At 50.6% G+C, this 51,085-nt stretch carries 37 protein-coding genes and 2 pseudogenes (1 of these 39 running past the window's edge); 9 read left to right on the top strand and 30 right to left on the bottom strand.

Going from position 1 to position 51,085, the window contains the following annotated elements; all coding sequences use genetic code 11:
- The 13 genes and pseudogenes from RZ35_RS17175 to RZ35_RS17170 form a co-directional block, all read right to left on the bottom strand.
- A partial coding sequence (locus RZ35_RS17175) for a PAAR domain-containing protein (RefSeq protein ID WP_071999758.1) occupies positions 1-245 on the bottom strand: 245 nt, incomplete at its 3' end.
- A gap of 46 nt (positions 246-291) precedes the next feature.
- Positions 292-2,304, bottom strand: a complete 2,013-nt coding sequence (locus tag RZ35_RS04800) for a T6SS effector phospholipase Tle3 domain-containing protein (RefSeq protein ID WP_026742275.1) — start codon at positions 2,302-2,304, stop codon at positions 292-294.
- Positions 2,297-3,091, bottom strand: a complete 795-nt coding sequence (locus RZ35_RS04795) for a T6SS immunity protein Tli3 family protein (RefSeq protein ID WP_051625474.1) — start codon at positions 3,089-3,091, stop codon at positions 2,297-2,299. The genes RZ35_RS04800 and RZ35_RS04795 overlap by 8 nt, the downstream gene beginning before the upstream one ends.
- A gap of 16 nt (positions 3,092-3,107) precedes the next feature.
- Positions 3,108-5,597: a type VI secretion system Vgr family protein gene (locus tag RZ35_RS04790; protein ID WP_026742274.1), complete on the bottom strand. Its 2,490-nt coding sequence runs from the start codon at positions 5,595-5,597 to the stop codon at positions 3,108-3,110.
- A complete protein-coding gene (gene tssH / locus RZ35_RS04785; protein ID WP_026742273.1) occupies positions 5,594-8,260 on the bottom strand; it encodes a type VI secretion system ATPase TssH in 2,667 nt (888 codons plus the stop codon). Before tssH ends, RZ35_RS04790 begins: the two co-directional genes overlap by 4 nt.
- A 161-nt stretch (positions 8,261-8,421) precedes the next feature.
- On the bottom strand, positions 8,422-8,730 hold the full coding sequence (locus RZ35_RS04780; RefSeq protein WP_026742272.1) for a hypothetical protein: 309 nt from the start codon (positions 8,728-8,730) through the stop codon (positions 8,422-8,424).
- 62 nt (positions 8,731-8,792) lie between these two features.
- Positions 8,793-9,284 (bottom strand): type VI secretion system effector Hcp, encoded by a 492-nt coding sequence (hcp, locus tag RZ35_RS04775; RefSeq protein WP_026742271.1) that lies wholly within the window; start codon positions 9,282-9,284, stop codon positions 8,793-8,795.
- 4 nt (positions 9,285-9,288) lie between these two features.
- Complete coding sequence (locus RZ35_RS04770) at positions 9,289-11,007, bottom strand: OmpA family protein (protein ID WP_026742270.1); 1,719 nt, start codon at positions 11,005-11,007, stop codon at positions 9,289-9,291.
- Complete coding sequence (tssL, locus tag RZ35_RS04765; protein WP_026742269.1) at positions 11,004-11,693, bottom strand: type VI secretion system protein TssL, short form; 690 nt, start codon at positions 11,691-11,693, stop codon at positions 11,004-11,006. Before tssL ends, RZ35_RS04770 begins: the two co-directional genes overlap by 4 nt.
- Entirely contained in the window at positions 11,690-13,030 is a 1,341-nt protein-coding gene (gene tssK / locus RZ35_RS04760; protein ID WP_026742268.1) for a type VI secretion system baseplate subunit TssK, read from the bottom strand. Before tssK ends, tssL begins: the two co-directional genes overlap by 4 nt.
- A gap of 17 nt (positions 13,031-13,047) precedes the next feature.
- Positions 13,048-14,595, bottom strand: coding sequence for a type VI secretion system contractile sheath large subunit (gene tssC, locus RZ35_RS04755; RefSeq protein ID WP_026742267.1), 1,548 nt, complete (start codon positions 14,593-14,595; stop codon positions 13,048-13,050).
- A gap of 25 nt (positions 14,596-14,620) precedes the next feature.
- A complete protein-coding gene (gene tssB / locus RZ35_RS04750) occupies positions 14,621-15,115 on the bottom strand; it encodes a type VI secretion system contractile sheath small subunit (protein WP_026742266.1) in 495 nt (164 codons plus the stop codon).
- A 642-nt stretch (positions 15,116-15,757) separates the two neighbouring features.
- Positions 15,758-16,031 (bottom strand): annotated as a pseudogene (locus RZ35_RS17170) (IS3 family transposase); the annotation flags it as partial.
- A 558-nt stretch (positions 16,032-16,589) separates the two neighbouring features.
- Here RZ35_RS17170 and RZ35_RS04745 point away from each other — a divergent pair.
- From RZ35_RS04745 to RZ35_RS04740, 3 genes are all read left to right on the top strand, one after another.
- A complete protein-coding gene (locus tag RZ35_RS04745) occupies positions 16,590-17,501 on the top strand; it encodes a class I adenylate-forming enzyme family protein (protein WP_327062219.1) in 912 nt (303 codons plus the stop codon).
- 54 nt (positions 17,502-17,555) lie between these two features.
- Positions 17,556-18,152, top strand: a complete 597-nt coding sequence (locus RZ35_RS18515; protein ID WP_327062218.1) for an AMP-binding enzyme — start codon at positions 17,556-17,558, stop codon at positions 18,150-18,152.
- A gap of 221 nt (positions 18,153-18,373) precedes the next feature.
- Entirely contained in the window at positions 18,374-24,754 is a 6,381-nt protein-coding gene (locus tag RZ35_RS04740; protein WP_026742265.1) for a type I polyketide synthase, read from the top strand.
- Between the two features lie 192 nt (positions 24,755-24,946).
- Here the strand turns inward: RZ35_RS04740 and RZ35_RS04735 are convergent, their stop codons facing one another.
- Positions 24,947-25,660 (bottom strand): alpha/beta hydrolase fold domain-containing protein, encoded by a 714-nt coding sequence (locus RZ35_RS04735; protein WP_235195082.1) that lies wholly within the window; start codon positions 25,658-25,660, stop codon positions 24,947-24,949.
- Positions 25,661-26,171: 511 nt separating this feature from the next.
- Here RZ35_RS04735 and RZ35_RS18265 point away from each other — a divergent pair.
- From RZ35_RS18265 to pdxR, 3 genes and pseudogenes are all read left to right on the top strand, one after another.
- A pseudogene (locus RZ35_RS18265) lies at positions 26,172-26,424 on the top strand (integrase core domain-containing protein); the annotation flags it as partial.
- 216 nt (positions 26,425-26,640) lie between these two features.
- Positions 26,641-28,050, top strand: a complete 1,410-nt coding sequence (locus RZ35_RS04730) for an Ig-like domain-containing protein (protein WP_026742264.1) — start codon at positions 26,641-26,643, stop codon at positions 28,048-28,050.
- A gap of 592 nt (positions 28,051-28,642) precedes the next feature.
- Entirely contained in the window at positions 28,643-30,067 is a 1,425-nt protein-coding gene (pdxR, locus tag RZ35_RS04725; protein WP_036152629.1) for a MocR-like pyridoxine biosynthesis transcription factor PdxR, read from the top strand.
- 23 nt (positions 30,068-30,090) lie between these two features.
- On the opposite strand, the gene RZ35_RS04720 is transcribed toward pdxR, so the two are convergent.
- The 16 genes from RZ35_RS04720 to RZ35_RS17155 all read right to left on the bottom strand — a co-directional run bounded on the left by RZ35_RS04720 (position 30,091) and on the right by RZ35_RS17155 (position 46,107).
- Entirely contained in the window at positions 30,091-30,483 is a 393-nt protein-coding gene (locus RZ35_RS04720) for a RidA family protein (protein WP_026742262.1), read from the bottom strand.
- Positions 30,480-30,908 (bottom strand): acyl-CoA thioesterase, encoded by a 429-nt coding sequence (locus RZ35_RS17160; protein WP_071999756.1) that lies wholly within the window; start codon positions 30,906-30,908, stop codon positions 30,480-30,482. The genes RZ35_RS04720 and RZ35_RS17160 overlap by 4 nt, the downstream gene beginning before the upstream one ends.
- Positions 30,909-31,008: 100 nt before the next feature.
- A complete protein-coding gene (locus RZ35_RS04715; RefSeq protein WP_026742261.1) occupies positions 31,009-31,605 on the bottom strand; it encodes an anthranilate synthase component II in 597 nt (198 codons plus the stop codon).
- Positions 31,596-33,110 (bottom strand): anthranilate synthase component I family protein, encoded by a 1,515-nt coding sequence (locus RZ35_RS04710; protein ID WP_026742260.1) that lies wholly within the window; start codon positions 33,108-33,110, stop codon positions 31,596-31,598. The genes RZ35_RS04715 and RZ35_RS04710 overlap by 10 nt, the downstream gene beginning before the upstream one ends.
- Positions 33,104-35,854 carry a 3-deoxy-7-phosphoheptulonate synthase gene (locus RZ35_RS16915; protein WP_051625473.1) on the bottom strand — a complete coding sequence of 917 codons (2,751 nt, stop codon included), beginning with the start codon at positions 35,852-35,854 and terminating at the stop codon, positions 33,104-33,106. The genes RZ35_RS04710 and RZ35_RS16915 overlap by 7 nt, the downstream gene beginning before the upstream one ends.
- Positions 35,855-35,919: 65 nt before the next feature.
- Complete coding sequence (locus RZ35_RS18260) at positions 35,920-37,122, bottom strand: iron-containing redox enzyme family protein (protein WP_235195081.1); 1,203 nt, start codon at positions 37,120-37,122, stop codon at positions 35,920-35,922.
- Between the two features lie 29 nt (positions 37,123-37,151).
- Positions 37,152-38,249 carry an MFS transporter gene (locus RZ35_RS04685; protein ID WP_455709696.1) on the bottom strand — a complete coding sequence of 366 codons (1,098 nt, stop codon included), beginning with the start codon at positions 38,247-38,249 and terminating at the stop codon, positions 37,152-37,154.
- A 114-nt stretch (positions 38,250-38,363) separates the two neighbouring features.
- Positions 38,364-39,419 carry a 2Fe-2S iron-sulfur cluster-binding protein gene (locus RZ35_RS04680; RefSeq protein ID WP_026742258.1) on the bottom strand — a complete coding sequence of 352 codons (1,056 nt, stop codon included), beginning with the start codon at positions 39,417-39,419 and terminating at the stop codon, positions 38,364-38,366.
- 58 nt (positions 39,420-39,477) lie between these two features.
- Complete coding sequence (gene paaD, locus RZ35_RS04675) at positions 39,478-39,990, bottom strand: 1,2-phenylacetyl-CoA epoxidase subunit PaaD (RefSeq protein WP_026742257.1); 513 nt, start codon at positions 39,988-39,990, stop codon at positions 39,478-39,480.
- A gap of 5 nt (positions 39,991-39,995) precedes the next feature.
- Complete coding sequence (paaC, locus tag RZ35_RS04670; RefSeq protein ID WP_081825697.1) at positions 39,996-40,766, bottom strand: 1,2-phenylacetyl-CoA epoxidase subunit PaaC; 771 nt, start codon at positions 40,764-40,766, stop codon at positions 39,996-39,998.
- The gene (paaB, locus tag RZ35_RS04665) at positions 40,763-41,044 is read right to left on the bottom strand and encodes a 1,2-phenylacetyl-CoA epoxidase subunit PaaB (protein ID WP_026742255.1); all 282 of its coding nucleotides are present in this window, start codon (positions 41,042-41,044) and stop codon (positions 40,763-40,765) included. The genes paaC and paaB overlap by 4 nt, the downstream gene beginning before the upstream one ends.
- Positions 41,037-41,969 carry a 1,2-phenylacetyl-CoA epoxidase subunit PaaA gene (gene paaA, locus RZ35_RS04660; protein WP_200873744.1) on the bottom strand — a complete coding sequence of 311 codons (933 nt, stop codon included), beginning with the start codon at positions 41,967-41,969 and terminating at the stop codon, positions 41,037-41,039. The genes paaB and paaA overlap by 8 nt, the downstream gene beginning before the upstream one ends.
- Before the next feature lie 31 nt (positions 41,970-42,000).
- The gene (locus RZ35_RS04655) at positions 42,001-43,749 is read right to left on the bottom strand and encodes a class I adenylate-forming enzyme family protein (RefSeq protein WP_026742253.1); all 1,749 of its coding nucleotides are present in this window, start codon (positions 43,747-43,749) and stop codon (positions 42,001-42,003) included.
- Positions 43,750-43,860: 111 nt separating this feature from the next.
- Positions 43,861-44,292, bottom strand: coding sequence for a carboxymuconolactone decarboxylase family protein (locus RZ35_RS04650; protein WP_026742252.1), 432 nt, complete (start codon positions 44,290-44,292; stop codon positions 43,861-43,863).
- A gap of 68 nt (positions 44,293-44,360) precedes the next feature.
- The gene (locus RZ35_RS04645) at positions 44,361-44,795 is read right to left on the bottom strand and encodes a hypothetical protein (protein WP_026742251.1); all 435 of its coding nucleotides are present in this window, start codon (positions 44,793-44,795) and stop codon (positions 44,361-44,363) included.
- Positions 44,796-45,660: 865 nt separating this feature from the next.
- Entirely contained in the window at positions 45,661-46,107 is a 447-nt protein-coding gene (locus RZ35_RS17155; RefSeq protein ID WP_071999755.1) for a GNAT family N-acetyltransferase, read from the bottom strand.
- Positions 46,108-46,525: 418 nt separating this feature from the next.
- On the opposite strand from RZ35_RS17155, the gene RZ35_RS04635 reads away from it, so the two are divergent.
- The 3 genes from RZ35_RS04635 to RZ35_RS04620 all read left to right on the top strand — a co-directional run.
- The gene (locus RZ35_RS04635) at positions 46,526-46,975 is read left to right on the top strand and encodes a MarR family winged helix-turn-helix transcriptional regulator (RefSeq protein ID WP_235195079.1); all 450 of its coding nucleotides are present in this window, start codon (positions 46,526-46,528) and stop codon (positions 46,973-46,975) included.
- A gap of 1,191 nt (positions 46,976-48,166) precedes the next feature.
- Positions 48,167-48,688: a hypothetical protein gene (locus RZ35_RS04625; protein ID WP_026742247.1), complete on the top strand. Its 522-nt coding sequence runs from the start codon at positions 48,167-48,169 to the stop codon at positions 48,686-48,688.
- A 1,660-nt stretch (positions 48,689-50,348) separates the two neighbouring features.
- A protein-coding gene (locus RZ35_RS04620; protein WP_081825696.1) for a fimbria/pilus periplasmic chaperone crosses the window boundary here: on the top strand, positions 50,349-51,085 show its 5' portion. It continues 109 nt past the right edge of the window; only the first 737 of its 846 coding nucleotides appear in the window; its start codon is at positions 50,349-50,351; its stop codon lies off the right edge, out of view.

Genomic DNA, 51,085 nt, shown 5'->3' with positions numbered 1-51,085 from the left:
TGCATACTTGCAATGACGCTCGCGCCGCACTGCGTTTTACAGTTGTGTAATACAACCCCACGCCCGTTTTCTTCATAGGCAGAAACATCACATTCAATAATATTATTTGAGCCATGCTCAGGGCATGAAACAGTATCATTCAGGAGCGCAGCATTTTTTCCGGATATTTCGAAACTGGATGAGGCTGATGTGACTTTGCCACCATGAGAGGTAGCGTCCCCTAATACGACAACATATTTACCCATATTTCATTCCTTAGGATTAAGGTATATGCATTGCAGCTACGTGCATTTATTTTTCAGGGCGCAGACGTTCCATTACATGGGATTTCTTTTCCACTGCATCACTTGCCACTTCTCTTCGAATAATCGCAGGCATGGCTGGGATCGTCAGCTTACCGGTCCAGTAATAATCATCACTTTCCAGCCAGTCAGCCTGATGGCGTAATTCAGCAAGGCTTTCTCTGTCCCAGGAATGCCAGCAGTAGCCGATGGGTAAATCATAGGCAGCGACTCTGCTCATGAAGCGCTGATCCATCGGCAAGGTACTGTGGTCTGTCGGTCGCTGTACATAAGTACGTATTTCTTCCAGCATTTCTGCTCTGGATTGTTTTTCATAACCGACTCGTTCATCTTTTGAACCGGGTCCCGGCTGATAATAACCAGAGGCTTTTTTGGGGATCATTTTCTGGTCAAAGTAACCGTAAAGAGAAATATAATACCGATAATCATAGTCAACAGGGCTACCAGAATAAATATCTCCGTTCTGAATGGTGTCTTTATCTATCTGGCCATACCCATACCCTACTTCCCCTGTTTGCTTTTCTTTGCTCCTATAATCCTGGTCAAAATCTTTCAATTCATCAGCTGACAGCGGTTCAGGAACCATTGGCCCGTTAATGGTCAGTTTCTGTCCATTAACAGGATCAGGCCATGTCAATTTTTCCATTATTGATGTCGTACTGTCCCAGAATGGTTTTCCATCCTCAAGGTTGCTGAAATGGGTTTGCACGTTGGGTTCAACGCCACACGGTGTGTTTCGCCCCAGCATGCGCACGTATAAGGTGTCACCAGCGGCCTTGAAAAGAGGGTGAGATTCAGCAAAATTACTGCTTTTAGTGTTCGGTAATCCCTGCCAGCCAATACTGCGAAGCGGCGAAGAGCCCATCACTCGATCATGAGGGTTACAGTAGATCCAGGTTGTCCCGTGGTTATCGCGCTCCGGTACCCCACCGTGCGTTTTCCCGGCCGGCGTCCAGCTGTCTCCGTCGCTGCACACGCCTGCCAGTAATCGTTCACAACCCAGTTGCTGCAGTCGGTTTTTATTTTCGGCCACTTTTTTCACGATATCCGCAAACGTTGCCTCTCTGGCCTCTTTGCTGATAATTTCATTCAACGGATAAGAGATATAGGTCGCGGCTTCATTATCCAGGGCATACGGCGAATTCATCACAAACAGAGCATCCGGGGCTTCGATTGCCGCAGCGGCCAGGGCAATCATAGTGCCCTGACTGTGCGACAGTACCGTCACCGTGTCTTCAGGATGTTTATCACGAATTGTTTTGATTAATTTCGCCAGGCGACCTGCTGCGTGGGCATAATAATGCCGAGGTGGTGCAGCAGTGAGCAGCCTGTCACGCTCTCCATTCAGCAACTGCGTACTGAAGGGGACAGGAACTCCAAGCGCAGAAGGCCAGTTATCAAATCCTTTATCACTCCACAGGCTGACCAGCTGGTTGCAGCCATTCTGGAATGGGCCTCCGCCCCAGTAAAATGGACCTTTGCTTTTTCGCTGCTCAGGAGTCAGGTCATAATAATTATCACCCAGTTTGTTTTTTAGCGGAATTGCATATTTACCGATATCATTATCTGTTGCACGATATCCCCAGTAAAAACGGATAACAGGAGAGCGGCCTTCATCGGTTATTTTGCGGGGAGGTGTTATCCATTTTTTCTTTTTTGGATTATTCTTATCACCATAGCAACTTATCCATTCCGGGCTATTTTTATCGCAGTTTTCAAAATCGCCTTTAGCATATATATTTTCTACAAGTATATGCTCACCATTAAGGCCCAGTCGTTGATTTAATCCATCGCACAATGCTTTCTCAGCATCATTATACCACTCACCTTCAGAGTTAACTCCGTGCACAAAAATTGCTAGTCCGGGTAACTGTAATGGCGGCCGCACCTCAGCATTCACTTTGACATTTTTATGTGAGGTAGTGGAATAAGCAAAAGGAGTGCCGTTATCTGTCATCAGGACATCGACTTTGCGTGTAGGGGAGGTTTTATTGTTATTCATCAGAAATTCTCCCTTCGGGTTGTACAGGCTCCAGTCGACGGTCACACTGCATTTTCCCTTCTCCTTCTCTGGGATAGAACTTTGACATATCTATTTTAAAGAAACCTCCAACGGGTTTCACCTCCCCCGGCCTGAGCAAACTATACTCATCCTCTGATTTAGCTACCCCCAGTCCATTCTCATTATCAAAATTCCATCTATCTACAACAGGGTATACTCTTCCCCTCCCCCGATAATAAATCATATAAACGCTGTCATTAGTCACCAGCATATCGTAGTCTTTTGTATCGCCATTCGGGTCCTGCGTATTTGACCCGTAAGGCGCCGAGCGTATTGTTTTACCACCATCTGTCGTCACAGCAATAACATTCAGACATCCTTTATCAGAACCCTTACACGCAGCCTTATTATCATTTGCTGTTATTGGAAAAGCTAAATAATCATCACGCGTTGACAACCAGAATAGTCGCCCTTTAAATAAATAACCTGAAGAGGGTGATATCTGCGTATGGATCCCTTTCGCTTTGTTGTTATAAAATGTTTTTCCATTTTCGCAGCGAGTGTACTCTTCAAGCGTAAAGTAGCGATCTTTGTCAATGCGATAAATTATCTGCGGAGGGCCATACACCTCAGGTTGCTGTTTTTTCTTTTCCGGCGCTGCCTGCGTATTCTGCATTGCAGAAAAAGGATTCACAAAAGCAACACCGCCACCATAAGGACCAGCCACACAACCACTCAGGATAAATACACCATATATAAAGCAGAGACGCATAATTATATTTATCATAACCCTATTCCTTTCTTTATTTCTTCAGAACGATCTTCAGTCCATCAACCGCTTTGGACATTATTAACGATGAGTTTCCAGAGCTGTCTGTTATGCCAGACAGAACCTTCCCATCCGGCATATGAATGTCATAATTCTGATTTGCCAGCGGCTTTCCTGTAACAGGATGGGTAATGACGAATTTCTCATCAAATGTCGATGGCTCAAATGACTTCATCACGCCCTGCATGCTACCTGAACCTGCTTTTTTGATACCGGCATTTTTAATAAGTAGTTTGCCAGGGCCGCCAACCTCAACATTGCCGTCTTTAATTTTGATATAGCCACCGCCACATATCAGTGTCAGCTCGTCCTGGGCCGTAACGACCAGTTTCTTGCCACTCGAAATATGCGTGTCCTGTGTCGACCAGGTGGTGATATTCCCGCCCTGAGCCTGAATATCAATATCGTTTTGCGAACTGAACAGTTTAGCCCCTTCACGGCTGTACAGGCTGAGTTGCTTACCGGCCGCCAGCGTAAAGTCCTTCTGCGCACCGACATCCAGCTGTTTACCCGCCGTCAGCGTCAGATTATCACTGGCTGATAACTGCATATCTTCGCCGCTCACCAGTGCCATTCCTTTTGGCGCACTACCCAGGATAACCTCCTCATGCAGTTGTTCAATTTTCTGCTTCAGGAGTTTTTGCTGACGGCTGACATCGGCAGCCAGCGCCTGAGCCTGTTGTGCACTGGCGGCAAGGGATTCCATCTCCATTAATGCTGCTGAAAGCCGTGCGAGGGCTGCCCCCATCTCCAGCACCTGGCCCTGCGCCATGGCCTGCCCATCAGCGCTGATAAACAGCCCTTTCTGTGCCCGGATGGCTCCCCAGCTGTCGGTTCTTAGCTCAAAGCCCTCACCGCGCTGTTGTTTTTCGCTGTCGACCAGATGCCCCAGATTCAGCTGACTCTTGCCGCCGTACTCGGTGGAGACCTTGATATGCTCCTGCCCGCGGTTATCGTCGAGGCGGATTTTGTTGTTCGCCGGCGTGCGCAGCACGTTGCGTTTGTAGTTCTGGATGGTGACGTGGTCGCCGTGGGCCGAGTCGTGCAGCACGCCGGAGATGTACGGTCTGTCCGGGTTGCCGTCCTCAAAGCCAATCGCCACCTCGGTGCCCGCCAGCAGCGGCAGATGCAGACCGTAGGTATCGCCGGCATAGGGGCGGGACTGGCGCACCCACAGGCTCTCGAACCCGGTCTCCCAGTTGTCGCGGTCAAACAGCATGTTGACGCGGTAGCGGCCGTCTTTATCGATATGGCCGTAGGTGTCGTTCTCGGTGGTGCTGGTGACGCGGGCCGGTAAGGTGCCGGCCATCACCGGGCGTGAGCCAGGCTCCGGGCGGAAGCAAAAATCCGGGCTGTCCGGGATACCGTCAAAATGTACTTCAAAATCGCGGTCGCGGCGGGCATGGCTGTGCATCGCCGTGATGACCACGCCCTGAGCAAACACCTCTGCCACTTCGTAGCCGCCGGTGACGTTCAGCAGCATACCCGGAGAGAGAGTCGGACAGCTGGTGATGGCATGGGTCTGGGTCTGGCCATTCAGATAGCGCTCATGACGAATGCGGGCGTAAAACGCACCGGACTCCGGGGCGGGGTTGCGGTCATACGCGCTGCCTGGCGTCAGATAGTTATCAGCATAGTGATAGGCATCGCCGTAAGTGGTGCTGTCGCCGCGGGTTGCATCCACCTGGGTGTTCATGTCTTCCGTGGCCTGGCGGTAGTTGTAGTCGCGGGTGCTGACCTGCTTCTGCACCACGTTATGATGGCTCTCCATGCCCCAGACCGAGTCCACCCCTTCCGAATGCTGCCCAGAAGGCGGAATCGACGGCAGGGTCAGGCCTTTTTCATACCCCTGCTGACCGTCACAGAACTCCACCACGTCGATATTCAGGCGCGTGTCGGTGGTAAAGCGAAACCAGATACCCACCTCACCCAACAGGCGGGTAATAAAGTGCAGGTCGTTTTCTCCGTACTGCATGACCTGCTCACGGCGCGGGTACTCTTTTGAGAGCGAGAACAGAAAATCCTGGCCGCGCAGGTTGTGACGCTCGCGCAGGATTTTTTCCACGATTTGCGGGACCGACATGTCCTGATAAATGGCGTTCTGATGCGAACGGTCAAGCAGCGCCAGGCGTGGCCGGAGCGTCAGGGCGTAGTGGGTTTCATCCTTTGAGGTGCTGAGGCGTTCAAAGCCCGTCACCACGCCCTGGATTACCCGCACCGGCTGCTGAACCTTAATACCAAAGCCCTGGTCCACCGGGGCCTGCAGCCTCAGGGAGCCGGCCTTCATCAGCATCATCTCTTTGCTGATGGCATGGTCAGCGCTGGTGAATTCAATCCGATAGCTGAACGGCGTGCTCAGGGCTTCGTTACCTTCAAAGGCCAGTACGTCCAGTTCGGGCTCACACCCTTTAACCGACAGCAGGTGGTGGTTGTGGCTGAACCTTATCGGGAGATTCGTACTCATGCGTCAGTTCCTTCTGTCTCTGTATTCCAGGGGGCAAACGCCAGCACGATGCCCTCATCGTCGCTCCACTCCAGGGTCAGTAATTTGGGCTTCTGCTTCGCCGCCATGTGGGTGAGTAGTTGCTGGCTGAGTACCGGCAGAATTTGTTGATTGAGCAGACTGTCGACGTTACGCGCGCCAGTATCCGGCAGCAGGCAGGCGGCGGTCAGCGCGTCGTACAGGCTCTCATCAATCTGCGTGGTCAGGCCATAATGACGATGCAGGCGCTTGCTGACCTGGGCGAGCTTCATTTCCACGATGGTACGCATAGCTGCCTCCGCCAGTGGGCGATAAATCACGGTCTGGAAGCGGGCCAGCAGCGCCGGCTGGAAGTGGTCGCGCAGGATCGGACGCAGCCGTTCGTGCAGGTCGCCTTCGGTGGCCTCCGGCTGTTCATCGAGTAACTGCATCAGGNGGTCGCTGCCGAGGTTGGAGGTCATCAGGATGACGGTGTTACGGAAGTCGATTTCGCGCCCTTCGCCGTCGCGCATAAAGCCACGGTCAAACACCTGGTAGAACAGGTTCATCACGTCGCGGTGGGCCTTTTCCACTTCATCCAGCAGCACCACACTGTACGGACGCTTGCGCACGGCTTCGGTGAGAATGCCGCCCTGACCGTAGCCGACATAACCCGGCGGGGAGCCTTTCAGCTGCGACACCGTGTGCGGCTCCTGGTATTCGGACAGGTTGATGGTAATCAGTGACTTCTCGCCGCCGTACAGCGCATCCGCCAGCGCCAGCGCGGTTTCGGTCTTACCGACGCCGCTCGGGCCAACCAGCAGGAACACGCCCTGCGGGCCGTTTTCGGACGTCAGCCCGGTCTTCGCCGCGCGCAGGCGCTGAGCGATGGCCTCAAGGGAAGCATCCTGGCCGACGACGCGGCTGCCGATTTCGTTTTCCAGGCTCAGCAGCCCGGTCTGTTCGTCTTTCATCAGCGAAGACAGCGGCACGCCGGTCCAGTCGGCGATCACGTTAGCGACCGTGCGGGTGTCGACATCCACCTGCACCAGCACATCGCCCTGCTGCGCCTGCGCCAGCTGCTGTTGCAGGTCGGCAATTTCAGCCTGCTGGCTGATATCCTGTCGGCTGGCCATCAGCTGCTGCGCCAGCGCCTTTTCGTGGCGGAAACGGCCTTCCTGCTCCTGAATACGCGCGTCCAGCTCGGTCCGCAGCTGCTCAATCACACCCAGGCGATCACCATGACGGTGACTGCCGGCGGCGATATCTTCCAGCAGCGCCTGCTCTTCCAGTTCCAGTGCGGTCAGCTGCGCTTTCAGGCGCACAATTTGTTCGGGCACGGTATCGAGGCTCATGCGCACACGGGCTGCGGCGGTATCGAGCAAATCGACCGCTTTGTCCGGCAGCTGGCGGCCGGTCAGGTAGCGACGGGACAGCGTAACCGCGGCACGCACCGCGTCATCGGTAATGTGTACGTTGTGGTGTTCGGCATAGCGGGATTTCAGACCGCGCAGCATCAGGCAGGCGGTATCGTCGTCCGGCTCATCCACCTTCACCATCTGAAAGCGACGTTCCAGCGCGGCATCGCGCTCGAAATATTGTTTGTATTCGGACCAGGTCGTCGCGGCGATAGTGCGCAGTTCACCGCGCGCCAGCGCCGGTTTCAGCAGGTTCGCGGCATCCGCGCCGCCCGCCTGGTTGCCGGCACCAATAATGGTGTGGGCTTCGTCGATAAACAGCAGGACAGGCACCGGTGACTGCTGCACCGCATCGATGACGTTTTTCAGCCGCTGTTCGAACTCGCCTTTCACGCCGGCGCCCGCCTGCAACAGGCCGAGGTCAAGGGTGCGCAGGATCACCGGCTTGAGGGATTCCGGGACGTTGCCCTCGGCAATACGCAGCGCCAGGCCTTCCACCAGTGCGGTTTTACCGACACCCGGTTCGCCGACCAGAATCGGGTTGTTTTTACGGCGACGGGAAAGGATGTCGACCATCTGGCGGATTTCGGTGTCACGGCCGAACACCGGGTCAATCTTGCCCTCTTTCGCTTTGGCGGTGACGTCGAGGGTGAATTTATCCAGCGCGTTCTGTAGCGCCGGGGTCAGTTCTCCCTCTTTCAGCTCTGCACCAACCGAGCGGCCAACAAACGCCACCTCTCTGCCATGCTCCTGGGCCAGTTCAGCCTCAAACTGCAGCTCCGGGCGTTCATCAGATTGTGCATCCAGTAGCGGGCGTAGNCGGGAAAGCTGACTCATCCCGAGCGTCAGCAGTGGCCACAGACCGTCGCAGTGGGCAAGTCGTGGGTTTTCCGTCAACGCCATCAGCAGGTGATGGCTGCGGATACTCTCCTCTCCGGCAAGCGAGGCCAGCAGCCAGGCTTCCTGCATCAGTTTCTGAATATCCGCGGATAACTGCGGGCGGCTGCGTACCGAACGCGGTTGATTATCCAGCCAGCCGAGCAAATCCTGCCACAGCGCATCCATGTCCCACTCGTAGCGGCGTGCCAGCACCGTCAGGTCNCCTTCTCCTTGTTCGAGCAGCTTCAGCAGCCAGTGCTCCGGCAAAATTTCCGCATGGGCGCGGGTCTGACACAAGGAGGCGGCCCCTTCCATCGCACGGGCGCAGTAAGGATTCAGACGTCGAAGGAGGATTGCAGGGTTTTCCATGCTCACTTTACTCATTGTTGAGGACCTTTCGGACACGCTACCGCCCATCGCTTTTCTTTGTATACAAAGCACCTAAAGCGCATTAGGTCGAATTTCAGAATTGTGTGGTTCTTTGCAGAGCGTCTGACCGGCCAGGCGATGCCCCTGTACCGGTCGCATCATCAGAAGCTGTGACCCAGCCGTTCTCGCTTATCAACCTGAACGGGGCGTGTCACGCTGTTATCCAGAATGATGTGCCAGCAACTGGCATTAGCTTTCGGCTGCAACGTCATGTGCCAGCGGGCGTCGCCACCGCCACCCGGCCCTGCTTTTCGGTGAGGGCCGGCAATGACTTTAAGCGTGCCCGCGCAGTACGCGTTATTAAGCTGGGAGTCCAGCGAGCAGGCCTTTTCTACCAGGCGTGCCGTGTAGTTTTTACTGAAACGCGGGTCTTTCTGCCAGTGAGTCGCCCACTCTGCCAGATTTGCCATATATACCTCCTTTAAACGGCACACTTCCGTGTGCCGTCTGATTTTTAACCTGGTAAAAAAACTTATGCCGTAGCGCGTTCATTCCAACTATCGGAATGAATGATGTTGCCGTCTTTGTAGGTCCAGGTGATTTTTTCGTAGCGCAACTCGACCATTTCCTGATGGTTGTGCTTCTCAAAGGCCGGATTTTTGATGTCATGCATCACCGGATTGACTTTCACCACCTTCACGTTTTCCAGTTTGGTGTTGAAGTACTCCACTTCTTGACCCGCGTCGTTGATTTTGTACCACCTGAACTCCGCAGACTTGAGGGTCTGACCGGTGGTCACAGCCTTGTACAGATACGGGCTGGACGAGTCGATTTCCTTGGTGAACAGGAACGGGGTGTGGATACGGGTACCGGTCAGCTTGCCGGTGTTGTTGTCGGTCGGGATGTACAGGTTATGTTCCTGAGCGACAACTTCGATGCTGCCTTCACGATCCTGAACGTCCACAGACCCTTTAATGTCCGCGCCGCCGTCGTCTTTCAGCCAAAGATAAACAGGAATTGCCATGGAATTACTCTCCATTGTGTTGTGATGCGCCATCATCCTGCGATGACGCTTGGGTGTGGCCCGGTATCTGACAGGCACTGGCCTGCGGTACCAGACTGATTTCGACACGGCGGTTGAGCGCACGCCCATCCGGGGTGTCATTGGTTGCGATAGGACGGCTCTCGCCATAGCCCTGCACCGCAAAACAGCTTTCCGGTACATCACCGGTGTCACGCATCCAGTCACGTACCGCTTCGGCACGCCTGAGTGACAGCGTCTGGTTCAGTTTCGGGCTACCGGTGTTATCGGTATGCCCACTCACCACAATCAGCCAGCCCGGCTTCGCTTTGATACCGACCAGTGAGTTCACCAACATTTTGGTGGAGCCAGCCTTCAGCACGGATTTGCCGGAATCGAACAGCGACATGCTGTCGAGGCGGACAATTTTCGGTACCGGTTTGGGTTTCAGCTGCGGTTCATGCGGCGAGGGCGGGGGCGGGGGCACATAAGAGCGGATCGCATCCAGCAAAGGCATTCGCAGACGCTCCCCCTGATACAGACCGAGGTCCATCCGCACCGGTACGCCATTGCGTGCCTGGTCATCCAGCTCTGTCGCATCGTCACGAAGGACGGCAACGGCGTCGGCTTTGGGTCCAAAATCTTGCATCGTGATGCGCTCATAGCGGGCAATATCGAAACTCACACGCTGCAGCAGCTGGCGATTGTTCCAGCCACTGCTGAGCAGCGCGGCAATAGCCGCCAGAGTGAAAATCCCGAGCGCGCAACGCCAGGTACGCTCACGCGGCGTCAGGCCTCGCCCTTCGGGCAGCAGCGGCAGGATAAAATCCGGGAAGGGGGATATAACCGTACTGTCCGTTCCCACCGGCTGCCAGCCCGCCACCTGCTGCATCGCCGTGTGACGGGAAAGCCAGGCCGTCCAGGCCGATGTGGCCAGACTTCCGGCAAGGATCGGTCCCATTCCCCACAGCACCGCAACAGGTGCAATGACAGGAACATCGGGGTTCTCATCCATAAAGACAGCCTGGACATGCTGATGGAACCAGCCCATCAGGCTGTTCATCAGCACCTGTTGCTGCATCGCAGGCAACCCGACGGTGGTGATCCATGCAGCGATCGAGCCCGGCGCTGAAGACTCACGCCAGACCCTCACCCCTTCCCCCGGTATAGCCGCCTGCCAGAGCAGGTCATTCGTCATCACACTGCCAATCTGACCATGCAGAACCAGCGGCACAGAATGACCCGTTTCTTTACGCAACTGGCTGATTTTCCAGCGCAGGGCCAGCAGGCGACTGGTAAGACGCTCGCTGTCGGCATGTTTCTGCGGACAGACGCTGACCATCACCGATAGCTGGCGGCCCCAGTCAGGGCGCAGCCACAGTACCTGTCGGGCCGCCTGTTCCAGATCCTGATGATCCGCCACGCGGATCCAGCATCCCTGCGTGACAGTGAGCACCGGTGACTGCTGCATACATGCCAGCGGCAAATCACCACATACCAGCACCACGGGCTGACGGTAAGTGGCTTCTGGGAGGTCATCCAGACACAGGGGGATGTCATGCCCCGCACGCCGACTGGCGACAGTCCGGAACGCCAGGATAATCCCCAGCATCGCCAGCAAAACGAACACAGAAACCAGGCGGGTGACCGGCAGGAAACCTAGGCAAACCACTGTACTCAGCAGGGCGGCCCACAGCGCAAGCCCGCGCTGTTGTGCAGGACTCATTTCACGGCTCCCGGCAGCAGAGTCACTAGCATCTGATCCAGCCAGTGGCTTAGTCCCCACCAGAGCGCGGCCACCACCATCACGCTCAGGCCGATTCGCACGGGCCATGACGCCAGACAGCCGCTCATTCGTCGCCCGGCATGGCTTTCTGCCAGTACCGGATGAGTCTGCGGATAGCTGAACGGCGTGACATGCTCATTGAGCGCGTTGACGATTTTCTGGCGCTCCGGGTCGTTCACCGAGCGGAAACTGCCGAGAAATCCCAGCATCATGATCCGCTGGAAGCAGGTCACGACAGCATGGTCAGGCGCCGGTTCACGCAGCACATCACGCATTCGATCGCACAACGTATCACCGGCATCCATGGTGCCAAGGAAGTGTCCCTGCAGGGGAATGTCATACCACTGCACACAGGCGTCATCTTCCACACCTCGCCCTTTTACCGCCTCATCAAGCAGCGCACATTGTGCGGTGAGAATATGCTGACAGCTGGCTTCATCGAGTTTGCTTACTTTCAGCTCACGCTGTACACGTTCGACATCAGCAATGCAACGTTCCCACAACGTGCGCCCCTCTCCATCCTGAAACGTCGGTCCGTGGCGCAGGCTGATCACCTGCAGCCAGGTGTCCTGCAGAAGGGTATCAATATCAATGGACGCAGCAGTGCTGCGTTTAGGCTCACTCATGTTCTCAGTACCGCAAAGAGTTCAAGTTCAGGCTCGCCGAGCATGCCCGGAACGTAAAACATACAGGTGCCGCCCGTGAGCATTTCGGTGGCCAGAGGATGAGAGACATCGAGGCTGAAATACTGGTTTTCCAGACGCAGCGGAATGGCGGCCGGCACATGACGCAGCGGCGTCAGAGGAACGCCCACCCGCGATGAATTGACGATGCTCCTGACATGATCGGGACTGCCGGCCTTGCACTGACGCGGGAACTGTTCCTGCAGTTGTGCCACCGGTATCGGCGAACGTACTGAGAGGTAGTAATCCGCCCCTTCACGCAGGCGTGGGTCATGCAAACGCGCCTGCCAGAAGTGAAGCCGGGCATCGTGCTCAAGCTCAATCGCCACCACGCGCGACGGCAGGCTGGCTTCCAGCAGGTCGCCCAGTAAGTCAAACAGCGGCGGGAAGACGTTATTCAGCCGCTCATGCTGCCAGGCCGGGATGGCGCTTACCTGATGCGCCAGCGAGAACGTCAGCAGACTGCCCGCAAGCCGTGCCACCTCCGAATACAGGCGCTCAGGCGGGTTTTGCAGGTGACGCTGAAACTGTCCCAGCACAGGTTCGGCACTGTTCAGGGCATTGAGCAGCCAGAACAGAGACACGTCAGCCACGGCAAAATCGGCCATGCGCTCGTTACTTTCACGACGCATGGCCATCAGTCGACTCAGTCGGGCGCGAAGTTGTGTCATCAGTTGTTCCAGTTGGGTCACCAGCCAGCGACTGCCCTTGATGGTAAGCAGCGGGGGGAGAAACGTCTCATCCAGTAACCACGCCCCCTGCGAATCCTGCTGCAGTCGGGCGACCGGACAGGTCAGATAATCGCTGTTGTTCTGATGGGCAAAACGCAGCGTCAGCTCTGGCTGCATCACTGCAATCTGGCGGGTATCATCCCCAAAGGTGTTGCGGACATCCCGCCAGCGCTGGCGATAACGAACAGGGCGTTCAGCCACTTCATCAGGTTTGAGGCAGTTGCCGCCATTCGCCCGCAGCAGCGGAAGCGCCAGAACCACCACCACGTCCTGTGATTCGCTCTCAAGCGACAGCACCGGCGGCAGGTCATCAGCATTATCCGTGTCAATAAGCGTGCCGTCGGGGAAGCGGATGTGCAGATGACGGGCCTGTAGGCGGCCCAGTTTCAGTGCATCCGGTTCGAAAGTGGCGTCAATCACTCCCCAGGGATGGGAGAGACCCAGTCGGGCGATGCATTCCGCAGACCAGGCCGCATACGCGGCCTGTTGCTGGAAGTGCTGGGGAGAGACCATTACGCCCCTGCCCCATAGCGGTTGTTCCGTTTTCATTGGCTTCCTGCCTTAGCTTATGATTTCGCCTTCGGCATCTGGGAAACCAGCGACAGGTTGACGTCCATCCCTTCCACCTGGAAGNGCGGGATGGCGTACAGCTTCACGCGGAAGAAGCCCGGGTTGTCTTCAAGGTCTTCCACTACCACTTTGGCGTCGCGCAGCGGGTGGGAGGCCTGCAGTTCGTCGCCCGGGTCGGTCATTTCCGTCACCAGACCACGCACCCAGGTGTTCAGCTCAAGCTCCAGCAGACGACGGTCTTTGGTGGTGCCGATATTTTCGCGCTGAATAAGCTTCAGGTAGTGGGCAATACGCGACAGCAGGAAAATATATGGGAGACGCGCATTGATGCGGCTGTTGGCTGTCGCATCTGCGGTGTCATACAGCGCCGGTTTCTGGGTTGAGTTAGCCGAAAAGAAGCAGCTGTAATCGCGGTTCTTATAATAGGACAGGGGAATGAAGCCCAGATTTGCAAACTCGAATTCACGGGTTTCCGGGATCATCACTTCTGACGGGATCTTCACCTGATTGCCGGTGCCCAGATCGTACAGATGAATAGGCAGATCCTGCACAGCGCCTCCGGCCTGCGGGCCACGAATTTGTACACACCAGCCGTTGTTGATGAAGCTGCGAACCATGTTGGATGCGAAGGCAAACGAGGCGTTGGTCCACAGGTATTTGTCGTGATCAGGGCCTTTCACTTCTTCCACGTAGTTGAAGCTGCGTACGGGCACAGTGTCCGGACCATACGGCAGGCGCCCCAGCACACGCGGCATCACCAGACCGATATAGCGGGAATCTTCCGTCTCGCGGAAGGACTTCCATTTGATGTATTCAGCACGGTCAAAGTAGTTACCGATATCCTTAATAGCCGCCACATCCTCCATGCTGTCTTTCAGGAAGAATTTAGGGCCGGCAGAGCCGATAAACGGCATATGGGCTGCGGCAGAGACTTTAGAAATGTTGCGCAGCAGGGCGACATCCTGCGCAGACGCATCAAACTCGTAGGCGGAAATCAGCGCGGCAATAGGCTCGCCACCCGGTGTATCATACTCATCAATGTATGTGTGTTTATACAGTCCACTCTGAATGATTTCCGGGCTGTCTTCGAAGTCCTGACGCAGGTCTTCTTTGGACATATCCAGCAGTTCAACTTTCACGTTCTGGCGGAAATCGGTTTTGTCGACCAGCGATTTCACGCCGCGCCACAGGCTTTCTACTGCCTGAAAGTCCTCATGGTGCATGACGGCATCAAGCTGACGACTAATCTGGTAGTCCAGCGCTGCGATGTGATGGTCAATCAGGTTTTTGTCGAGTTTTTCAACCTTTGAGCCTGCTTTGGTCAGGCACTCCAGAAATACCTGCATCCCAGCAGTTATACGTTCATCCGCGGTCGCATCCGACATCGCCTGCGCGTCCTGCCAGCTATCCAGCGCACTCAGGGAAGAGACCGGGTTCAGATTGATTTTTTCAAACAGAGAAGCGTACACACCACTTTCAGTCGGGCACTCAAGCACAACGCTTTCGCCTCCGACAGCATTTTCTTTTTTTATAGACATGAGCATGATTCCGTATGAGTCCGGGTTATCTTCAGGCGTCTTTCGGTGCCAGTGAGGAGAGTTCAGTGCGCAGTTCATTGCTGAGTGCCGGGTCAAGCAGTATTTTTTCCAGCTCTTTGCGGAAGGCCTGGTTATCAAGAAGATTGGATTTTAGGTCGCGCAGAAGATTTCGCATCGCAAGCATGGCTTTCAGTTGCGGGATTTGGCGGGCAACCTGTTCTGGTTCAAAATCCTTCATGTCCCGGAAGGTCAGAGCCACGTTTTCCTCGCTNCCGTCCCCTGCCAGGGTATTTTCTACCGCCAGGTTAACGGAAGGGGAGAACTCAGCCAGAACACTGTTGAAATTGTTTTTATCCACATTCACCTTCCCGCGTTCAGACAGCGGACGGTTTTCCTGACCATTGCTGAAGTCACCCACGGCCAGGAGCTTGAGAGGCAGTTCGGTTTTCTTCTGCGCGCCACCTGTATGTAAATCCAGCTTTAAATTAACGCGTGCTTTTGGTATTTCATTCTGAAACGAAGACATAACAAGTCCTTGTGCTGTGAAGTTGCGGCAGTCCGGGCGCAATGCAGACAGAGACCAGCTGATGCCAAATGACGTACTCCCGAACAAGCTCTAACTGGAGGGCCACAATAATTGCTCACCGTTATTAAACAAGTACCAAACGGATAGCAAGATATGCCTGCACACAAGAAAATCCTGAAAATCGATTGATTTACATCAAAAAAAATCAACAGCAACCTAATCAGTAGTCAAGACGTCCAGCGTCGTAAAACAACTAACCGTGAGACGGCACTGATTTAGCGTTATTAACCTTTACGTAATAAATGCAGATATGAAAGGAAGGCTAAACGGCCTTATTTTCAGAACGAGCTTCAGCTGGCATGAGAGTTAGCCACCATTCAGGAGTTCCGCGATAGTCGGGAGAAGACTCGCTCAATCAGGAGAATGAAGATGCATCAGACTAAAGAAGAACGGGCGTGGCAGCGGGGTGTTCGTCTCGCTGCGATATTCAAGGGTGCAAAAAAATTTTTGCACGTTGAGATCAGCACTGCGTTATGCAAGCTAAACGTTACAAACTGCCTAAGTGGATAGGCCACATGCCACTGCTTCTAGCTGTCTTTTGTTCGTTTGGACTGACCCCGCCACGGTAGACACATTCTGTCCTCACGGCGAGGCCTGTTCGAAGGCCTCCGGGCTGATGCCCCCCAGGTGGCTGTGACGCCGGGCTCGGTTGTAGAACACGTCAATGTAATCGAAGATATCGGCGCGGGCCAGATAGCGGGTTTCATATATACGCTTTCTGATACGCTTTTTTTTTCAGCGAACTGAAGAACGACTCTGCTACGGCATTATCCCAGCAGTTGCCACGCCAGCTCATGTTCGGCGCAAGGTTATTAGCCCGACAGAAACGTCGCCAGTCGTCTCTGCCATACTGGGTTGGCCTAAAAATCTTTTCCGATGCGTTTTGATTTATTCTTCTCGAATTCGTAAAAGACTGGAATCACTCACACTTCAAAATTTAGTTTTATTAGCAAAGATAAATTTTGGTATGTCTATAGGCATTATTAATATACCTATATACTTTATTTACAGTTGTCATCCTATAAGGATGAAATTACCGATAAAAATCATGGCTGCTTGACTTTCGCTTTAATCGTAAAATATTACACCACCCGCCTATCTCACTTTTCATTTAAACTCAGCAAAGCATACTTGAACAATAAAACCATCAAAATAAACTCGAAATACCATCAGATAGATCAAGCATAAAAATAACTAACATCATGTATCATTAAGCATTAAATCATCGTTTAATCGATGGGACTGTTCCTTCATCACAAGATAAAAACAATCATAGAGAAAAGTAATAATCAATATGATTATTTTCCTTTTTATCATTAAAATATCCTCATTTATAAAGTAACAAACGCTTTTAGCATCACCAATTCAAAAACTGTTTTCCTCATCGTTTTAGGATAACCATAGGACATATATTATGGCCGCCTTTTCATATTTTAAGAAAATCGCCACTTTGCACCCCACCGGTATCGCGGTAATACTACATAACCAAAACGTAACCTTGAGCGAATTGTTGGCTTTAAGTGAAAAATTAGCAGCGGGTTTGCAGCGAGAAGGAATAGAAAAAGGTGATCGTGTTTCTATCCATATGGATAACAAGGTTGAGCTACTCGCCATCTATTACGCTTGCTTAAAAATTGGCGCTGTTTTCGTTCCTCTTAATTTAAAACTATCGGCTAGTGAAGCAAAAAAATTGATACAANATAGTGCTTCCCGCCTCTATATTGGCGATGCCGCTCGATTTAATGAAATGGGTAAAGAGATTGATTTATGCCCGACCATTGAAAAGAAATGGATTATTAACCTCAATCATAACGATGAAAATCATCACACTCGCTCTTGGGATAACGTCGTTTCAAACGCAGAACCCCGGGATACTGACGACCGACTTCCTGACGAAATTGCATCCATATTTTATACATCTGGTACGACAGGGCAGCCCAAAGGGATAGTTTATTCACAACAAACATTAGTCAATGCACTTAATTTAACCCAGGCGACAATCAATCCCACGATTAAAAACTCAGACAACCAAAGAATCGTGATTATTAGCCTGGTGAACTTAATTAGTCCATGGAGCATACTGATTACGCTAGCCGCGATTCAAAAAGGCTATACGGTATTATTGCTTCCGGAATCCAACATCAATGAGTTTGTCGAGCTATTAAAAAAGAAAAATATCGCATGGATAGCGGGAACACCGTCGAATTATCAGGCAGTTATCAACACAGCGAAAAAACAACATTCTCCACTTAACCTTAGTGACACCGTTTGCGTTGTCGGTGGCGACGTATGTGGGACCGAACTCAGCCAACACTTTCTTGCATGATTTGATTCTCGATTACAAAGCTCGTATGGCCAAACGGAACTAGGCGGACCAGTGATGTATCATCACGATCTTTGTACACTCAACGAGCCATCTATTGGCTTCGCCCTTCCCTCCGTTAAATTCAGAATCGAAAGCACCTCATCAGAGGAAGGGGAACTCTTTATTCTCACCCCGGCAAAAGTATTAGGTATTTGGAATGGACATGATGTCGACCTATTCCCATCCGACCGATGGATCGCAACAGGCGATATTGTTCAACAAGCACCTGATGGTCATTTGATTTTTATTGGCAGAAAAAAAGAGCAAATAAAAATTGAAGGCTACCCTGTTTACCCGATAGAGATTGAGCAAGCGCTTATTCAACATCAAGATATTGCCGCAGCCATCGCCTTTAGTATTCCCGATACTTTTTCAGGTGAACGTATTATTGCATTGGTTCAAACAGCATCAGATAACGTCCCTAGCACAGAAAATTTATCAGAATTTTTATCTCATCATATTGCCCACTATAAACGGCCCTCAGAATATATTTTCGTTCAGGACATCGCGCTAGCGACGATGGGAAAAATCAGCAGGCGTAAGTTAACAAATCAATATGAACAACTCAAAAACCACGCCAAGAAACACATGATCGTATCAACACAAGGTTGACCAATAAACAGCCTAATCCGTTATCGCGCAATGCAAGCGCGAAAGAAAGCCAATGACATTCTCGTGAGCTTCTTTCTGCCACGCCCTGTTCTCATCTGCGCGGTGCTGGATGGCTGATAATGCCGCAGCGCTGATGAACAAATACGGAAACGTCTTCAGTCCCCCTAGTCGGGTTCTAAGTCTGAATTGTCTAACGCCATATCAACCAAGGAAGAAATGTCATGATGCACAGAGCTGACAACAGCATTAGGAAGAATATCGATCCGGCAGGAACCGGCGAAGACACTACAGAANCGCGTCTTGTTGATGCATTACGTCAAAGTCTTTTGCTTAACAAACAGTTGAAGCAGCAGAATCAGTATTTAACCCAGATTGCGCATGAACCCATTGCCATCATTTCTATGGGCTGTCGCCTCCCTGGCGGCATCCACTCCCCTGAACAGCTGTGGCAACAATTATCTGATGGAAAAGAAACCATAGGCCCCTTCCCCATCGATCGGGGATGGGACATTGATGCAATATTTGCACAGACGCCAGACCTTATGGCCATCGCGAAAACCTGGCGGGGAGGATTTCTGGCTGACGCAGTCGGATTTGACGCCAGTTTCTTTAAAATATCTGATCGTGAAGCTCTGGCGATGGATCCCCAGCAGCGAATATTACTCGAAATCAGTTGGGAAATTCTGGAGCGCGCAAGTATTGTTCCCGCGACACTAAAGAACAGCCAAACGGGCGTCTTTATCGGCACAACTCACAATGGCTATATCAGTGATATTGAACGGCGTAATCCCGCCACCGACGGCTATCGCTTACAGGGCAGCCTAAGCAGCATTAGTTCAGGACGTATTGCTTACGTGCTAGGATTAAACGGTCCGGCAGTCACATTGGATACAGCCTGTTCCTCCTCTCTTACGGCCATTCATCAAGCCATCAGTTCCCTAAGAAACAGAGAGTGTTCACTTGCCATCGCCGGCGGTGCGACCATTATGGCTTCGCCAGATGTGTTCGCCGAATTCACGCGTCAGGGCGGACTCGCCGCAGATGGAAGGTGCAAAGCCTTCTCCGACGCAGCGGATGGAACTGGCTTTTCCGAAGGGGCAGGCCTCATTTTGCTGGAAAGGCTGTCTGATGCGNTAAAATCAAATCATACCGTTTTAGCCGTGATCCGCGGGAGCGCGATCAACCAGGATGGCGCTAGCAACGGGCTGACCGCGCCTAGCAGCTCCGCGCAGGAACAGGTCATTCGCCAAGCGCTGAATAACGCAGAGCTGACTTTTTCCGATATCGATGTCGTCGAAGCTCACGGCACAGGCACTTCGCTCGGCGATCCCATAGAAGCCCATGCGCTGCTTAATACTTACGGTAAACATCGGACCGAGGATAAACCGCTGTGGCTGGGATCGTTAAAATCCAATATTGGTCACGTGCAACTCGCCGCTGGCGTCGCCAGTGTCATAAAAATGGTCATGGCTCTTCAAAATGAGCAACTCCCCAAAACGTTACATGCTGAGACACCATCTTCCAAAATCGACTGGTCACGCGGCGACATAAAATTGCTTGATGCTGCGATAAATTGGCCTGATAGCGGACGTCCAAAACGTGCAGCCATTTCGGCATTTGGCTTTTCGGGGACCAATGCGCATCTCATTTTGGAAGAAGCGCCTCTTATCTCGTCTTCGGAAAAACCCGCAGCGACCGAAAAGACGTTCCCGGTTCCTGGCATCTCACTACCGTTGTCAGCGGCGTCACCCAGTGGACTATGCGCACAGGCCAGGCAATTACAATCGTGGATTAGTCGGGAAAAAGTCTCTGACCTCAGTGCGGTAGCTTACTCGTTAGCCACCCACCGTACTCATTTTGATTACCGCGCCGTAGTCACTGCAGACGACCGCGACGGCATACTCGACGCTCTCGAGGGACTCGCCGATAACCGTTACGCTCCTGGCGTCATTCAAGGTGTCCGCTCCCGGTCGGGCAACGCCGCGTTTGTTTTTACCGGACAAGGTGCCCAGTGGCCAACGATGGGGCAAGGATTGTACCGTCTGTCGCCCGTGTTCGCCCAAACGCTCGACGAAGTCTGTCAGCACATCGATCCCTTGCTGCCGCAACCACTGAAAACCGTCATGTTTGCAGAAAAGGACACCACAGACGCCGCGCTGCTGAACAGAACCGATTTTACCCAAGCGGCTCTTTTCGCTTTCGAGGTCGCCTTATGCCGGACGGTCATGCATCTCGGCGTGCTTCCCGATGTGATGGTCGGTCACTCCATCGGCGAGATCGCCGCCGCCCATATCGCCGGAGTCTTCAATCTGTCTGATGCCGCAACTTTTGTTGCCACCCGGGGGAAACTGATGCAATCCATTACCGCCGACGGCGCAATGGTGGCGATTGAGGTCAGTGAAGCGGAAATCTTAACGTCACTGGAGGGATATGAAGACAGCGTCGCCGTTGCTGCGGTAAATACGCAATCCTCCGTCGTCATATCCGGCGATACGAATATTGTACTGAGCATCGCTGAACAGTGGCGCGATCGCGGTTGCCGTACTCACCGATTAAAAACCAGCCATGCGTTTCATTCTCCCCACATCGATAGCATGACTAGCGAGTTACAGCGCACACTCTCAACACTGGCGTTTCATACTCCCGCTATTCCAATCGTCTCCACGGTGACCGGCACGCTGCTTTCCAATGAACAAGCCTGCTCCGCTGAATATTGGGCAAATCAAGCCCGCAGCGCGGTACGTTTCGACGCCGCCATCCAATGGCTACAAATGCATAACACCGTCGTCTCGCTGGAAGTCGGCCCTGACGGTGTGCTCACGGCATTGGGGCGAGCCGCTACCGCCACAGATTCCCATGGCCTGCCCGGCATAGTTTGGGTTGCCTCCTTAAGGAAGGAACGGGATGAATCGCGTCCCTTTTTCGCCGCATTAGCGCAACTGTACGCGCAGGGACAACCGTTGGACTGGACGAAATTGCTTCCCCCAGCGCCGCCCGCTGCGCTGCCCNCTTATCCATTCCAGCGGCGCCGCTATTGGTTACAAGCCCCAGAAAGACGGCCGACATTCGACGGTGGACTCTTCACCGTTAACCATCCGTTCCTACACGCAGGTATCAGTCTCGCCAATCAGCAAGGCTGGATTTTCACCGGAAAACTAGATGCGGCGAAGCAACCGTGGTTGTTGGAACATGTGGTTGGCAATGTCGCCGCCGTCGCCGGCACCGTGACGGCTGAACTCATGTTATTCGTCGGGGAACTGATCGGTTGCCAGCGCATGGACGAACTTTCTCTGCACACCATTTTACCGCTGGAGAAACAAGCCCCCGCTCACATCCAATTGCGAATCGGCGAACTGGATGCAAGTGGAGCACGCCAGGCCGAAGCCTATTTCTATATTCCCGATCCCACACAGCCCGCTGAGCTGACGCCGGTGTGGCAACGCTATGCGACATGTCATCTCGTGCCGGATAACACGGCAACGCCTGAATGGCCGGATTTACATTCGCCAAACTGGCCCCCCTCAAATGCCGAACCGGTTGATTTTAGCCCACTGTATGAACAACTTGCCGAAAAAGGCGTCGTGCTCGGTGAATCTTTCCAACAGCTGACCCACGTCTGGGAATATAACGACAGTTTGTATGTCGAAGCGACGCTCCCCCCGATCCAAGGCGAACAGGGAGAGGATTTCATCCTGCATCCCACCATATTAGACGCGGGTATGCAGGCGGCATTAATCGAAAAGCTGAACGTAGAAACGGATAACAATCAGCCCCGTCTACTTTTTTTCCTGAGTGGGCTACGGACCTATGCCAAGAACGTACACCGCCTGAGAGGACACTTGGTGCGTAAGCCCTCAACGTCCAGCGCTTTAGGTTACCGTGAATATTCATTACGACTCGCTGATGATACCGGGAATGCTGTCGCTGTCGTTGACTCCATGGTCTTGAAATCATCCAGTGCACAGCAGACTCACTCAGCAGTGCGTCCAACTTTTTATCGTCTGCTTTGGCGCGAGGTCGAACCGATTGCGTCTCCTACCTCAATCAAACCGCTGTGGATTACTCAGCAGGATACGTTGCAGCCCTGGTTATCTGACATAACGAAGGAAGACTCATCCCTCATCGTCTATACGGATATAGATCATGCATTGGCGTGCTTCGCTCCCGAGCCGGAACATGTCGCGATGTTTATCGTACCCAACGCTGACAATGACGATACCTATATCGACCATAATCCAACACACCTTGTGCTCAGCACCCTGCAAACATGGCTTAACGATGTACGAACGACCAACACGCCTCTCATTGTAGTGACGCAAAACGCGGTAGCGACTCGTGAAGATGAGAGTGTCCCCAATCTAGCGCAATCTCCTATTTGGGGCTTAGTCCGCACGGCACAGCTTGAATATCCTGGCCGCTTCTTCCTGCTTGATATTGATGATATTGAAAACGCATCATGGTCATTGATAAGCATGGCTATTCATGCGCTTCCCCATACATTGCAACTCGCGTTGCGCGCTGGGAGAATACTCGCACCACGGTTGGTAAAAGCGGCTGGCGACGGTGATCTTTCCGCTCATGACGGCACCGACCAGCAGGAAAAGTTATGCCGCAACCTCAAGCCTGGGGGCACCGTGTTGATCACAGGCGGTACAGGCGCACTGGGCAGGACTGCCGCCAGACACTTGGTTGAGTGCCACGGTGTTCGCCATCTACTACTGGTGAGCCGGCGCGGAATAGAGGCTCCGGGAGCCGATGCATTACGTGAAGAACTCGCCGAGCTTGGCGCGCAAGCTACGTTCATCGCTTGCAATGTTGCCGACCCTCAGGCGGTGGAATCGTTGCTGAACGCGATACCTGAAGCGCATCCACTGACGGCGATTATCCACACGGCAGGCACCGTGGACNCCTCATTGCTGGACAGCATGACGGCTGAGCAAGTCGACAACGTTTTACAATCAAAAGCCGTTTCTGCATGGAACCTACACCAGCTCTCGCTGAATTACGATCTTTCAGCATTTGTGCTCTACTCTTCCGCCGTCAGCATTCTTCCGCAAAAGGCACAGGGTAACTACGCCGCCGCCAACGCTTTTCTGGATGCCCTCGCGCATTACCGGCGCCACCTCGGCTTGCCTGCATCGGCAATGGCTTGGGGAATGTGGGCCGAACGCTCGGAAATGGGCGAACAACTCGGCAGCGACGATATCCAACGTATTATCGACACCGGTCAAAATCCGCTTTCACGTACGCAAGGATTAGCATTCCTGGATACCGTTGTCGGCACGGAAGTCGTCGAACACGCACCGTTGCTGATACCGGCACGCTTGAATCTGGAAGCGCTACGCGATCAACACGCTCCCTCACTTCTCACGGAGGTGCTTCCACGTCGTTCTGCATCCCAGAGCGCCCCAGCGCCCTCACTGCAGCTCGCTGAAATGCCAGAGAAAGAAAGACTCCCTTATTTGCTTAACGTGATTATTCAATCCGCGGGAGAAGTACTGAATCATCCCGAACCGAAGTCCATAAGAAGCAACGAGGAATTCATCTCTCTTGGATTTGACTCTCTTACCTCGGTGGAAATGGGCAGTCGCCTGTCACTTGCGCTAGGGGTTCGTCTCCCAGCCACCGCGATTTTTGAGCATTCAACCCCACAAGCATTGGCCCAATTCTTACTTAGCTTGGTGTTCAAGAGCATGCAGGATCCTTCAGAAGAACCCCATATCGAACAGCAGAAAACCAAAGGAGGGTTGTTTCAACTTCTGCGAAAAGCCGTGGAACAAGGCATGACGAATGATGGGCTGAGTGTACTGGCAGGCGCTGCGCGACTGCGTAAGCATTTCTCACATCTGGAGCATAACCAATATGCCCCAGAGGGGGTGTGGCTGGGACGCGAACGAGAGAAACCGCTGCTAATCTGCCTGAACTCATTTATCCCGGCCGCCGCTAACTTAACCTACCAGCGCTTGAACTCAGCGTTGTGCGATCGATACAGTCTGTTGACCATACCTTTGCCCGGATACGATACATCTCCCCTACCGGCAACCGACTATGCAGCGGCAGCCGCGCTAGCGACGGCGGTGGAACGAGGCTCGGAAGGGCGTGAATTTACTCTGGTCGGCTTCTCAACAGGCGGGCTTGTCGCCCATGCAACAGCTCATCAGTTAGAAGCTCGAGGTCGACCGGCCAAATCCGTCGTGTTAATTGACAGCTTCCCGCCCTCGGCCATGAGCGAGGATGCGATGGGGGATGTGCTTAAAACTTGGTTCGCAGCAAAAGGCGAATTCTGGACAGGCGAGGACAATGCGATGATGGCGATGTCTTGGTATCTCGAACTATTCGGCCTTCAATGGACGCCCGCTCACTTGAAAACCCCGACATTTATGCTCCAGGCTGCGGATTACCCTGCTTCCGCACACCCAACGCAATGGGCTAATGAATGGCCCAATCTGGTGAAAAGCGTCATTACACCGGGAAGCCACTTCGAACTGCTGACAGAATATGTCGCCCAAACAGCAGGAAATTTATCCGCACTGCTAAACGAGACCGCCCCAAAAACCCCTATAAAAAAAGGAGCTTTTGGCCCCCAAAAAGATAGGAAATAACGGTGTAAAAAACTATCGAGGCCTTGTGATAGCTCGAAAAGAGATAAGTGCGGCAATGAGAGTTGCAGGACCATAATCATGATAGGAAGCGCCCTGTGTTACAGGGCGCATACCTTGAATACATCTCTACCGAATCAATAAAGAGGCGTCACTGACGATCCAATGACTTCACTTTATACATGGCTTACCACGTTATCGTATCTCATGAGGAGACGATGACAGTGCATCATCCAGAAATCGAACCGCGTTCCGCAGGGCCTGATCGGCCTCGAGCAGAAGTCCCGCAAACAGCGGCCAGACGTGGAACATGCCAGGCCAGATTTCAAGCGACGTCCTTACGCGACTGTCGCCGAGATGAGCCGCCAGTCGTGTGGCACCGCTCAGCATGACCTCGTTTTCACCAATTTGAATCAACGTAGGCGCAAGCCCCCTGACATCCGCAAAATTCGGCGAGGCATCAGGATGGATAGGTAGATCCCCGGCAAGAAAAATGCCTGCCAGCTGGTTGAGGAATTCGGCACTGCACAAAGGATCAATACCATTTATGACTTTCGCCGCGTCTCCGCTATGGGTCAGGTCTGCCCAGGTCGACATTGCCACCGCGGCGGCAGGAAGCGCGATATTGGCCTCTTTGGCTTCTCGCATGATCGTCACCACCATCGCTCCCCCAGCGGCATACCCGGCAATAACCAACGTTTGCGGGGATACGCCGCTCTCCAACAGAGAGCGATAGGCAAGAAAAGTATCATCGATAGGAATGGGGAAAGGAGACTCGGGCGCCGGTCGATAGTCCGGTACAAAGACGGTCGCCCGGAGAAGTTTGGCATAGTTCCCTGCCCGTCCCCGGTAGGCTGTTGTTCCCCCATGGACGTAGCCGCCCCCATGTATGTAAAACAGCCCCTTCAATTACGTTGTCGGGCGTTACCGTCATGGTTAGGCTCGCCGCCTAAATCAATAGGGACGAACGAGACGTCTTCAGGCGCAGGAAGAGGCTGTCGAGTCCGTCGACATCATCTGCCAGAGCATCTGGCCAGCTCTTATCACTCTCGCCCTTCATTTTTAGTAGTACGGGCGCAGCGGCCTGAATCCATACCTCTAAAGCATTTTACGCGTTAATAAGTAAGATTTAATTGGTCTCCCGGTGAATTATTTTCTACGCTGGTACTTCGATTGAACAATTCGGGGAAAGAGTTCGACAAAGAGTGTCCGCATATTCATCAATAACGATCATCCTGGCGGTGGTATTGAGCTTAATACCCTGCGTACATTCGTCGCGATTGTTGAGGCGGGAAGTTTTGCGCCCGCAGGCAAGGCCATTGGTCGACACGGTCTGCGGCAGGAAAAGCACTGGCGCGGCCCGAAGCGCACCTCGGTACGCGGTTATTGCGTCGTTCTGCTCACAGCGTGTCGGTGACCTTGGACGGGCGAGGAGGATGTCATCATGGACTTCTCCCACCCTGGAAACCGACAGATAATCCGTTTATCGAGTCATTTAACAGTAGTCTGGGGGATGAATGTCTGAACATTCCTGATTCCTGTTACTGGGCGATGCGCAGGACAGACTCGCCCCCTGGCGCAGGAAATACAATCTTGAGAGAACGCATTCATCATCAAATGACATGATTCCGGCTGAATTCATTCGAAGTCTTCAGAAAGACGAAGATCTCTAGTTTATGACTGCACTGATTTTGAACCAAGGTCAGTATTGAACCGTTTCTGCCCGGCTCATCAGGCTCCATTAACCGGCTTTCATTGGTATTTTAGTCATTCTGATACTGGAAGAATGCGCTTTCAGTGTTGTCGGGCATCAGACTGCCCCGAGGTAGAGGCTTTCAGACAATATCCAAATTCACTTCAGTCAATGCATTGATAGCGGAGATTATGTAATGGAAATAACAAATTTCGTGCTTACACCGAACACTGCCGTCGCGAATGGCACTGATAAAATCAGTGCCAGTGCCGATATAATGAATGGTAAAAATTATATATCAAATGAGCCTGTTGTTTTCAGCATTACAACTGGTTCAGCAATCTTCTCAAACGGTTTGTCATCCATCGTGGTTTCGAGTAATAGCCTCGGCGCAGTGTCTGCCAGCCTGGTTGACACTACGGCAGAAACCATTGTGATTGAGATTGCACTTCAGAGCGATACCGCCATTCATAACTCCCTGGCGGCAACGTTTACCCCATCGCATAATTCCGTCGATACCATAAATCTTCTGCTGACAATTGATGACGCCAAAGCTGACGGCGAGGACCAGAACCAAGTTGAGCTCCAGACGCTCAGCGGAACTGTTCCAGTTTCCGGAGCATCAGTTTCCCTTACGCTGACAAATGGTGCTGTCTTTATTAGCGGGGAAAATACGGCGAAGATTACAACAGACAGCAACGGGCGGGCCTCTCTGCCCTTCACCAGTACGACCGCCGGCCAATCGAAATTAACCGCTTATCTCGCTGAAAATATTGCCGTTTACAATTCGGTGACGGCAACATTTAAAGGGGGGGAAGTAGTCTTGCCTGCTCCCACAGTGGCTGAAGCGGATAACACGGCGATGACTATTGACCCGGCATCTTTAACAGGTGGCATCTCGATAGTCATCCCAGAAGTGGCAAACCTGGCAGAGGGGGATAGTGTGACGGCTTCGCTGAGGGACATGTCAGGTATTACGACCAGTGCCAAGCATACGGTGACATCGGCAGAGGCCGGTAAGGCGCTGACGATTATGCTGAACAATAACCTGGCAGGTGATACGGACGGAGAACAGATAGTTGTATGGTACCAGGTGACGCGTTCTCAGTCCGCGGTAGTTGAAACCTCCGCAGAATCAATTTATACCATTAAGATATCACCCTCCATGATATTCGAGGATTTTGAGGGAAATCAAAACATTACATTATATTTATGGCAGTCCGTACAACTGGTGAACTCTGGTGCTACTCTGACCAATCTCAGCTTGGACAGGATTGTTATAGCTGATGGGGTTGATGATGAGCTTGCACCCTATCTGGTGGGGACGGCCCTTAGTGCATATGGTGGAGCGACTGCTCTTAAATATAAAATCACGTTCCCTATTGAATTTAATTATTTTAAAGCTGGAGTACAAATGGGAAAGGGATATAAGAACCGTTTTGCTTTTTATGACAGCCAGGACAAAGAGGTTTATATGGAAGATATTACTGGCAGTGGTAACACTGTAGGCTGTTGGTTTGAGCATACATTTACGGGAACCAAGGCAAAAAGCCTTGTTATATCCGGCCCCGCTTTAAGTATCGACAATATCACGGTTAGTTCCTAATCGACTTTTTATCCTGCAATAACTACATTTAACAAAAGGGCACTATTGTAAAGTTCGTGATTAGGCAGCTTTTTGTATTACCGGAAGGCTTTCTTTTTAAAGACTCTGCTCACCAGACATCTCTTACCAAGGGGATGACCAAAGTAGAAGTTTTCTGCCTGTCCTTTACACTGTGCCCGCTGCCCCCCCTAAATGGTGGCATACGCCACCTTCATGAATTTAACGTGAGCGGTCAGCTCGTACCTGATTGATGCGTATAGTGATGTGGGTCAGTCCGTAAATGGACTCTGAAGTGTCCGTTAAACCCGTGGCGGTTCACACTACCTGCAACTTTAAGTATTCAAGAGATATAGAGAATACAATAGAACCATTAACAATATTGTTGCACTTAATATAAAGTATGGTAATATATATAAATCATTTATTCTAGAGAGAATATATTTCCCATTAAAATAGTTATCAGTTTATACATCCATAGAATATGATAAGATACTAGTTAGCTTAAGCTCTATTCCCCAATATAACTTATATAACCTTCTTTTGTATAAAACCGTTATCTATTGCTGATGATTATTTATTAAAGAGATAACAAATGAATAAAAAAGAATTTTTTGATGATAATCAAAAACCATTGTATCGGCAAATTTATGATCGATTTGTAAAAAGCATTCAGAGTAACGTTTTAATTCCTGGACAGAGAGTACCTTCTATCCGCACACTCGCAAGCGAATTACAATTATCCAGAAACACCGTAGAACTTGCCTACAGCCTATTAACAGAAGCGGGTTACCTCGAAGCCCGCGGTCCCGCAGGTACAATTGTTTCAAAAAAACTAGCCAAATTATCTATTCAGGAAAATGACATACCCCCTTCCCAAAAAGTATCTCACTCACTATATGACCCTCTGTCCGATTTTTCATCCAAAAGCCACTCACCCGCTCCCTACCAGCTAGGTCTACCTGGATTAGATCTTTTTCCATATAAGATTTGGGGTAATATATATACTCGCCAATTACGCCAACAAAATTACTTTTTCTCTTATCCTCAAGCTGCTGGATACCAACCCTTACGAGAAGCTATCGCTTCTTATCTCCGTGTATCTCGAGGACTTAACTGTACATCATCACAAATTTTCATTACTGCAGGTTATCGAGGAGCCTTAAATCTTATTAGTCGAACACTAATGCAGCCATTAGATCAAGTATGGATTGAAGACCCATGCTTTCCACNAAGCCGTCAATTACTTAATGAGTTCGGTGCGGAATTAATCCCTGTTCCTGTTGACAGGGATGGTATGAACATTTCTATCGGTAAAGAATTAGCCCCCGATGCTCGCTTCGCACTTGTCACACCAGCTCATCAAAGTCCGCTTGGTTCTGCGTTATCGACACTTCGTCGCGCTGAATTACTCGAATGGGCTCAAAAGAGCAATGCCTTTATTATCGAGGATGATTACGATAGTGAATATCGCTACAATAGCCGACCTTTACCCGTTCTCGCTAGTACTGAGTCACACGACAACGTATTATACGTTGGCACTTTTAGCAAAGTGCTTAGCCCCTCGCTACGCTTAGCTTATCTAGTCGTCCCTGAACCTCAATTGCCACGATTTAATGCTACTTGTCAAACCTGGCAAGATGGCTGCTCATTATTAACGCAAAGAGTATTAACTGATTTTATGCAAGAAAATCATTTCTCTCGTCATTTGCGTAAAACCAGAGCTATTTATGCAAAACGTCGAGTGATGACCATCAATGGACTTAAGGAAGTCTTTGGAGAAAGGCTGAAATTTGAAATGCCCGCCTGTGGACTACATATCCTGGCCAAGCTAGACGATGAAGAAAATGATATTGGAATCGCAACACGAGGAAGAATGCATAATCTTCTAATCGGAGCTTTATCGGCAAGATCTTCAAGAAAAGAATGCGGTAAGGGCCTGATTCTAGGATTTGCAAATGTGACAAGCCACGAACAAGCACTGAAACAGGCTAAAATGCTCTTTCAGTGCTTCGATTAGCTGTATTAAAATAATGTTGTTAACTAATCAGGCAACACGGCAGTCGCCTCAATCTGCACTTTGGCACCAGGAACCATTAGTGAGTTAACTTCAAATGCACTCATTACAGGGAAGTGGCCAATTATTTTTCTATATGCAACACCGACTAATTTCGCCTGATTAAGATATGCATCTTTATCTGCAATATACCAGGTTAATCGAACGATGTGTTCTGGTTTGGCGTTTGCCATTGCCAAAATTTTAACGATATTTTTTAATGCTTGAATCGCTTGTTCACCATAATTTTCACTCACTAGGTTTTCTTTTTCGTCCCAGCCAAATTGCCCAGAAGTAAATATCATGGTACCTCTACTTGCAATACCATTAGCATATCCTTTTGGTCTGACCCAGCTTGGTGGTTGGAGCAATGTAGTCATGAGGGAACCCCCTCACTTGATGCTGACAAGGCAGTGCGGATATGATCGGGGATCTCCACAGATTTGCTACTTATAAGACAAGTATAAACTAAAACCTGTCGGCTACGCATACGCAATTCTCCGCCGACAGAACCTTCAATTATTAGGGTTAAGGAACTTCGACCAATTTTTTCGACTTGTAAATTCATCAATAAACTGTCGCCCTGGCGTGAAGGTTGAAGAAATTCGCATTCTAATTTTACGATGGGTAATCCGTGCTTACGCTGGTTTATCAACACATTAAAATCTATATCTAACCCTTCCGTAAACCAGTCTTCAATAAGCCAATTTGTGATTACCAGATACTGCGGGAAATAGACAATTCCCGCCGGGTCGCAGTGGGAAAAACGCACTAAATATGATTTCGAAAAATGAGAGTGTTGCATTTGTTGTTGTATCCTGTTTCATGTAACCAACCTTACGGTGGAAGATCCTTCGATAACTGCTCACCAAGTTCACGGTCTTCTGGGAATCCACCGAAGATAATCAGCCCACCACAAGCGCGTTTTCCACTAAACGCAAGTAGTTTCCCAGCATCTTTAGCCCTTGCTCGGTAAGCACAGATTCCGGGTGAAATTGCAGTCCATAAATATCAAAATCACGATGACGCAATGCCATGATCTCACCGCGCCCGCCGTCAGGTCGCCGTGCCCAGGCTACAGGTTCTAACTCTGGCGGGAGGTTATCCACCACCAGCGAGTGGTAGCGCGCTATCCGCAAGTTATCCTCAAGCCCGATAAATAATCCTTGCCTATTGTGCTCCATCAAAGACACTTTTCCGTGCAGGACCTCATTCGCCCGGCGAATCTCACCGCCGAAGGCGGCGGCGACACACTGGTGTCCAAGACAAACTCCCAGAATGGGCAGATGCCCGGCAAAATACCGAATCGCTTCCATAGATATGCCAGCTTCTCTCGGCGAGCAAGGACCAGGTGAAATAATCAGCGATTCCGGCTGTAGCGAAGAAATATCCTCAATATCAATATCATCATTACGCCGCACCACGACCTCTGCACCTAAAATACTGAGATACTGCACGATATTCCAAGTGAAAGAGTCGTAATTATCGATGACTAAATGCATAACACCGCCTCCTCTGGTTGCTGCGGGTTTATGGCGGCAGCTTGTAGCATGGACTGGCTCTTCTCCTTGGTTTCCTGCCACTCGCGCTCGGGGCGTGAATCCTGGACCNCACCTGCGCCCGCCTGAACATACAGTTTCCCGTCAGTCAGAATGCCAGTCCGTATAACAATAGCCTGATCCGCATTACCATAAAAATCCAGGTAACCAATAGACCCGCCATAAACACCTCTCGCATGTGGCTCCAACTCGGCAATGACTTCCAAAGCCCGGATTTTCGATGCTCCACTCAGTGTGCCCGCAGGGAAAGTGCTCTTCAGTAAATCAAGAGCCTGCGTCCCTGTTGCGGCCTGCCCCGTCACGGTAGAGACGATATGCATCACATTTGGAAACTGCTCTACGGTGAGTAGCTCATCCACCTGCACACTGCCCGCTGCGGCAACCCGCCCTAAATCATTGCGCGCCAAATCAACCAGCATCATATGCTCAGCTATTTCTTTCGGATCGGCTAATAGATCCTCGTGCAAGGCATCATTCTCTTCAGCGGTGCATCCCCGACGGCGGGTACCCGCCATCGGCCGGCTCACCACGCGCGCTCCCCGCTTCTGAAACAGCATCTCAGGAGATGCGCCTACAATCTGGCTCTCTCCCATATTGAGCAGGTAGCGATAGGGTGCCGTTCCTTGCCGGGAAAGATTTCTGTAGAGCGTCGTGGCATCTTCGGCGTAGGGATGGCTCATCCGTCGAGAGAGAACCACCTGCATCACATCGCCCGCCTCGATATACTCTTTAATTCTTTCAACCGCCTGCCGAAAACACTCTTCAGGAAAGAATTGGTTGATTTCGCGGGCCGCGATGGGTGCTGATAAGGCCCCCTTGTCCGCGTCCGATGGTGTCAGCGAATCTTGTACCCGTTCAACTATCTGCTCGAGACGTGTACGTGATCTGACATAATCTCCCTCTACGCCAGTCTCGCCGTAGACGATGCAGTGCAACAGTCCACGCTGGTGATCGATGACCACCAGTTCCAGACTCAACCACAGTAGTGCGTCAGGTAGAGCAAAGCCTGATGGCTTCCGAGCGATTCGGCGCAGCCTCGGCTCGATCAAACGTGTCGTTTCGAAACCAAAATAGCCAAAAAGCCCTCCTGCAAATTCGGGCAGCGCTGATATTTCTGGAACAGACCAACGTTCCTGCAATATCTTCAGCACTTCCAAAGGATCATCTGTCTCCCACGTCTCACACAAATGCATATCGCGGTAGTGATGTAGATACCCTTCACCCAGTTCGAAGCGCTCACGGCACGGCAGCCCAATGACCGACAGCGCTGGCTCAACGCCATGCTGTCGGCGCACGCCCGTTTCAAACAAATAATCCTGCCCCTGGTTCGTTAGAGCCTGATACAAAGCCAGCGGTTCCACAGCGTCAGGTAACGTCAGGGTTTGCCATAGCGGAATATGGGTAAAGCCCTGACGACCATATTCATTAAACTCCTTTTCATTCAACATACGGTTTCCTCCTCGGCATGCTGCTCAACAGCCAGCTTCGCCATAGTCCGACGGTCCGGTTTATTGTTTTTATTTATAGGAATTTCAGCAAGGCAGACCACCCGCACAGGCCATTTGAACCGCTCGAGTTTTTGCTCCAGCGCCGTCCGGATCTCTGCTATTTGCGTATCATGGATACGGGAGTTGCCCAAGATGAGCGCTGGACGCACTTCCTCATTTTGGTCATAGACAGGAACTAGATAGGCCGAACCTAACTCCGGGAACAATCTCATTACGAGGTTTTCTATTTCAATGGGAACAACCCAACGTCCATTGACTTTAAAGCGATCGTCTTTCCGACCATGAAATATCAGATTCCCCAGCGCATCCTGGCTAAACAGGTCACCCGTGCAATACCATTCTCCCTGAAAGTTAGCTTGCTGCTCCTCCGGTCGGTCCCAGTAACCTGACGCACAGGTGGGTGATTTCACCATCAGAATGCCTCTTTCCCCTATAGCAACAACATTTCCTTGGTCATCAACAATGCGGGCTTCAGCACAGGGCAACATACGTCCTACGCTACCAGGGCACTCGGCTCCAGCCGGATAATTAGTGGCAAAAATATGCCCAAGCTCGGTGCAACCAATCCCATCATACAATTCGCTGCCAAACAGCTGTCTCCAACGAGCCGCGAGTGGTGCTGGCAATGCGGCTCCTGCACTAAATGCCAAGCGCAACGACGTGTCTTCCGGCCGTAGCCCATAATCCAGTAACGCCCGATAGAGGTTGGGGACAGCAAACATTACGCTAGGCTGGAACTGACGCAATAGCGTCACGACGTGCTGGGCATCGGGCCAGTCCGCGTCCAGGACGCTGCAAGCGCCGGTAAATAGCGGGAAAAAGAGACTGTTACCCATGCCATAGCCAAAGAAGGCTTTAGAGGGAGAATAGAGAATATCGCTGGTATGAATCCCTAATTGCTCTGTAGCGAAATGTTGGCAGATCGCCAGCATTGACTGCGCACTATGAACGACGCCTTTCGAGCTACCGGTACTACCTGAGGTACATTGAATTAGAGCCGGCGCGCTCCAGGGTTTGCGGATAAATCCATTCCAGGTGGCGTCCTCTTCTTGGCCCTGCACCCACTGCCGATAATCTCCAAAATCAACCATGCTTACGGCAATACTCTCTGGCCAAACGCCTTGCTGAGCAGGCTGTCTTATCGCCAGTATCGGCATAAAATCGTTGATAATTTGGAGCAAACTTGCCTTATCGAAGCGAGGGTTGATCACAACAGGCAATGCGCCAAGAGCCAGCACAGCATAAAATTCGATCACCAGCTCAGGGCCGTCATTCAACGCAATCAGCACACGTTCGTCCGCCTTCACCCCCTGACGTTCATGATGTGATGCGCGGCGACGTACGGCAATGTTCAGCTCACGATAGCTGAGGCTAAATCCCGGGCCGATATAGCAGAGGTTGTCATTCTCCGGACGCGCGGTTGCCAGGCACTCCGCAAGATTTATTGGCCCGGACTCTTCCTTGAGCGCAAGCGAAGATGGCGGAGAAGCGAGCATTGTTGCCAAGCGAGACACCAATGCCGCTCCCTGTTGTGGGTTAAGACGCGGATCGCAGCTACTCTGATACGCGCGCAATAAGCCACTTTCCTCAAGATTTTCAGGGCCTCCCAAGCATTCCGTCACCGCCTGAGCGCTTAACTCCAAGTGCACACCGCCTGCGCGCGATCCCGCGACCTTATGCGCCTCGAAGAACGCCTCCATTTCTACGGCAATATGCGCATAATGCCGAGTTTTAAGGCCACTCTCCGTCTGCATCCCGTTACCGTGCATCGGGTCGCATAGCCATATCACTTGGCGACCTTCACGCTGCACTCTCTCTAACAATGCTGGAAACCGCTGGATCTCATGATGTCCAAAGCGGGTAATCAACGTTAAACGGCCTGGAATATTTTCCGGATTCAGTCGATCAATCAGACGCAACAGCTCATCGTTGGTGCAAGCAGGACCAACTTTAACGCCAATTGGGTTCCCCACACCACGCAAAAACTCCACGTGCGCCCCCTCCAACTGGCGTGTGCGTTCCCCTATCCATAGGAAATGTCCAGAACCACAAAACCAGGTTCCATCTTCATCCTGCTGCAACTGAGTCTGCTCATAGGGCAGCAATAATGCTTCATGGCTGACGTAGTAATGACTATCATAAGCGACAGAGCCTGGCGCCAGACTGCGAAGATAATTCAGGCTCGCCGCGGCATGGAAATAGGCGGTTTCCAATCGCAATGGGTCTGGCTGACGAGCATCAGCAGAAAAAGCAAGGTCATTAATTATATCCCCGTAATAGCTCATAAAGACCTCGTCGCCCTGCGTTTCATAAGGCTGACTGCGAGGTTTAGCGTACTGGCCAGCTATTCGACCAATACGTATTACCGGAACAGCTAACGCGCTTTCCAGTGTTGAACCGAGTGTTTCCAGCAACTGGTAGTGCGCACGGAGCTTTTTTGGCTGCATATCGCTAAAACGTTCAGCGCAATCCCCTGCCTGCAAGACGAAACTTTTACCCTGCGCGACGTCCGCCAGCGCTTCGCGCAGTGAGCGAATTTCACTGACGGGGACCAACGCTGGATATTGGCTGAGCCGTGATAATGTTGAATCTAAAAGCGTACTGTCGACATATTCAGGAATGTGCTTATGAGGCTTTTCGCGCCAGCTATCAGGATCCCAGTGTTTAAGTAAGGATGGCAGCATCGTTTCGCTCGCTTAGTCTGTTTTAGAAACCGTGTTAAAAAGAATCAGGTGAACAAAGACCTGTGTTAGCTCTGACGTTCACTCAGCTCCTCACGTAGCGCTATACCGCCTAAATTCTGTAGTAGTGGAGCGTTTTCACAGGCCAGGTAGATAGCCTCTTTTGAGCCCGTATTAACATGTTGATGCTCTGCCCAAGCGGGCACATAAATGGCATCGCCAGCACGCCATGACACCTCACGCTTGCCAATGCGTGAATATCCTTCCCCTTGGGTGACATAAATCACCGTCTCGTAGTTGTGACGATGTAAACGCGTACGCTCATTCAGTTCCAGATGCCCCACGGTCATACTGATCGTGTGGCTTGGCAGATCCACTATGTTTACTTTGTGGTTACGTTCGGAAGAAAAGGATGGATGCGCCTGACTCATCACTTGTTCATGAATCAGTTTTTCGGGAAGACGAGCGTCAAGGCTACCGCCAACGCGCCAAAAATCGCCCGAAGAAAACCCGCCAGCTTTCTGCGCCGGTGGTGCTTCAGTTGGCAACGTCTGAATCTGCTCCCAAATAGCATCAAACATCGCCACGCGATTTGCGATCATTTCACGCCCAACTGCAACGGCGCGATTTCGACATGCGCCGCCCTGGGCGCGCAGCATGCGCTCCATGATAGCCAGCATGGCTAACGCATGATCTTCATCCTCTTCAATATGCAGGCTGAAAAACTCTGTCGCCTCTTCACCAAAACCATGGTGACGCAGAGCATGAAGAATGGGGCGATAGATGAGTGGTACGATCGCCTCGGCGCCAAGGCACATTGCAGCAAGGCCATTCAGTGTATCGGCAGACTGACAGTGGCTCATCATGGCATCGATCATCGTCTGAGTTTGCGGCAATGGTTCTTGAGAGGCTGGCTGAGCACCGATGTGGCGTAACGTCCGCTGAAATAGCTCAGCATGCGTAATCCGGCTGCTGCCATCCACCCCCATTTCTTCCTCTAGATTTTCCAGGAGTGCCGTCACATCTTCTGGATCCTGTAATTTGCCAATCAGAGCACACAGATAACGGGTAAAGTGGCGGGAATAAAGGCTGTGCTGGATCAGCAGTGTTCTGACGCCATCCAGACTAACGGCATTATTTTCTAATGCCTGTAGTAACGGATGGTTCNCTAATCCACTTAAATCATCCGCTTCGAACCATCCGTTCCAAATAGGGCTAATCCCTTCAATTAGTTGTGTTCGTGCTACATTTTTTTCAATTGTTAAATCCATTATTATCTCCTCACAAATACTCGATAGGATTAAGAGCTTTTAGCCCGGATGAGGCGTAATTCAGGATTACGCCAGCTGAGAAAAAAAAGTCCAATGGCCGCACAGGCGATAGTGAACAAGAACATGCCGCGCCATCCCATATGATGGATCGCAATGCTTCCAAGCCAGGATCCTGCTGCCGCGCCAAAGAAAAAAACAGTCATAAACAAGCTGTTAATCCGGGACGCCAAGGGCGGATCGATATCCAGCACGCGACTTTGTGCAATCGCTTGAATCGCACGAACACAAAAGTCGGCCAGTATCAAATAAATCAGCAGCAGCCCGATAGAGACACCGTTCCAGATCCCAATCAGCGGCGTCAATGCCATGACTAAAGCCAGTAGAATGATGATGCCTGGCCCGGACATTCGGCATTGCAGATACTGGGTAAACCAGGTCGCTCTCAGCGCGGCAAGAGAGGTAAAGGCTAAAAGNCCAATATGAGCCGCATCCCAGTGCAATGTGTCATGCATCAAAAAGGTGAGATTGGCCCAAATTCCGTTAGATGCAGCGAAAAAGCTGGCGGCCACCAGCGACAGGCGCCGTAGTTCGGGGTGAGTCCGCCATATTGTTCCCTGCAGTTTCAACACCTGGAAATACCGTAGATTCCCCGTCAGCGACACATCATCAATACGTTTAGACAGACCAATGCCAGTGAGTAGCGTTAATATTCCGGTAATNAGATAAATAGCGCGCCAGCCGATATACTCACCGCCAAATCCCCCCATTACTCGCGCCAGCAGCAAACCTGCAAATAGTGAAGTCAGAAGGCTGCCAACCACTTGGGCACGCTCTGTCCCCACCAGCACCTTTGCGCTATAGGCCAGTAACATCTGTCCGGCAATAGATAACAGACCGGCAAAGAAACACAGCGCCACCATCAACCACAGCGTCGGAGACAGGCCAATAAGCAACAGCGTTCCCCCTAACAACATCATAACGCTCGGGATAATCCGTTTTGGCGCGACCAAATCCCCTAGCGGCAACCCCAGGATTAGCCCGGCGCCATATCCCGCCTGTGTTGCAACAGAAAGCCCCCATAGCGCGTCAGCAGACAGGTGAAATGAATGAGCGATCAATGTTGTCATCGACTGATGATAAACAACGGTCGCAACAGAAAACCCGGTGGCCAGGCGATAGAGCACTAACCTCCAGCCAGAAACTGTATTCTGTGATGTCATAGTTAATTTTTCAGTTAAGGATTAGTCGAATAACAGCGACAGTCGGGATGTCAAAGGCCGGCTGCGACAACAGAGAACATAGCCAGAAGCCACCTCCTCCGGAGCCAGCGCATGCGGTTCTTCCATTTCAACTTCCCCCTCAAGCACGCGGCAGCGACAGGCTGCGCACACTCCGGCTTTGCAGGAATAGCGCGGGGTGACCCCGGCCTGTAACAATGCATCCAGCAAGTTTTCAGAGGTCTCAGAAAGTTCGACCTGGTATTGAGCGTTATCAATAACCGCCTTCACATCTACCATCCCGAACAGCTCGGATTTTTTTTGAGGTCGGAATGTCGATGCCCGCGAACCATAGCTCTCAGTACGAATACGCGCTCTGACAACCCCATGCTGGATAAGAGCGCGCATAACGTCACGCATCATCCCGTCAGGACCGCATATAAAGGCATAATCGATAGTGTCGGCAGGGAGGTAGCGTTTGAGCAACTCAGCGCAACGCTCGGTGTCCAGCCTGCCGTTAAACAAATCTATCTCTTGCTCTTCGCCGCTAAAGAGATAAATAAGGGAAAGCCGGCTCGGATAGAGGTCCTTTAAACCCGCCAGCACTTCACGTAACTGCATTGTCGCGACGTTGCGATTGCCATAGACCAGCGTAAAACGACTGCGTGGCTCCGACCTCAATACGCTCTGGACCATAGACAATATCGGCGTAATACCGCTACCTGCCGCAAACCCCGCGTAATGGCGAGCACCTTTCGGTTCCACCGGCAGGCCAAAGCTCCCCATCGGAGGTAGGGCCTCCAGTGTTATCCCCGTCTTAAGATGAGTATTGGCCCAGTGAGAAAACCGTCCCCCCTCGATTTTTTTTATCGCCACCTGTAAAGGCTTATCAGGGCTATTGCACAGCGAATAGCTACGGCGTAGCTCTTCGCCTGCTAAAAAGGTACGAAGGATAATGTGCTGCCCTGGCATATGATGAAACAGGGCGCGGTGTTCCTCCTGCGGGACCAGAGTCAGCACCACGCTATCCGGAGTATCGCGTTCGATGCGAGTCAGTTGCAGAGGATAAAACTGAGACATAGTGATCCTCATGGCTAAATTGAAGTTAAGAATATGTGGGGTCGCATACGTCAGCCCGTTACAAGCTTTTGAAATGCTCAAAGGGATTCATGCAGGCATTGCACTGCCAAAGTGATTTACACGCGGTACCGCTAAACTCCCCCTGTAAAGTAGTCTGCTCCGAACCGCAGCGCGGACAGCAGACGTCTCGTATTCCCACAGAGATGAATTTCAGCTCCTGCCAGACAGGCTCTACCGGCAGCGGCGGGGCGATTCCCGCAGCTTTTAATTTTTCCTTTCCACTTTGGCTCATCCAGTCCGTGTTCCAGGCCGGATAAAGGCGGTTTTCCAGGGTTATTGATTGCACGCCGCGATCTGCCAAAGTGCGGCGAATATTGTGCTCAATGACGGCCTTAGCAGGGCAACCGCTATACGTCGGAGTCATCACCACTTTCAGCGTTTGTTCCTGCCACTCCACGTCCCGAACAATGCCCAAATCCACAATAGAGATGTAGGGCATCTCAGGATCTGGAATACCCTTTAGCCACGCCCAGATATTCTCTGTGCCGCGCTTGATTTCCGGTTCCGTCATGGCAGTCACCACGTACCTCCCGGATAAGCGCGCGTCAGGTATTGCATATCAATGAGTAGTTCGACTAACTCTTCGCCGTGCACGCCTCTTTTCCCCCCGCTCAGAACATATTCCATGCGCAACGGCTCAAGAGTGGCTTCCTGAAGCACATCATTCACATACTCCAACCAATCGGGATACAGTTCAGTCAAGTCGCAGCCAATCCCTTGCGCATGCATCTCTTTATCCAGCGCATCCATCTCAAAAAGCTCGTAGAGATAAGATTCATAAAAAGCTAGCGCCTGGACACAAAGCTCACGACTTCTGGCACTGCCATCTCCCAGCCGTAAAACCCACCCCTTACTACGTCGCAAGTGATACGTTGTCTCTTTCAGCGCTTTCGTTGCAATCGCGGCAACCTCCTCATCGCTGGACTGGGAGAGTTTACGCAGCAGCAGGCAGTGCCAGCTGTCAAACAGGAACTGACGAATCTGGGTATCAGCAAAATTTCCCCGGACTTGCTCAACCAACAAGAGGTTGCGAAACGCCTGAACTTCACGCTTATACGCGAGATCGTCTTCGCTTTGTGCGGGAACCATTTGTCTGCCTGAAGCTTCCAGCCAGAGACGAGCCTGTCCCAGCAGATCTAGCGCGACATTGCTCAGCGCCAAGTCTTCTTCAATGGTCGGAGCATGGCCGCACCACTCACATAAGCGCTGGGATAAAATCAAGGCATTATCGCCAAGGCGCAACAGGTATTCCGCACGCATCTTTTTGAGTTCCGGCTTCAAGCTCATAGGTGCTTCACCCCTTCGGGTACTTCGTAGAATGTCGCATGGCGGTAGCGTTTATCCTCCGCCGTTTCAAACCACGGCCCCTGGGGCACGTCGCCGCTGGTCATCAGGTTTTCCGAAGCCACCACCCACAGGCTGACAAAATCGCCTCTGCGCGTAAAAATATCGCGCGCATGCGAGAGCGCCATCTCAGCGTCGCTAGCCTGAACGCTTCCCACGTGGCGATGGCTGACGCCCCGTTGTTGACGAGCAAACACTTCCCAAAATTTCCACTTATCCATACTGTTGCTGCTCCCGTTTGTTCTGCTTAACCGTATGACACAATGCCGCCTCACGAACCCATGCACCTTCTTCCCAGGCACGGCGTCGGCTGGCAATTCGCGCCTTGTTACACAGACCATTACCCTGGATTACCCGGTTAAATTCATCCCAGTCGATCTCACCCGTTTCGTAATGACAGGTTTCTGGGTTAAAACGTAAATCGGGATCGGGAACGGTGAGTCCTAAATACTGGATTTGCGGCACGGTCTGATCGATAAACTTCTGGCGCAGGGTATCGTTAGAGTAAAGTTTTATTCCCCAGCGCATCGCATTGCGGGAATGCACCGAGCGCTCATCCGGGGGGCCAAAAACCATTAGCACGGGCCACCACCAGCGATTCAGCGCCTCTTGCGCCATTTCTCTTTGCGCCTGCGTGCCTTCAACCAGTTTGCGAATCAGGTCAAACCCCTGACGATGATGAAAGCTTTCTTCCTGGCAAACACGCACCATTGCTCTGGCATAAGGCCCGTAAGAGCAGCGGGTCAGTGGCACCTGGTTGACTATGGCAGCGCCATCCGTCAGCCAGCCAATCATTCCGACATCAGCCCAGGTAAGCGCAGGATAGTTGAAAATATTCAGATATTTAGCTTCGCCGGACAGCAATTTACTGTACGCCTCGTCACGGCTGAGACGCAGGCTTTCCAGTGCACTGTAGAGGTATTGCGCGTGACCGGCTTCATCTTGTACTTTCGCAAGCAGGATACATTTTCGGCTCAGCGTTGGCGCACGTGTTATCCAACGTCCTTCTAACAGCATCCCTATATATTCTGAATGTGCATGCTGGGACATTTGTCGCTGTAGTGCCCGACGATAATCGTCAGGCATCCAGTCCTGCGGCTCTATCTTTTCGCCGCGCTCGATACGTTTCTGGAACTCATCCGTCAACACTTCAATATTCGGTGTCATGACCTCGTCCTTAGGCACTCAGATAGTCAAGGAGAGATACGGGCTCAGTCCGATTCATGGACTGACGCGTTACAAAATGATTCCAGCGTACATCTTTGAGTATGCCGCGGGCACCCTCGTCAAAATCACGTTGCCAAGTCCAGAAGTTGTCTCGAATTTCGCGCTTGAGCACTTTTCCCGTAGAACCAGTCGGCAGTGAAGCGCCATTAGCGAGAACCCCGACACATAGCGTGTAATCAGGGAGGTTACTGCGGCCCAGGAAGGGATAGCACTCCAATGCCAGTGCCAGAATTTCATCTGCGCTAACCGCTGTGCCCGGCTGATGTTGTACCAGTACCAGCACCGCTTCTTCTCGCGTAGGCCCGCGAGAAATACCCACAACACTGACATCCAGCAACGCCTCATGCTGCAATAGGTGCTCTTCGAGCAATAACGTATAAGCCTGAATGCCCATCGGCGTTGGGATGGCATCGACGATTCGATCTAAATGGACATATTCACCGTTTTGCAGACGCAGGCCGATATCACCAGTCAGCCAGTAACCATTTAGCGTAGTGAGGGAAGTCAGGTGCGGCTGACCATAATAGCCCGGAGTTACCGTTGGCGAACGCACGCCTAGATAGCCCGGTTCTCCGTCAGGCAGGCATTCCCCCTGCGGCGTGAGAATATCGCAATGCGCATAATCGGCTGGGGTCCCCACCCGGCGTTTGCTGCCAACATGCTTCGCTGTTGATACATTGAAAAATTGGGACATCCCCAACTCTGAAGCACCGAACATGTCGGTAAAACGCCCTTCTGGAGACAAACGCAGCAGCGCCCGAATATGTGCCTCGTGGGCCGTATCACCGGTGTTGTAGTAACGCTGTACGCTTTTCAGATATGCATCGGGTAGGTCTAAGCCAGCAAAAGAGGCATAAGTTTGCGAGAAAGCTGTAACGATAGTGGCATCGAAATCCGCGACACTCTTTGCCACCGATGCCCCCGTTTGGGTCGCCAGTGCCAGCGTCGGGAGTTGTAGCATCGTCGCCGTCATCAAATAACTGATTCCTGCTGCATGAGTAGGCGGCATCGCGGTCACCAGCCGATCGTCCTCACGCGCCATGAAGCCACGCAGGCGTTCCCTCTTACCATTGAAGAACTGCGCATGGCCAAACAGGACTGCTTTTGGGATTCCAGTCGTTCCAGAACTGTGGCAAATCATAACGATAGTGTCGTCATTCATCACCGCTGGCCATCCAGCTTCAAGCGGTGCCAGGGGGACTGGCAAAGAACGGCTAAATACGGCTCGTAATGTCGTTATTTTATTTAATGGACTATTTTCCCCATTAAGTTCCCAACGTGACTCTGTTTCCCGGTCATATACCAAAATATCAAAATTATTGCGTTTTACATATACTTCTGCAATATCAGCCCGCATATGCCCATTAATTAAAACAGGAATACACCCAAGGCTATTTAATGCCAAAAAATGGAGAAACGAGGGTATTCCATCACCCAGAAAAAGACAAATATGCTGACCAGATAAAACCCCTTGCTGGCGATACCATGCGGCTAGATTCTTAACCAATTGATACAGTGTATTTAGAGAAAGCTCGTTATAAACAGAACCATCCGCGCCCGTAAAAGGTTTTTCTAAAAACAGAAAACTTTCATCACCACCATTATAGGCAGCATAAGATTTAAACAAAAAGTTTCCCGCACCTAATTCCTTGTCACTAAATAAATCTTCCCATACTTTCTTTTTCTTCAGGTAATTCATATAGCGCACACTCCATTCAGAACAAATAGTCATCGCGGTAGTATTACCGCAATGACTATTTAATGACGGTTGGTTTTAAATGATATGAAATATTTCTTTTTTTATCCGGTATTATTGACGCATACCAACCGCCAAACGGTTCATACCATTCATTAATGCAATAGCGTAAGTTAAATCTGAGATCTCTTTATCCGTATAATATTCTTTTAATGGCAGATAAGCTTCATCGTCAGCGTGTGTTTCCGTGACGTAAGTTAGCGCCTCGGCCCATTCCAGTGCCGCTTTTTCACGCAAGGTAAACTGTGAACTAACACGCCAGCCCGCCAATTCAGCCAGACGGCGATCGGTTTCGCCTTTCTCGCGCAGTGCTTTGGTATGCATATTCAGGCAAAACGAGCAGCCGTTAATCTGAGAAATACGTAAATAGATTAGTTCAACCAAGGGCAATCCCAGGGAGCTATTTTCCAGCTCCTGCTTTACCAGCCGAAAGCCCTGTAATAGCTCCGCAGATAGTTCATAGTAAGGGAGACGTAAGCTTGACATAACAATACTCCAGCGTTAGTTATACAAATGAATAGAAATAGAATGCGTGTTTGATTACTTATATAAATTTACGGCACATCGGTTTTAGACTTTATCTCGCCCAGGAAATAGAGTAACGCTGCGCAGGCTGAACAGGGTAATACGCTAAAATTCAGCATTAACTTTACACTCTGAAAAGCCGCCATACTGATAGCAAAAATCAAAAATAACCCTGCCGTCGCTAAAGCAGTCATCTTGGGCTTAATACCAAGTAGCAGCGCTATCCCTAATACAAACTCCAATATATTAACCACCCATCCAACTACGGGGATAAATGCCGCTGGGGCCCATGGGGCCAATAAACTCACATGAAGGAAGAATTTATTCATATTCCCCCACGAAACCCCAAGCTCCCCAGCATTTCCCCAAAATCCGAATCGATCCGCCACAACTGAAAGAAAAGTCGCCGCAAGAGCTATACGTGAAAAATAAATAATAAATTTAAGGTTTTTTAATTGCAGCATGGTGTCCCTGTAATCTTACTGTCCAATCATCACATAACAATAGAAAAACAAAGTTTTCGAATATAATTGATACACACATTGCTTCCTACAAGATTGATTTTATTTTAATTGATTACCCCTCTCCTTTTAAGGGATAAGAAACAATTTATTAACCATGACATGGTGACAAACAATCTGACCTCGGCCCAAAATCCGGCTACTGTGAATTTAGGCGGTCATTGCAATTCAGCACCCGGTAATTAGACATAACCATTTGTATAGAAAGGAGTTTGTTAAACTTTCGTTCAATTTGAAAGCAATATCATTCAGTTCATACTGAGGGTAAACCTATCACGCTCGTTCCCTTGGGAAAGGTATTGTCGTAACAGGTCGCTGGTGTTTTCGTGGTTCCTCGCCGCCATAGGCAAATTCACTGAAAAATAAGAACAGTGTGCTTATTCATACTAAAGCGCTGGTAGATAGCACGATCCATGTCAGGCTGTTGTGTCACTGCGCGGTTATTTGCGCCAGCGATGAGAGCACTTTCCTGGTACCTGGATGGGGTTGGTTTCGTTTTCCTCGGGTTGGAAGCGAACGATGGCGTTTTAACCTGTATTGAGCGTGTCGGCGATCTCCCGCGTCGCCATGATGCCTGTGGCTGGCTCAGCCCGGAACAATGTGTAAACCAGGGCCTTGCTTAGCGCTATGTCCATTGTTCGTGGGCAAGAAAACGTACTCTTCATAATAGAAGAGAAGAAGCGTTTCTGTGCGTTCTTATCGGGGATTTGTCAATACAGGCCCTTTGCACGATGCGGCAATACCAATGAGTTCAGTGCCTTGAGGGGGAATACAGAGCAACCCACCACGACACCTAATTCATTGAGGTTCATGACTCAACCGGAATATTGAAACGCAAAGATGTTGCCAACAGTCCGCACCGAAAGTAAAACCGGTGACCAAGGCTGTTCGATAGCGGTGTGTCTAGCACCAGCTTACCGCAGCCTGAGGAACGAGCCAGCTCGCTCAGATACGACATCATGCTTTCACCATATCCACAACTACGTTGCTCTTCTGAGGTCACCAAATCCTCTACATAAAAAAAACGTCCATGCACAAGATTTTCCTGTATGCGGTAGCCAGCCAGGGCCACAAGTACATCGTCAATGAACAAGCCATCCAGAATATAGCCCTCTCCGGTCTGACGTTGCCAACGAAGCCAGAACTCATCTTCCGAACTCAGATGCGGCCTAAGTTGCTTTATCAGCCGAAAGCTGGCCCGAACATCTGACTCAGAAACAATGTGCCGAAAGGTTGAAACGCGTTGAGTAGACATTCTTGTTTCCTCTGCTGATTATTTTGCTTAGGGATCGGGGGAGTGAACTGTATAGCAGCGCGTTCACGTTCAGAATAAATGTCGGCATCGTGCCAGGCTGTAACCCATTCGATTTTGATAAAAACCAGTCCCGCCTCGCGCGTCATACTGAATGAAACTGAATACAACATTCACAACCATTGAGTTGAGAAATACGACGTTTAATCCATCCAGTAAGTCATTTATCTAGGCCGGCGTTGTCGATAGCTCTACCCAGCATTCCTGGAACGGCGACGACGTCTGGAGCTGCCAGCTCACAAGAGGACCCGTCACTTCGATGCTGACGATGAGGTGTCATGATTTCTCTCGTCTGATAATATAAGAACTCGAACAACAATATATGAGTTCTTATATTATGCACAAGTCAAGATCGCACGATATGTCGATTCCTGAGCTGGGGGAAGGAAAGCGGGGTGAGAAAGGCCATATAGGCTACCTACTGCGACAGGCTCATGCCGTACACAAAATCAGAATGGAAAAAGCTCTAAAAGAAACGGGTTTGACCCTGCCTCAGTTCTCAGTGATGACGATGCTCGAAGCCTATCCGGGTATCTCTGGTGCCGATCTGTCCCGTTTATCGCTGCTGACTCCACAGACAATGAGTGTCATTGTCGGAAATCTGGAGCGTGCGGGAATGATCCGCCGGCACCCACATAAAGAACACGGCAGAATTCAGGTCATTGAACTAACCGATTCAGGGCAGAGAACGCTCATGCTAAGCAAGTCAGTGGTCCAATCTGCAGAATCTGGTCTGCTTTCTGCTTTATCCTCTTCAGATGAAGCATCAGTGCGGCGATGGTTGGTTAGCGTGGCTAAATTAGCTACGTAGCGGGGTTTGAGGGCTTCTAAAGTTAATTCAATATCTTATTATCTCTAGAGAGTAATCATATAACATATACGACGTTTATATTATTACGATATGTATTTAAATAGGGAGTCAAACCCAGGAAACAGAACGAGTTTTTTATTTCACCCTTCCCTTACGAGCCATTTTTTCGCTATATGTTTTTCTTAACAAGTGAAAGAAAAATAAAGTGCACAGCCTTGTTTTTAAATTCCGCCCCCCCATTATGTTCTTTATGACAAGGCCTACCCCTCGCAAAAATAAACTAAAACCCCTTATAAATCAACATATTAAAGCACGAACTCATAATCACTGATGATATCCCTCACCAATGAATCATTTAATCCATTAAATGAATTGTTTTTTGTGATTGCTCGCCCTTGTTAATCATAATGGCACCCGCAACATTAATTAAACCGAGTTGATGGTCTTGCTCTGCGTTATATAGGCATGTGAATATCATCATTTCACTCACGGTCACAAAAACCGGATAGATATNATAAAACACGCCTAAATAACACGAGCACTTATCAAGCCAAAAATAAAATTCCTCTGATGATGGAGAAAATCGTGTCATGATTTTTTATTTGTGATTTTAACCGATGAAGTTTCCTGGCTCGTTTTTAAAAAATTCAGGCGAGATCCACCTGTAGCGTATATTCAGTTTTTCCTATTTTATTATTCTCCCGATGCAGTTAAAGAATTTCTCATGTCTTTACTCAGCGTTAAACAGACGTGATTAACTAAACAAATCTATAACGACAACGATAATTTTCTATATTTCAGTGAAAACTTTCTATGAAGTAGATTGTTTAACACGACACTATTAGCTTTTTACTTCGTCGCCTGAGGAAGGGACGCAGGAACGGCACACGGCATAAGTCTCGACCAAATCACACTAATGCGCCACGCAGACCTCGCAGGCTCAGAGAGGGTGCTGAATATCAGAGATGACCGGATTACGTTTGACGTCCTCGCGGACGGCGAGCAAAGAGTTAAAGCTCACCACGATAGGCTGGATATCAGCGGGACGGCACCACTCCCCTGAAATACGGATACGAACAATCTAATGCGTGTGGCATGACAGCATTATGCTTCCATTTCGACGGGAAGCTAATAGCCCACCAGTAACACACTGGTGATTAATCTAAGTGAAGTACTTTAAAAGGTAAATTTATGTCTATGATGAAAAAAACAATGCTGGCTACGGTCATTCTGGCTGGCGCAGGCATGGGGGTGGCTCAAGCCGGCGTGAATGGCAGCGGTATTAACGCGACAGCTGACCTGGTATTTTCCAATGCCACCAATGTCTCAAATGCGATTACGGCGCCCACTGGCTTAACCGCCAGAAAAAGTGCAGATAATAATGTTATTGCTACCGGTTTGATTCGTTCAATAGATGGTCTGGCTCATGCTTATGCGGTTAGATTTAGCCCAGACATCGATACCTCAACGGGCGGTACATCCATGCCTAGTGCGGTTGTAAGTGGTAAAAACGACAGCGCAAACAAAGTGACGCTGGTACTGAATGGCGTAGCGAGCGACAGCAGTGCCATGCCTAAGGACGGTTACTTGATCGTTGGACTGGGTAGCACGGCTAACGAGACGGTTAAATACTCAATCGTTATGCCTGCAGGTCAAACTGTAGCCGCAGATACTTATACTGTAGGGACTGTTGCATACACCTATACCTCATAAAAATATCGTTAGGGTAATCAAAAAAACCTATCATCAGCGCGACTAAGCCAACACCAAAATTCGGTAGGTTTCAGCCAGCGATAGAGAACGGTTAACAACACTGTTCTTTTCACAGCCTGCGGGGAATGTCTAAAGACATTCCCCGCAATCGTATTGCAATCATCCCAATACATAATAGCGGCATCAGTTCCGAAATCTTGCGACAGACTGATTATGCCCTCTGGTGAGTTCGCTATGCTTATCGCTTATTTACAAAACATCCCATCATCATCGTCCTGAAGGATATCGGAGGCGGCTGGATGGTGAAGAGAATCGGGAATTTGGAGAGTCTGTTAAATACGCCCGGGTATTTTCAATACGCAGGCCAGACGTTCATTCATCAAGATGCCGAATTTTCCATCATGCGGTTTTAGCTATATCCAGGGCAATTAGAGTCCCCAACATGCAAAAGTTGTAGCAACGGGCTAACTCGACCGCTTATAGGATATATTCAACAGGTATCAAGTACCGTGGATTTACCTCCCGGCGCTGACCGAATAGGCCGAAAGCCGGAGCGAAGCGGTGGAATGGGTATCTTTACAACAAAATGACGGTTTCGAATTACCCAATAAGTTCAGAATCACGTGGACGCCCCCATCCATCGCTTAACATTTACGACTAGAACATTTAGCCAGCTTAACGACCTAATTATCAGTAACAAACACCCCTCGCACTGTGAATTTATTGTTAATTTCTTATTTTATTTTTGTTTTATCAATGAAATCCAAACAAAGTGCATAAACCTATTTTTGAAATACCCCATCCTCTTAATTTTTATAGGACCGAGCCGACGTTTTATCACCGGCCGAATTATTACAACAATCCATAAATATCAATATCTTATGCAACAATTATAACACTTAACCTGATCGGATTTAGCGATCAAACATATATTTTTTGATTCATTAAATCTATCAAGACAAAATAGTTGCTCACTGTTGTCAATTATTAATAAGCATGTATTATTAGTCGGCGTGAGGGGGTTACAATATAGAGGAGCGTGAGGGAATACTGCTCTTTTAGTGGAAAGCAGTGAGTGTTTAGATATTCTGATCCCTCCCCCCCATAGGGTGTGGAATATAATCCACCTCAGGACTTGATTAGGGGATAAATTATCAAACAGTAATGTAAGTGATTCTCTGATTTTCTTGAAAGTGCCGAACTGCGAGATTTACTGGAACGCCCTAATGGGAAGCACGACATTAGATATGAAGATTTCATTACATATAAAAAAACTGAACACTTTCATTTGGGATATATACCTGAGATAAGCATAGGTGAAAATAATTATTTCAATCACATTCTTCAGAACACGGGGGGAGATTCCCAATTCGTGACAACAACAACGTAATTTTTATCCAAATATTCCTTTGGGCAAGATTGTTGTTTTGAAGAAAGGGGGTGATGATTTATTAGTTACCTTTCACTATTTGAATGATATTGACTCCACCGACTTAGCGTTTCCTGGTGGTGGCATGAGCGTGTCTGGATTTTGGATAATAGTTTTGAATCGATGGATAGCCAACTTAATTATATTCGAGATCCTCTGACGAGCCAGAACGGTACCGTATATATAGTTTTCCCTATTTTATTATCCCCCGATGGAGTCAAAGGAGGTCTTATGTCTTTATTTAGCATTAAACAGACGCATCTTATTAAACAAAAAAACAACGAAAACGATAAGTCTGTCTATCTTAGTAAAAACATTCTTGGTGGTGTACTGATTAGCACGACCTTATTAGCTTTTTCTCCATCGTCTTCTGCGGAAGGGGCGAAGGAACGGCAGACGATAGCCGCCACGACAAAAGTCTTTGAAATTAAGCTGGGCGCCAACCGGCTAATTTACCGTCCTAACTCTGCTGGCGCAGAAATTTCAGTGACTAATCCACAGGATTACCCGATTTTGATTCAGGGAAAGGTCTACAACGAAGACAAGAAAACCGCCGCGCCGTTTATTGTCACACCGCCCCTTTCCCGACTTGAAGCAAAGCAGCAGAGCCGCCTGCGGATCATTAGGACGGGCGGCAGCATAGACAACGACAAGGAAACCCTGCAGTGGTTCTGCGTAGGCGGCATTCCCCCAAAGGGTACCGATGTATGGGCGCAGGATAAAAATGGCAAATCGCTGGCACCGTCTTCTATACGTCTTCAGGTGGAGGTTAGCGCGCACCTGTGTATCAAAATGATGACCCGTCCCTCTGATGTGAAAGGAAGCCCGATGGACGGTGCTGATGCCCTTCAGTGGCACCAACAAGGTCACCAACTGAGCGTAACCAACCCGTCTCCGTTCTACATAAACCTATCTTCCGTTTACGTGGGCGGAAAAGCCGTACAAAACATCGAATATGTTGCTCCACG

Source organism: Lonsdalea quercina subsp. quercina (assembly GCF_000688655.1).
GTDB classification, from domain to species: Bacteria; Pseudomonadota; Gammaproteobacteria; order Enterobacterales; family Enterobacteriaceae; genus Lonsdalea; species Lonsdalea quercina.
Note: the sequence above shows the minus strand (reverse complement) of the source record. Positions and strands in the feature narration are given on the sequence as shown.

Coding starts and splice junctions, on each gene's coding strand:
- RZ35_RS04770 (WP_026742270.1), bottom strand. CDS start 11,007: ATGAGTCCTGCACAACAGCGCGGGCTTGCGCTGTGGGCCGCCCTGCTG.
- tssK (WP_026742268.1), bottom strand. CDS start 13,030: ATGAAAACGGAACAACCGCTATGGGGCAGGGGCGTAATGGTCTCTCCC.
- RZ35_RS04625 (WP_026742247.1), top strand. CDS start 48,167: ATGTCTATGATGAAAAAAACAATGCTGGCTACGGTCATTCTGGCTGGC.
- RZ35_RS04720 (WP_026742262.1), bottom strand. CDS start 30,483: ATGACTACATTGCTCCAACCACCAAGCTGGGTCAGACCAAAAGGATAT.
- RZ35_RS04680 (WP_026742258.1), bottom strand. CDS start 39,419: ATGTCTCAGTTTTATCCTCTGCAACTGACTCGCATCGAACGCGATACT.
- tssL (WP_026742269.1), bottom strand. CDS start 11,693: ATGAGTGAGCCTAAACGCAGCACTGCTGCGTCCATTGATATTGATACC.
- paaB (WP_026742255.1), bottom strand. CDS start 41,044: ATGGATAAGTGGAAATTTTGGGAAGTGTTTGCTCGTCAACAACGGGGC.
- RZ35_RS04645 (WP_026742251.1), bottom strand. CDS start 44,795: ATGCTGCAATTAAAAAACCTTAAATTTATTATTTATTTTTCACGTATA.
- RZ35_RS04655 (WP_026742253.1), bottom strand. CDS start 43,749: ATGAATTACCTGAAGAAAAAGAAAGTATGGGAAGATTTATTTAGTGAC.
- RZ35_RS04715 (WP_026742261.1), bottom strand. CDS start 31,605: ATGCATTTAGTCATCGATAATTACGACTCTTTCACTTGGAATATCGTG.
- paaC (WP_081825697.1), bottom strand. CDS start 40,766: ATGAGCTTGAAGCCGGAACTCAAAAAGATGCGTGCGGAATACCTGTTG.
- RZ35_RS04635 (WP_235195079.1), top strand. CDS start 46,526: ATGTCGATTCCTGAGCTGGGGGAAGGAAAGCGGGGTGAGAAAGGCCAT.
- RZ35_RS16915 (WP_051625473.1), bottom strand. CDS start 35,854: ATGCTGCCATCCTTACTTAAACACTGGGATCCTGATAGCTGGCGCGAA.
- RZ35_RS04730 (WP_026742264.1), top strand. CDS start 26,641: ATGGAAATAACAAATTTCGTGCTTACACCGAACACTGCCGTCGCGAAT.
- RZ35_RS17155 (WP_071999755.1), bottom strand. CDS start 46,107: ATGTCTACTCAACGCGTTTCAACCTTTCGGCACATTGTTTCTGAGTCA.
- RZ35_RS18515 (WP_327062218.1), top strand. CDS start 17,556: ATGTATCATCACGATCTTTGTACACTCAACGAGCCATCTATTGGCTTC.
- RZ35_RS04800 (WP_026742275.1), bottom strand. CDS start 2,304: ATGAATAACAATAAAACCTCCCCTACACGCAAAGTCGATGTCCTGATG.
- RZ35_RS04790 (WP_026742274.1), bottom strand. CDS start 5,597: ATGAGTACGAATCTCCCGATAAGGTTCAGCCACAACCACCACCTGCTG.
- RZ35_RS04795 (WP_051625474.1), bottom strand. CDS start 3,091: ATGATAAATATAATTATGCGTCTCTGCTTTATATATGGTGTATTTATC.
- hcp (WP_026742271.1), bottom strand. CDS start 9,284: ATGGCAATTCCTGTTTATCTTTGGCTGAAAGACGACGGCGGCGCGGAC.
- paaD (WP_026742257.1), bottom strand. CDS start 39,990: ATGACGGAACCGGAAATCAAGCGCGGCACAGAGAATATCTGGGCGTGG.
- RZ35_RS17160 (WP_071999756.1), bottom strand. CDS start 30,908: ATGCAACACTCTCATTTTTCGAAATCATATTTAGTGCGTTTTTCCCAC.
- RZ35_RS04650 (WP_026742252.1), bottom strand. CDS start 44,292: ATGTCAAGCTTACGTCTCCCTTACTATGAACTATCTGCGGAGCTATTA.
- RZ35_RS04780 (WP_026742272.1), bottom strand. CDS start 8,730: ATGGCAAATCTGGCAGAGTGGGCGACTCACTGGCAGAAAGACCCGCGT.